This is a genomic window from Paraburkholderia sp. GAS42 (genome assembly GCF_050436565.1).
Taxonomy (GTDB): Bacteria; Pseudomonadota; Gammaproteobacteria; order Burkholderiales; family Burkholderiaceae; genus Paraburkholderia.
The window spans coordinates 1-57,671 of sequence record NZ_JBNDML010000031.1; the positions used below are offsets into that span (position 1 = coordinate 1).

Annotated in this window: 50 protein-coding genes; 24 read left to right on the plus strand and 26 right to left on the minus strand. The window is 60.8% G+C overall.

The genetic code is table 11. The annotated features are described in order from the left end of the window. Positions 1-125: 125 nt before the first annotated feature. Positions 126-1,166, plus strand: coding sequence for a hypothetical protein (locus tag P3T16_RS31520; RefSeq protein WP_429345204.1), 1,041 nt, complete (start codon positions 126-128; stop codon positions 1,164-1,166). 1,269 nt (positions 1,167-2,435) lie between these two features. On the opposite strand, the gene P3T16_RS31525 is transcribed toward P3T16_RS31520, so the two are convergent. Both P3T16_RS31525 and P3T16_RS31530 read right to left on the minus strand, forming a co-directional pair. Beyond that, a complete protein-coding gene (locus P3T16_RS31525; protein ID WP_429345205.1) occupies positions 2,436-2,849 on the minus strand; it encodes a hypothetical protein in 414 nt (137 codons plus the stop codon). Positions 2,850-3,230: 381 nt separating this feature from the next. Beyond that, a complete protein-coding gene (locus P3T16_RS31530) occupies positions 3,231-4,490 on the minus strand; it encodes a hypothetical protein (RefSeq protein ID WP_429345206.1) in 1,260 nt (419 codons plus the stop codon). Between the two features lie 479 nt (positions 4,491-4,969). Between P3T16_RS31530 and P3T16_RS31535 the strand changes: the two genes are divergently transcribed. Further along, complete coding sequence (locus P3T16_RS31535) at positions 4,970-5,926, plus strand: hypothetical protein (RefSeq protein WP_429345207.1); 957 nt, start codon at positions 4,970-4,972, stop codon at positions 5,924-5,926. Between the two features lie 765 nt (positions 5,927-6,691). Here the strand turns inward: P3T16_RS31535 and kdgT are convergent. Next, a complete protein-coding gene (gene kdgT, locus P3T16_RS31540; RefSeq protein WP_429345208.1) occupies positions 6,692-7,708 on the minus strand; it encodes a 2-keto-3-deoxygluconate transporter in 1,017 nt (338 codons plus the stop codon). A 400-nt stretch (positions 7,709-8,108) separates the two neighbouring features. Between kdgT and kdgR the strand changes: the two genes are divergently transcribed. Next, complete coding sequence (gene kdgR, locus P3T16_RS31545; protein WP_429345209.1) at positions 8,109-8,996, plus strand: DNA-binding transcriptional regulator KdgR; 888 nt, start codon at positions 8,109-8,111, stop codon at positions 8,994-8,996. 337 nt (positions 8,997-9,333) lie between these two features. Then, a complete protein-coding gene (locus tag P3T16_RS31550) occupies positions 9,334-9,741 on the plus strand; it encodes a hypothetical protein (protein WP_429345210.1) in 408 nt (135 codons plus the stop codon). 126 nt (positions 9,742-9,867) lie between these two features. On the opposite strand, the gene poxB is transcribed toward P3T16_RS31550, so the two are convergent. Beyond that, positions 9,868-11,589, minus strand: a complete 1,722-nt coding sequence (poxB, locus tag P3T16_RS31555; RefSeq protein ID WP_429255579.1) for a ubiquinone-dependent pyruvate dehydrogenase — start codon at positions 11,587-11,589, stop codon at positions 9,868-9,870. A gap of 241 nt (positions 11,590-11,830) precedes the next feature. On the opposite strand from poxB, the gene P3T16_RS31560 reads away from it, so the two are divergent. Together P3T16_RS31560 and P3T16_RS31565 are read left to right on the plus strand one after the other, a co-directional pair. Then, entirely contained in the window at positions 11,831-13,288 is a 1,458-nt protein-coding gene (locus tag P3T16_RS31560; RefSeq protein ID WP_429345211.1) for a mechanosensitive ion channel domain-containing protein, read from the plus strand. A 153-nt stretch (positions 13,289-13,441) separates the two neighbouring features. Beyond that, on the plus strand, positions 13,442-14,356 hold the full coding sequence (locus tag P3T16_RS31565; protein ID WP_429345212.1) for a LysR family transcriptional regulator: 915 nt from the start codon (positions 13,442-13,444) through the stop codon (positions 14,354-14,356). Positions 14,357-14,399: 43 nt separating this feature from the next. Here the strand turns inward: P3T16_RS31565 and P3T16_RS31570 are convergent, their stop codons facing one another. Next, positions 14,400-17,273: an ATP-binding protein gene (locus P3T16_RS31570; RefSeq protein WP_429345213.1), complete on the minus strand. Its 2,874-nt coding sequence runs from the start codon at positions 17,271-17,273 to the stop codon at positions 14,400-14,402. 390 nt (positions 17,274-17,663) lie between these two features. Here P3T16_RS31570 and P3T16_RS31575 point away from each other — a divergent pair, with 390 nt between their 5' ends. Both P3T16_RS31575 and P3T16_RS31580 read left to right on the plus strand, forming a co-directional pair. After that, positions 17,664-17,798, plus strand: a complete 135-nt coding sequence (locus P3T16_RS31575; protein WP_115101171.1) for an entericidin A/B family lipoprotein — start codon at positions 17,664-17,666, stop codon at positions 17,796-17,798. A 546-nt stretch (positions 17,799-18,344) separates the two neighbouring features. Continuing rightward, positions 18,345-18,641, plus strand: coding sequence for a hypothetical protein (locus tag P3T16_RS31580; protein ID WP_429255583.1), 297 nt, complete (start codon positions 18,345-18,347; stop codon positions 18,639-18,641). Between the two features lie 55 nt (positions 18,642-18,696). On the opposite strand, the gene P3T16_RS31585 is transcribed toward P3T16_RS31580, so the two are convergent. Further along, positions 18,697-20,457 (minus strand): hybrid sensor histidine kinase/response regulator, encoded by a 1,761-nt coding sequence (locus tag P3T16_RS31585; RefSeq protein ID WP_429345214.1) that lies wholly within the window; start codon positions 20,455-20,457, stop codon positions 18,697-18,699. Positions 20,458-20,648: 191 nt separating this feature from the next. Here P3T16_RS31585 and P3T16_RS31590 point away from each other — a divergent pair, with 191 nt between their 5' ends. The 3 genes from P3T16_RS31590 (at position 20,649) to P3T16_RS31600 (ending at position 23,082) form a co-directional block, all read left to right on the plus strand. After that, the gene (locus P3T16_RS31590; RefSeq protein WP_429345215.1) at positions 20,649-21,038 is read left to right on the plus strand and encodes a response regulator transcription factor; all 390 of its coding nucleotides are present in this window, start codon (positions 20,649-20,651) and stop codon (positions 21,036-21,038) included. 211 nt (positions 21,039-21,249) lie between these two features. Then, positions 21,250-22,167: a LysR family transcriptional regulator gene (locus P3T16_RS31595; protein ID WP_429345216.1), complete on the plus strand. Its 918-nt coding sequence runs from the start codon at positions 21,250-21,252 to the stop codon at positions 22,165-22,167. Positions 22,168-22,356: 189 nt separating this feature from the next. Beyond that, positions 22,357-23,082: a DeoR/GlpR family DNA-binding transcription regulator gene (locus P3T16_RS31600; protein ID WP_429255587.1), complete on the plus strand. Its 726-nt coding sequence runs from the start codon at positions 22,357-22,359 to the stop codon at positions 23,080-23,082. A 55-nt stretch (positions 23,083-23,137) separates the two neighbouring features. Here the strand turns inward: P3T16_RS31600 and P3T16_RS31605 are convergent, their stop codons facing one another. The 8 genes from P3T16_RS31605 to deoC all read right to left on the minus strand — a co-directional run bounded on the left by P3T16_RS31605 (position 23,138) and on the right by deoC (position 32,961). Then, positions 23,138-24,184 (minus strand): ABC transporter permease, encoded by a 1,047-nt coding sequence (locus P3T16_RS31605; RefSeq protein WP_429255588.1) that lies wholly within the window; start codon positions 24,182-24,184, stop codon positions 23,138-23,140. Between the two features lie 24 nt (positions 24,185-24,208). Then, positions 24,209-25,759: a sugar ABC transporter ATP-binding protein gene (locus P3T16_RS31610; RefSeq protein WP_429345217.1), complete on the minus strand. Its 1,551-nt coding sequence runs from the start codon at positions 25,757-25,759 to the stop codon at positions 24,209-24,211. Between the two features lie 70 nt (positions 25,760-25,829). Then, on the minus strand, positions 25,830-26,834 hold the full coding sequence (locus tag P3T16_RS31615) for an autoinducer 2 ABC transporter substrate-binding protein (RefSeq protein ID WP_429255590.1): 1,005 nt from the start codon (positions 26,832-26,834) through the stop codon (positions 25,830-25,832). 103 nt (positions 26,835-26,937) lie between these two features. Beyond that, the gene (locus tag P3T16_RS31620) at positions 26,938-28,008 is read right to left on the minus strand and encodes an ABC transporter permease (RefSeq protein ID WP_429345218.1); all 1,071 of its coding nucleotides are present in this window, start codon (positions 28,006-28,008) and stop codon (positions 26,938-26,940) included. Positions 28,009-28,042: 34 nt separating this feature from the next. Further along, the gene (gene rbsK / locus P3T16_RS31625) at positions 28,043-29,005 is read right to left on the minus strand and encodes a ribokinase (RefSeq protein ID WP_429345219.1); all 963 of its coding nucleotides are present in this window, start codon (positions 29,003-29,005) and stop codon (positions 28,043-28,045) included. Next, positions 29,002-29,487 carry an RbsD/FucU family protein gene (locus P3T16_RS31630; protein ID WP_429345220.1) on the minus strand — a complete coding sequence of 162 codons (486 nt, stop codon included), beginning with the start codon at positions 29,485-29,487 and terminating at the stop codon, positions 29,002-29,004. The genes rbsK and P3T16_RS31630 overlap by 4 nt, the downstream gene beginning before the upstream one ends. Before the next feature lie 59 nt (positions 29,488-29,546). Further along, positions 29,547-31,934 carry an aldehyde dehydrogenase family protein gene (locus P3T16_RS31635; RefSeq protein ID WP_429345221.1) on the minus strand — a complete coding sequence of 796 codons (2,388 nt, stop codon included), beginning with the start codon at positions 31,932-31,934 and terminating at the stop codon, positions 29,547-29,549. Positions 31,935-31,950: 16 nt separating this feature from the next. Continuing rightward, positions 31,951-32,961 carry a deoxyribose-phosphate aldolase gene (gene deoC, locus P3T16_RS31640; RefSeq protein ID WP_429345222.1) on the minus strand — a complete coding sequence of 337 codons (1,011 nt, stop codon included), beginning with the start codon at positions 32,959-32,961 and terminating at the stop codon, positions 31,951-31,953. A gap of 251 nt (positions 32,962-33,212) precedes the next feature. On the opposite strand from deoC, the gene P3T16_RS31645 reads away from it, so the two are divergent. The 3 genes from P3T16_RS31645 to P3T16_RS31655 all read left to right on the plus strand — a co-directional run bounded on the left by P3T16_RS31645 (position 33,213) and on the right by P3T16_RS31655 (position 37,109). Further along, positions 33,213-34,847 carry a sugar ABC transporter ATP-binding protein gene (locus P3T16_RS31645; protein WP_429345223.1) on the plus strand — a complete coding sequence of 545 codons (1,635 nt, stop codon included), beginning with the start codon at positions 33,213-33,215 and terminating at the stop codon, positions 34,845-34,847. Then, on the plus strand, positions 34,844-35,845 hold the full coding sequence (locus P3T16_RS31650) for an ABC transporter permease (RefSeq protein ID WP_429345224.1): 1,002 nt from the start codon (positions 34,844-34,846) through the stop codon (positions 35,843-35,845). The genes P3T16_RS31645 and P3T16_RS31650 overlap by 4 nt, the downstream gene beginning before the upstream one ends. Before the next feature lie 118 nt (positions 35,846-35,963). Beyond that, positions 35,964-37,109 (plus strand): substrate-binding domain-containing protein, encoded by a 1,146-nt coding sequence (locus P3T16_RS31655; RefSeq protein ID WP_429345225.1) that lies wholly within the window; start codon positions 35,964-35,966, stop codon positions 37,107-37,109. A gap of 80 nt (positions 37,110-37,189) precedes the next feature. Here the strand turns inward: P3T16_RS31655 and P3T16_RS31660 are convergent, their stop codons facing one another. Continuing rightward, complete coding sequence (locus P3T16_RS31660) at positions 37,190-37,600, minus strand: histidine kinase (protein WP_429345226.1); 411 nt, start codon at positions 37,598-37,600, stop codon at positions 37,190-37,192. Positions 37,601-37,691: 91 nt separating this feature from the next. Then, a complete protein-coding gene (locus P3T16_RS31665) occupies positions 37,692-38,450 on the minus strand; it encodes a COG4705 family protein (protein ID WP_429345249.1) in 759 nt (252 codons plus the stop codon). Positions 38,451-38,860: 410 nt separating this feature from the next. On the opposite strand from P3T16_RS31665, the gene P3T16_RS31670 reads away from it, so the two are divergent. Next, complete coding sequence (locus P3T16_RS31670) at positions 38,861-39,145, plus strand: hypothetical protein (protein WP_429345227.1); 285 nt, start codon at positions 38,861-38,863, stop codon at positions 39,143-39,145. 73 nt (positions 39,146-39,218) lie between these two features. Here P3T16_RS31670 and P3T16_RS31675 read toward each other — a convergent pair whose 3' ends face one another. The 4 genes from P3T16_RS31675 to P3T16_RS31690 all read right to left on the minus strand — a co-directional run bounded on the left by P3T16_RS31675 (position 39,219) and on the right by P3T16_RS31690 (position 43,129). Beyond that, entirely contained in the window at positions 39,219-40,541 is a 1,323-nt protein-coding gene (locus P3T16_RS31675) for a TIGR00366 family protein (protein ID WP_429345228.1), read from the minus strand. Positions 40,542-40,809: 268 nt separating this feature from the next. Further along, positions 40,810-41,745 (minus strand): hopanoid biosynthesis-associated protein HpnK, encoded by a 936-nt coding sequence (gene hpnK, locus P3T16_RS31680; protein ID WP_429345229.1) that lies wholly within the window; start codon positions 41,743-41,745, stop codon positions 40,810-40,812. Continuing rightward, positions 41,735-42,967, minus strand: coding sequence for a bacteriohopanetetrol glucosamine biosynthesis glycosyltransferase HpnI (gene hpnI / locus P3T16_RS31685; protein WP_429255603.1), 1,233 nt, complete (start codon positions 42,965-42,967; stop codon positions 41,735-41,737). Before hpnI ends, hpnK begins: the two co-directional genes overlap by 11 nt. Before the next feature lie 12 nt (positions 42,968-42,979). Beyond that, the gene (locus P3T16_RS31690) at positions 42,980-43,129 is read right to left on the minus strand and encodes a hypothetical protein (protein WP_429345230.1); all 150 of its coding nucleotides are present in this window, start codon (positions 43,127-43,129) and stop codon (positions 42,980-42,982) included. Between the two features lie 587 nt (positions 43,130-43,716). Between P3T16_RS31690 and P3T16_RS31695 the strand changes: the two genes are divergently transcribed. Next, positions 43,717-43,962 carry a hypothetical protein gene (locus tag P3T16_RS31695; protein ID WP_429345231.1) on the plus strand — a complete coding sequence of 82 codons (246 nt, stop codon included), beginning with the start codon at positions 43,717-43,719 and terminating at the stop codon, positions 43,960-43,962. A 48-nt stretch (positions 43,963-44,010) separates the two neighbouring features. On the opposite strand, the gene P3T16_RS31700 is transcribed toward P3T16_RS31695, so the two are convergent. Beyond that, positions 44,011-44,907 carry a LysR family transcriptional regulator gene (locus P3T16_RS31700; RefSeq protein ID WP_429345250.1) on the minus strand — a complete coding sequence of 299 codons (897 nt, stop codon included), beginning with the start codon at positions 44,905-44,907 and terminating at the stop codon, positions 44,011-44,013. Between the two features lie 101 nt (positions 44,908-45,008). On the opposite strand from P3T16_RS31700, the gene P3T16_RS31705 reads away from it, so the two are divergent. The 3 genes from P3T16_RS31705 to P3T16_RS31715 all read left to right on the plus strand — a co-directional run bounded on the left by P3T16_RS31705 (position 45,009) and on the right by P3T16_RS31715 (position 47,668). After that, positions 45,009-46,076: an alkene reductase gene (locus P3T16_RS31705; RefSeq protein WP_429345232.1), complete on the plus strand. Its 1,068-nt coding sequence runs from the start codon at positions 45,009-45,011 to the stop codon at positions 46,074-46,076. A gap of 240 nt (positions 46,077-46,316) precedes the next feature. Beyond that, positions 46,317-46,565 (plus strand): hypothetical protein, encoded by a 249-nt coding sequence (locus P3T16_RS31710; RefSeq protein ID WP_429345233.1) that lies wholly within the window; start codon positions 46,317-46,319, stop codon positions 46,563-46,565. 275 nt (positions 46,566-46,840) lie between these two features. Beyond that, positions 46,841-47,668 (plus strand): AraC family transcriptional regulator, encoded by an 828-nt coding sequence (locus P3T16_RS31715; RefSeq protein WP_429345234.1) that lies wholly within the window; start codon positions 46,841-46,843, stop codon positions 47,666-47,668. A gap of 23 nt (positions 47,669-47,691) precedes the next feature. On the opposite strand, the gene P3T16_RS31720 is transcribed toward P3T16_RS31715, so the two are convergent. Beyond that, on the minus strand, positions 47,692-48,279 hold the full coding sequence (locus tag P3T16_RS31720) for a LysE family translocator (protein WP_429345235.1): 588 nt from the start codon (positions 48,277-48,279) through the stop codon (positions 47,692-47,694). Positions 48,280-48,491: 212 nt separating this feature from the next. Further along, the gene (locus P3T16_RS31725; protein WP_429345236.1) at positions 48,492-48,788 is read right to left on the minus strand and encodes a copper-binding protein; all 297 of its coding nucleotides are present in this window, start codon (positions 48,786-48,788) and stop codon (positions 48,492-48,494) included. An 84-nt stretch (positions 48,789-48,872) separates the two neighbouring features. Here P3T16_RS31725 and mnmH point away from each other — a divergent pair, with 84 nt between their 5' ends. After that, positions 48,873-49,919 carry a tRNA 2-selenouridine(34) synthase MnmH gene (gene mnmH / locus P3T16_RS31730; protein WP_429345237.1) on the plus strand — a complete coding sequence of 349 codons (1,047 nt, stop codon included), beginning with the start codon at positions 48,873-48,875 and terminating at the stop codon, positions 49,917-49,919. Between the two features lie 10 nt (positions 49,920-49,929). Here the strand turns inward: mnmH and dctA are convergent, their stop codons facing one another. Then, positions 49,930-51,291: a C4-dicarboxylate transporter DctA gene (dctA, locus tag P3T16_RS31735; protein ID WP_429345238.1), complete on the minus strand. Its 1,362-nt coding sequence runs from the start codon at positions 51,289-51,291 to the stop codon at positions 49,930-49,932. Positions 51,292-51,450: 159 nt separating this feature from the next. Then, positions 51,451-52,617, minus strand: coding sequence for a mandelate racemase/muconate lactonizing enzyme family protein (locus tag P3T16_RS31740; RefSeq protein ID WP_429345239.1), 1,167 nt, complete (start codon positions 52,615-52,617; stop codon positions 51,451-51,453). Between the two features lie 115 nt (positions 52,618-52,732). On the opposite strand from P3T16_RS31740, the gene P3T16_RS31745 reads away from it, so the two are divergent. Next, on the plus strand, positions 52,733-53,659 hold the full coding sequence (locus tag P3T16_RS31745; RefSeq protein ID WP_429255621.1) for a LysR substrate-binding domain-containing protein: 927 nt from the start codon (positions 52,733-52,735) through the stop codon (positions 53,657-53,659). Here the strand turns inward: P3T16_RS31745 and P3T16_RS31750 are convergent. Next, positions 53,616-54,572 (minus strand): LysR family transcriptional regulator, encoded by a 957-nt coding sequence (locus P3T16_RS31750; RefSeq protein WP_429255622.1) that lies wholly within the window; start codon positions 54,570-54,572, stop codon positions 53,616-53,618. The genes P3T16_RS31745 and P3T16_RS31750 overlap by 44 nt on opposite strands. Positions 54,573-54,784: 212 nt before the next feature. Here P3T16_RS31750 and P3T16_RS31755 point away from each other — a divergent pair, with 212 nt between their 5' ends. The 3 genes from P3T16_RS31755 to P3T16_RS31765 all read left to right on the plus strand — a co-directional run bounded on the left by P3T16_RS31755 (position 54,785) and on the right by P3T16_RS31765 (position 57,613). Continuing rightward, positions 54,785-55,768, plus strand: coding sequence for an aldo/keto reductase (locus tag P3T16_RS31755; protein WP_429255623.1), 984 nt, complete (start codon positions 54,785-54,787; stop codon positions 55,766-55,768). A 38-nt stretch (positions 55,769-55,806) separates the two neighbouring features. Then, entirely contained in the window at positions 55,807-56,553 is a 747-nt protein-coding gene (locus P3T16_RS31760; RefSeq protein ID WP_429345240.1) for an SDR family oxidoreductase, read from the plus strand. 457 nt (positions 56,554-57,010) lie between these two features. Beyond that, entirely contained in the window at positions 57,011-57,613 is a 603-nt protein-coding gene (locus P3T16_RS31765) for a phosphatase PAP2 family protein (protein ID WP_429345241.1), read from the plus strand. The last annotated feature ends 58 nt before the right edge of the window (positions 57,614-57,671 follow it).

Below are 57,671 nucleotides of genomic sequence, written 5' to 3' on the forward strand. Positions count from 1 at the left end.
CAATACGCCGATCCTGCACTGGCTCGATTACGGCGATCATCTGGTGGCGCCATTACGCCGATCCCGGAATGGCCCCAATACGCCGATCCGTGACACCATGCAATCCCTTCTAATAATCCGACATCATGTTCAACAACATCGACTCTCTGAGACCGCGCGACGACGTATTAAAGCTCTTTGAATACGCGAAATCGCTGCTTGACCTTCACCAGGACAACAACGTCGACTTCTGGCGAAATATTGATGCAACCGCCCTGGAAGTGTGGCTGCGCGAGGACCACCCTGACAAGGCCCGCATCCTGGATTCGAGAACCGGCCTCTCAGACCTGCGCGAGCTGCTCTCCAGACATCTGGCGAAAATGCGCTGCGCCGCCGAGTGGGTTCACCGCATATTTGAAGTAACTATCCCCGAGCTGAAGCCGAGTCCCGATTATTTCACGCAGTTTTCTGAACTATGCGATGACTACCCCGAACTTCTTCGGGATGCGTATATCCACTACGGTCTTGCGCAGGCGGTACAGACGCTCATGATTAGGTGGTATCTGCAACTGAAAGCAAGCCCCCTGGTTGGAGTAAAGCGCGTGCTGCCACACACCGTCATTAAAGCCTCAAATAACGAGGCCCTCACGAGACTTCTTTCGGCGCGATGGGTCGCAGGCGACCGATTCTATGCTGACAGAGATTTGCTTCAATCCATCATCGGCGACATCACCAACGAACGCAAGGTCCTCCTGTTCGTAAAACCGAAGGAATGCGGAGGCGACCCGCACGCTCTGGTTTCAACGAATGCATCTCCTGTCATCGAGCAAGGTCCGCGAACAAGTCGACTGACGGAAACATTTTCGGATGGCAACCTGCGTCTCCCAATTTCCGCGAGTTCCGGATACCTTGAACTGGTTCGCAGCCGCGTGGCGGTACTGTATCTGCTCGAAACAGGCGCGCTGTTTGTTGAGTACCCGTGGCATCGTTTCGGTTCGGGCCTGTGTCGGCTAGAGCACGACCACGATGTTGTCAGCGGAACGCTGTCGGTCAACATGCAATGTCCGGTGGAACGACGCGATGAGATTGATGAGATTGGCCTCTATTTCAAGGAGCACATCGCTGAATTGCCCGAGTGGGGTGTGAATAGGTTGAGAGTGCCGACTGAGCCAATACCGAAGGGCTGAACGCCGGCCCACGGAAGTGGGAAATCTTCCGCCGCCTCGCCGCGTCAAATCTCAAGCGAGATGGACACATGTCGGCTATTGTGTTTGACATGTTGCCCAGCGACGGCTTCTGGAAACCACGTCGCAATGCCATCCTGCTGTTGACGATACGCTTGTGTCACCAGGTAAAATCTCAAGGCTATCAAGCATCTATGTCTTCTTTCCGGCTGTTATCCACAGGGTGCTCAACAGTTTCTGTGGACAAATAGCTGGCTTTCACTTGAGGCCTGTAACTACTCGGAAATAACGAGCGAAATACAAGCTCCCGACGCTCAGAGTTTGGGACGAACGTCTTGTTTGCCCCGTCACCTACTGTACGAAACGTACCGGGTGCGCGACCACCTCTCGGCTCCAATCCCGCACTACAGGTTACTAGCTCCTTCGTTGCGGCCTAGCTAGCCAAACACTCGACAAATCCGTTATCGCCTAACGAATGTCAGGCATAAAGTGTTTTGGGTTCGCTGCCGATATACCGTGTCTCCAACCACGGAATCACTTCTGATGCATGAAGCTCTCCATCCGACGCTACCGAATCGGATCACCGCACAGCAATACTTTACGGAGTACGGGCGGCCTCCAGCTTCACGTACGGCTGTCGACAACCGACCTAATGCGAGGTGTCCGTTCTGTCCTCAGGAGCTGAACACAATCGCGCCAGCGAAGGGTGGCCATTTCGCGCATTTCGGAGGATCACATTGGTGCCCTAGCAAAGAGAAGACCGCTCGACCGTATCTTGACCTGCAACCGACAGAGCCCGACGAAGCCTCCGCTATCCGCTTGAAGCAGGAATTTCGCGATACGTGGCGTCTTCACTACAAAGAGCTTGCGTCGTTGGCTCCCGAGCTCGCATACGGCGAATTTGTCGAGCTGCTTCGACGGGCCAATCGGCTGAATCTGTGGGCGTACAGAGGCCTTCTTAACGAACACCTGCCGTATGTGCTTCCGCTGCTTGCAGATTTCTCACCTGCTACTGGCATCCAGCGAAAGACAACTTCTGGAAGCTCAGTTCCGGGCAGAAGACTGTGGCTGCGGTTTATCTACAGTTCGGACGTGAGATGCCCCGAGGATCTCTGGATCAGGCCAACCGGGCCAGCCCAGTTATTCCGAGTCAGCTATCGTCCACGCCCTCGCGGAGCGCCGGGGACTAGCGACATTATGAAAAGCGTAGAAATTCACCGGTCGCCAGCTTTCCTCTCTGCTGCCGCCCCCACGTTGCATCCGTTTGTGGTTTCAAACGTCGAAAAGTGGTTGACAGAACATCTTTCCTGAAATCATATCGAGAGTTGTAGATGCCACTTGCAACGATTCTGTGAGAATCCAGTTCGGTGCGATGCCGCGCCTACCCAAGCCGTGCGCAACCGTGCGCACGGCAGTTAAATCGTCAGCCGCAGCGACGCACCATATGTGAAGACTAATAGGCACGCTCTGCACTTCCTCGATATCGAAAATCGTGACGCCGCTTTCGGCCGAAGCCTCAAGTTGTCGGCGCCACTCGATGCCTGCAGCGAGTAATGCCTCGATTTCCTGGTACAGGACGTCATACGGCTTGTTCAACGTGAGCCACCAGAACTCGTCGTTGAGCAAGCCATCATCGGGCTGGTTGTATGCAAAAAGCAGAAGCGGTTGAGCGGTGGAATGCGGCACGATAGCGTCCAAACAGGGTTGATAACACCTCGTGTAGCGACTGTTCATCCTTGTGCTGAGGATGGTGTAACCAAGAATGCTGAAGCATTCCACGGCACGCGCAGCACTTGTCACTCGAACCCTTAAAAGGCTGGCTGCGATGCCTGTGTGCCGGATGATCTCGCTGCCGTGTAACATCGACCACCATGTGAAAACTATTGTTCTGTGTTCTTGCACAGCTTGACCCTTGCATGGCCCACCCCAATGTCAGTCCGCGTCGAACCGTCTGATCTCCACAAGTTGATGAATCAAAACCGCGCCGTGGTACATCGTTCTCTTTGACCTGCTGCTTCCAGCCCCGTTCTGCACAAGTGCGTCACTGAGGACGGTGTCTCTCTCGCACTAATCAGGCTCAAAACAGATGACGGCACAAACGAGGCGTCCGTGTTGACCTCCCTCATCTTTCTTGGCCGGCAACTGAACAATTGGCAACAAGAACGGTAGCTTGATCTCATCGTCGACAAATTCTTTGGCGAAGTACACGGGCGACTTGCGCGTCTTAACCAACCGCAGTATGACGGCAAAACTTCCCATCAGGATGGCATACTGTGCGCGTCGTGAAAGCCAGTCGCCAATACGATTGCTCGGGAAACGCTCACTCAGCACGGCCCTTCGAGGATTGGCCCAGCTAGACTGCATTTCCGTGAAAATCTCGTACCATCCGCGAAAAAGCACAAGTGACGTCTCCAGCGCTTCGCGCCCGGACGCGTCCAGCCCCTGTGGACTGAAAAGTTGAACAAGATCCTCGTGAACCTGGGCAGGTGCGTCTTCTCCATAAACCCAGCGATTCAACCGACGCAGCAATACGCGATAGACGGCCGGCGAGGACAATGCGTATGTATTTCTGAAATCATCCTTGTAGGTACGTTTCGGTATCTCGTTTTGCTCCCAGTGGTGCCAATTGACAGGAACTAACTGCGGTCGATCGATAATATCGGGCAACGGCTCAAGTTCGTTGACAACGCTCCAGAGGAAGCTGCCCAGGTCGCACCATGTTGTCCACGCGACAGGCTCATTCTGCTTGAGCAACTCCTCGACAATCCAAAAGCGGTTTTGTGCTGCCTCGAACCATTGCTGTAACGGTGCAAACGCTTTCTCTACACGACTTGCTTGAGCCCGAAAGGCACTGTACCTGTCTATCGAAAATTGGCGATAAGCCGGTGCGCCGCCGCATTTCGGACATCGCAGCAGCGGCTCGTCATTGAGCGTCCCGTAGTAGTTCATTTTTAAGGATAGCTTGCCCTCGCAATGGGCGCATTCGTCCCCAAGCTCCGAATCGTGAATAGGACATCGTCTTAGAAGCCTGAACTGATGCCAGACGCTGTGGTAACCATCAGCAAGACAGCTGTAGCAGACTCGAACCGAGTCCGCGAACAGCAGATTTGCGAGATTCGGATAGTCGCGTGACGTCTTGGTTTGTAAGTCAACAAGTGACCAACCCGTCGCGGCTTCGAAACCACTCGTGTCAAAACTTATAGAGTGTCCGAACAGACCTCTATGGAAAAAAGGCCGCAAGTTGAACAGATTATTTGCGAGCTCTACATTCAGAACATTGAGGTGAGAAAACCTCGCATATGCCGAAAACACAGACTCGTGGAGCATCTGATCGTACTCCAGCCCCGTCCACAGGTATCGGGCACTCGTTCGTCCCTTCTCATTCCTGCCCTTGCGTGGCGGCTCATACCCCGATGTCCGCTGTAGACGCTTTTGCATGGCATCCTCTCTGCCTAAAGGCACGTACCGTTATCAATTCGGCGCATTGAAAATATGTGACGAGTGTTTCTATTCGCAAACCATAACAGCAATACTAATAAAATAATAAGCAAAGCTGATACCAGCATTTCCCCTCCCGTTCTTATCAAACACGGCTAATCCCCTCTCGATTAAATCTGTTTTCTGGTATATTAAACGAAATCCTCTTTATTCCGTAAACCTCGGCTCTTTCGCGCTAGAAAGGTACTCCAGCCATGCGTACTCGGGACACCTGGTTCTTGCCGCTACGGCCGGCGGGAGAATTGACACCTCCGGAAACGCTTTCCGGGGTCCGTGGCGCCAATCGCACACCGACTGAGATGCTGAGCTTGCCCGTAAAGACCGACTGGGAGGCAGCAGAAGCGTATCTCGGAAGCAGGACAAGCATCTCAAAAGATACGCGCGTCGCCTACAGCCGCGCCATGAGTCGGCTTTTCCTTTGGGCCTGGATTGTCAAGAAGAAGCCTGTCTCTTCGCTCATGCATTGGGATCTGGTCGAATATGTGTCGTTTTGCAAAGACCCCCAGCCACGTGAGTTTTGGTGCGGACAACCGTCCCTTACCAAGGGCTCCGACTGGAAACCATTTGCTCGTGGCGAGCCCAGTCCGACTTTTCATTGGGCGCTGGGCGTCAACGCCATGTTTGATTACTGGGTGAACATTGGCTACATCACGGGAAATCCGGTAGGGGACGCATTCGACAACGGATGGAGGCGCGACGGACGACGCGCGAGTCGTCCAAGAGCTATTCAACAAGTTTACGACGGAGACGACTGGAAAGCCCTGACTGGCGCGATTGAATTGCTTCCACGAGAAAACCCCGCAGAGGAGATGTCAGCAGAGCGGGCGCGATTCCTGTTCAGTTTATTGTCTTTTTTGGGCCCTCAACTCGCACACGTTTGTAGCGGACGAATGAACAGTTTTCGCCTCGAAGGGGGGATATGGTTCTGGCGACCACCGCTGACCAATCCTCGAAGTCAGCCCATCAAATTGCCCGTCCCTGACGGAATGATTACGGCGCTCACGCGCTACCGAGCATGTCTCGGGCTATCTGCCCTTCCGGGACCACGCGACGACCTACCTCTCATAATGCGTGTTTCCCGGATGCAGAATAGTGATTTGGATCGTACGGCCGCCGAGCGCAAGCTGCCGTACTATATCGTGCGAACGGTCGCTGCCCTGGCCGCGAATCAACTACCAGAAGAACTCAAACACAAAGCGGACGCTTTGCGGTTAATGACCTACGGATCTGCTCGAAAACTGGCAATACAGCAACGTAAGGGGTGAACCAGCCTCGCCTCACAGCCAAGGTTGATCGCGGCCTGGGAAGGCTGGGGCGTCAAGCATGTTCTTTCTATCCCAAAAGTCACAGCAGCTACGGACCACGAGAAGAACCACCCAGCACGTCACGCGCTCCTCCTCCAGAGGCAATCGGCATTTTCACGCGACCGTCAGTCATGCTCTTCGCATCAGCCAATCGCAACGGCTCCGCTCAACTTAAGCTTCTAAAGCTCCTCGGACTGCCGATTCTGTTCTGCCCGCAGCCGATTCCGCTTACCTCCTGAGAACCGCGAGCACTTGCGGAGAAGCGCGATCGTGGTCGCTGGTGGTCGCAATCTTCGGTGCCTCGTGCTACATCGTCGCCAAGATGGTCAATGACACGCACCCGCTCCGTTTAGTGCAGCGCCTGTCGATTTGGGCCTGCCCGGCGCTGGATGCGGCGGCGATTAGGTGGAAAAGTCAGAGCCGGCAGCGCTTAGGAGGACGCCAATCCACCTAATTTCTGCCGATTCGTTATCGATCGGAAGAGAGAATTTCGAAAAATCAACGACTTACGAATCAATCGGTCGGTAGCCATTAGTAGGAACAAGTCTCAGCGCGCGGTGGCGGATACCGGCGCGCCCAGCACCGGTATCCTTTTTCATGGCCGATCGATCGAATCTCCAGGCATTGACGTGTCAGACCGCGCGTTGGACACGCGCGTCGGACGGCCGCTCCACTTTGAATTGCGAAACCACTATTCAGGTCGCGAACGACCCGCTCCATGCGTCACTAAACGCGCACGTCCTGCTCGTTGAGCGGCTGCGCCGTAGCCCCTGCGAGCTCCGCACGCAACGCGTCGCGCGCGTGATGTCTACGCACCCATAGCGCGGTGAGAATCGGCACGAGAACCGCCGTCACGAGACAGGCTGTCGCGACCATGGCCGTGGCGGCCGGCACCAGCGGCTTGAAGCGCGGAATCATCTCGCCGATGATGGCCGGGTTCGCCACGGCTGCCCCCGCCGTCGACGACGCCGCCAGCCCCGCCGCGCCGTTGCCGCCCGCGATCCAGCGGTCCGCGAGGATCAGCGGAATGCCCGTCACGACGATCACCGCGAGACCAAGCACGATGCCAGGGAAGCCGCTCGTGACGATCACGTTCAGGTCGATGCCGTTGCCGAGCGCGAAACCGAAGAACGGAATCAGCGGATGCACGCAGCGGCCAAAGAAGTCGCGCAGCTCGCTGTCGAGGTTACCCAGCACGAAGCCGATGAGGAACGGCAGCACTGCGCCGGCAAAGAGCCGCGGCTCGAAGAACGCGACCCCGGTCGCGCCGAGGATGATCATGCTGACGAGCGGCCCGGATTCGATCGACATCAGCACGAACGCGCCCGCCTCCTCCCTCGTGCCATATTGCTGCATCACCGCCGCATAGAGACCGCCGTTGGTCATGTCCATCGACGTCGTGATCGCGAGCACCGAGAGGCCGGCGAACAGCCCTGCCTTGATGCCGTCGACAGGAATGAAGTGCGAGGCGACGAGCGTCGCAATCCACGCCACTGCCATTTTGGTCGCGAGCAGCGTGCCGGACTTGCGCAACACCGTGCCCGTCGCCCGCAGGTCGATCGTTGCACCCATGCAGAAGAACCACACGGCCAGAATCGGTACGGTGCCGCTTATCAATCCATTCGTGAACGACCCGAGGTATTTCCCCGCGCCCGGCGCGAACGTGTGGACACAGGCGCCGAGCAGCAACGGCACCAGCATCAGGCCGCCTGGAATACGGTCGATGGCCCTCTTGAGCTTCATGTCTCCTCCATGGACTTCGCGTCCAGTTGTCGGGTGGAATCACCCGGGATGATGTCCCGATCTGGCGTCGGGCTGCTCCCTTTCGGCGCAATATAGCATCGCGACAGGAACGCTGTTCCGATTACGAGAAATTCCAGCCTCGTCGTTTACCCGGAAGCTATTTGATCGCCTTGTCAGACTCGACGCCGCAATGCAGAGGTTTCGGACCATCGTTCCAATTCCGAGATTCCAGGCTGCAGCCGAGGCCAGACCGGCGCCGCGGCAAAGCGCGCAATCTGGCTGGAGAAAGTGTGCATGGCCACACGCTTGCGGTGGGCAGCGGCTGGCTGGCGCGCTAGCCCGCAGGTCGCGCGGGAAGCGGTATGCTCTCTGCGCATGGCATCGACAGGAAACGACAGCAATGACAGCAACGGGCAAACAGCGCAGGGACGAAGCCGCCGCACACGTGCAAGACGCGGATAGCGCTGATGGCAACGGTGGCACGTGCAACGACAGGGGCGAATCGGCTTCGTCGATCGGGAGGGTATTCGCGATTCTTGGTGCGGTCGGCGACAGCGGACAGATCGGCATCAGCGAGCTGTCGCAACGGCTCGGCATGTCCAAGACCACCGTGCACCGCGCGCTTCAGACGCTGAAGGCACTCGGCTATGTCACGCAGGAAGTCGAAACGGAACGCTACCGGTTGACGATTCGCCTGTTCGAACTAGGCGCGAAGGCGCTGGAGAGCGTCGATCTCGTGCGCGAGGCCGACGTCGAGATGCGCCGCATCGCCCAGGCCACCCGCGAGGCGGTCCACCTCGGCGCGTTCGACGAAGACGCCATTATCTACATCCACAAGATCGACGCAGACTACGGGCTGCGGATGCAGTCGCGAATCGGCCGCCGCAATCCGCTGCACAGCACGGCGATCGGCAAGGTGCTGCTCGCGTGGATGAGCGCGGCCGACGCGCGCGAAGTGCTCTCGCACGTCGAATTCCGCAAGTCGACTCCAAAGACGCTCGCGTCCGCCGACGCCGTTCTGAGCATCCTGCCGCACGTGCGCGAGCAAGGCTACGGCGAGGACAACGAGGAACAGGAGGAAGGGCTTCAGTGTCTCGCGGTGCCGGTATTCGACCGCTTTGGCCACGTGATCGCCGGCCTGTCGATTTCGTTCCCGACGATGCGCTGCGGCGCCGACACGAAATCGCACTACGTCGCCCTCCTCAGGCAGTCGGGTCTCGCGATCTCGGCGCGGCTCGGCTATCGCGAAACGACAGCACCGGAGCATGCGGCCGCCGCGCAGCGTTGAAAGAACACCGTCTGACGTGTTTGGCGAGTAGTCGATTATCATTGGTGAATCGAATCGCTTGAACAATCGATGGTTAGGTATGACGAATACAGGCAAGATATTGATAGTGGGGCTGTTACTGGTTGAGTTGGGATTTGTCTCTTACTTACTGTCCCCTAAAGGTGACCCGTCTCCGGTAGAGGCCAGCGCCGGGAGGGACAGCGCCGCGATAACGGCAGGGGTCGATTCCCGATTCGGCGCTCAGGTAACGATGGGAAGTGTGGCCAGCGCAGCGCCGTCTGCCAGGAGCAACGACGGCACCGCGAAAGCGCCGCAGCCGTCTCCGGCCAGGAACGTGGTGCCAGAATCCGTTCCGGCAGTCAGGAGCGTTGCACAAGAACCGAAGCCCGAAGTACAGCCGCATCAACAGCCGACCCGTACGCTCGACTCAGCCGACGCTCAGGCGTCCCTCGGTTCGAAGGCAGCCCCGGTGCCGGGAAAAGAGCGTGGCCATGACGATCTGAATCGTCGCCGCTCGAACCAGGTCTCGACCGCGATGACGGACGAACTGGTCAGGGAGTCCTCCAAACCCGATCCGGCGCTGCCGCCGCCGGACCCATCCGTTCGTGACGGCCTGCATCGCCGCGGCTCGAACCAGGTCGCGGCGGCGATGACGGAAGAACTGGTCAGGGAGTCCTCCAAACCCGATCCGGCGTTGCCGCCTCCGCCGAAACCGCCGCAGTCCAACCGGCCGAGCACGCAGTAGGCAGGTGAACCGCGAAGCGTCAACTGTCGCGCATCTGCGAGGCAGTTGACGCTTGCAGCCCGGCGAATCCATGGCCTCGCTGACATCGCATACGAAACCACGCCGTTCATATCAATCAACGCGCCACTAACGCAGGTTCGTCTTCACGAGTTCAACGATCTCGTCACCCCGCCCGCTCAACACCGCGCGCAGCATATACAGGCTGAAGCCCTTGGCCTGCGCCAGTTCGATGCTGGGCGGCATCGCCAGCTCGTGTTTCGACGTGACTACGTCCACGAGCGCGGGACCGGGATGCGCAAACGCTTCCTGAAGTGCGGCTTCGAGTGCCTCCGATTCCGTTACACGCAGACTGAAAATACCCGCGCCTTGCGCAATCGCCGCGAAGTCCGTCTTGCTCAGGTCCACGTTCGTATCGAGGTAGCCGCCAGCCTTCAACTCCATCGATACGAATCCGAGCAGGCTGTTGTTGAACACCACCACCTTGATCGGCAGGTTGAGCTGGCGCGCCGACAGCAGGTCGCCCAGCAGCATCGACAATCCACCATCGCCTGACAGTGAAACGACCATCCGGTCCGGATGGGCGGCCTGGGCGCCCAGCGCCTGCGGCATCGCGTTCGCCATCGATCCGTGATTGAACGAGCCATGCAGTTGCCGCTTGCCGTTCATTGTCAGATAACGCGCTGCCCACAGCGTGGGTGTGCCGACGTCGGCGGTAAAGACTGCGTTGTCGCTTGCCACTTCGTCGATCAGACGGGTCAGGTACTGCGGATGGATGGGTCTGCCAGGCCCTGAGGGCGTCGCGAGTTCATCGAGCCCCTTGCGGGCCGACAGATAGTGCTTGCGCGCCTTGTCGATAAACGCGCGATCTGTCTTGCGCTGCAGCTTCGGCAACAGCGCCGCGACGGTTTCCTTGACCGTGCCCACAAGCCCCAGCGCAAGCGGCGTACGACGGCCCAGTTGCGAACCCTTGCGGTCGATCTGCACGATCTTCGCCTCGGGCGGATAGAAAGGCCGGTACGGAAAATCGCAACCGAGGAGGAGTAGCGTGTCGCAGGACATCATCGCGTGATAGCCGGAGCTGAAGCCGATGAGCCCGGTCATGCCGACGTCGAACGGGTTGTCGTATTCGATGAACTGTTTGCCGCGCAACGCATGGACAATCGGCGCGCCCAGCGTGTCGGCCAGTTCGACGACTTCCGCATGCGCGCCCGCGACACCACTGCCGCACATGATCGTCACCGCTTCGCAGCCGTTCAGTATCGACGCCAGCCGGTCGATGTCGGATTCCGCCGGCAGGATCGTGGACGGGCTGTTCACGTTCCATTGAGGCACGGTGGCGCGACACTCGCTGAGCGCGATGTCGCCCGGCAGAACGATCACCGCGACGCCGCGCTCCTCGACGGCTGCGCGCATCGCACGCTCCAGCACGCGCGGAAACTGCGACGCGTTCGACACCAGTTCCACAAAGTGGCTGCATTCCTTGAAGAGATCCTGCGGATGTGTTTCCTGAAAGTAGCCAAGGCCAATCTCAGTCGACGGAATATGCGCAGCGATTGCGAGCACCGGCTGCTGGTTCCGGTGGCAATCGAAGAGCCCGTTGATCAGATGAAGATTGCCTGGCCCACAACTGCCGGCGCAGACCGCGAGACGTCCGGTCGCTGCCGCATCGGCACCCGCGGCAAACGCCGCGACTTCTTCGTGGCGCGTATGCATCCACCGGATCGAGCCGACCTGGTCGAGACTGTATGCGAGACCATTCAGGCTGTCGCCTGTCACGCCCCAGATCCGTTCGACACCCGCTGCGGCGAGCGTCCTTGCCAGATAGTCGGCAACCGTTTGTGTGGCCATGTGCTCCTCCTTGAAGCGTGCGTAAAGTCAAACCGGCGTGCGGCCGGTTCTCTCTCGCAAGCGTACGTACGGCGCGCCTGAAAGTCCTGAATGCACAGAAACATTCAGAGTCGCCATGTACATCGGAGTTCAGAACGATTCATAACTTTTATCTGCGATTGGGCCAGATAGCTTATAAATCAGTGGCAGTCGCCTGAGTTTTCGATGAGACTTTCATCCATGCTGGCAATGGACACATCACGTGAAAGATCCGCTCATATATGGCTTGCTGCTCGTCGCGCTGGACATCGTGCTCTGGCGTGCTGCGTTTCCGCGGCGGGACCTGCTTCGTCTCGTCGCCCGCCTGCTGATCTTCGGCCTGCTGAGCCTCGTGCTGTTCGGCTCCGGTCTGAGCCCGTTGACGCCGCCCGCGCCGGAAGATTCGTTCCCCCGGCATATCGCCGCGCAGTTTCTCGAGGTGGTCTGGTGGCTTAACGGCGCGCGGCTTCTCACGCTCATACTGGACGCACTCTTTGCGGCACGCAGCTGGCATCGCGACCGGCTCTTTCAGGACGTGTTCGGCGCCATCGTCTTCCTGGCTGCTGCGGTGGCCTCACTCGGTTTCGTACTCAATATTCCGATTGGCGGGCTGGCGGCCACGTCGGGCGCACTGGCGATCGTTGTCGGCCTCGCGATACAGAGCACGTTGAGCGATGTGTTCGCGGGCATCGTACTCAACACGACGGAGCCGTATCACATCGGGAACTGGGTCAACATCGACGGCGTTGAAGGACGGGTCACGGAGATGAACTGGCGCGCCACGCATCTGCTCACATCGCAGGGCAACATCGTGATCGTGCCGAATAACGTCGCGGCCAAGGCGAAGATCGTCAATAACAGCCGTCCTTCTGCGTTGCACGGCGTATCGATCACGCTGGAGATCTCTCCTGAAGAGCGCCCTGCCGTCGTGCTTGCCGCGCTGAACAGCGCGCTCGCCAACGCCAGCATCGTGCTGGGTGCGCCAGAGCCGTATGCAGTCGTCAAGGCCGCGTCGGCCAACGCGATGCACTACGAGGTGATGGCCTACGTCGACGACATGGCGAGGAAGACCCAGGCGACGAACGAACTGTACGACCTGTGTTACCGGCACCTGTATGCCGCCGGCGTCGAATTGCGTCCGCTCGGCGTGCCGGCGCAGCCACGTCGCGATGTCGATCGTCGACAGCAGTTGCTGTCGCAGGTGCGGCTCTTTCACGCGCTGGAGGACGACGAGGTCAAGGCGCTTTCGACAAGAATGTCCCGTCACGAATATGAACCGGGTCAGGTGATCGTATCGTCCGATGCACAGACCGACTATCTGCTGGTCGTTGAGTCGGGTGTGGTCAAGGTCGAAGATGCGACCGGTTCGGGCACTTCACCCGCGACGCGCCTCGGCCCCGGCGACGCTATCGGCGAAGCAGGCGTCCTCGCGGGTCTGCCGATCCGCGCGACACTCACCGCGCTGACCGCTGCGGCGCTCTACCGGCTCGATAAGGTGGACCTCACGCCGGTACTCAAGAGCCGGCCCGAAATCGGCCAGCAGATGTGTCACGTGCTATCCGGGCAGCAGGACGCGCTGCGCAAGCTGGAAAACGAGCCCTCCGCGCCGGCTGAAACCGGCTGGGCGCTGACGAACTGGCTGCGCGACGGGATGCGCAGGCTGCACGACCTCACAACATAGCGGACGCCCGCCGCCGCGACGAAACACAGGCGCTTGCAATCCATGTCGCCGCGTGCAGGCTAAAGAGTTATTAAATGACCCTAAAAGCCCGTATCCGCGCGGGCGACCCGATGCGACAATCGGAACAGATACCTGTCTCCCGGAAATCCTCTGATGAAGCTCTCTTTCGAAGTCCTGGAAGCCCTCGATGCGATTGACCGCACAGGCACGTTTGCAGAAGCGGCCGAGATCCTGCATCGTGTCCCGTCCTCACTGAGTTATCTGGTGCAGAAGCTCGAAAGCGACCTCGAAACGCCGCTCTTCGACCGTAGCGGGCGGCGGGCAAAATTCACGCACGCGGGCCGCGTGGTCGTCGAAGAAGGCAGACGGCTGCTGCAGGGCGCGGAAGAGCTTGAACGCAAGGTGCAACGCGTCAAGCAGGGATGGGAAGCCGAATTGCGGATCTGCATCGACGAGATTCTGCCATTCGATGCGATCTGGCCGCACGTGCGTGCGTTTTACGAGGCGAGCATCGATACGCGGCTGCACCTGTCGCGCGAAGTACTGGGCGGCACCTGGGATGCGTTGATCACGCGTCGCGCCGATCTCGTGGTTGGCGCAGCCGGCGATCCGCCGAACGTGCCGAATCTGGTGTTCCGTTCGATCGGCTCGATGCGTCACGTCTTTGTCACGTCACCCGATCATCCGCTTGCGCAGCTGCCCGAACCGCTCACGATGGAGACGGTCGCGCGTTATCGCGGCGCGGTGATCCGCGACACGTCGCGCGAACTACTGCCGCGCACGGTTGGCGCGGCAGCCACCCAGGACTGCATTACGCTGCCGACGCTCGCCAGCAAGCTGGCCGCCCAGATCGAAGGGCTTGCCGTCGGCACATTGCCGGAGTGCCTCGCGACGGAACCCATCGCGCGCGGCGAACTCGTCGCAAGGCAACTCATCGGCATGCGCGACGTGACGCATTTCTATCTCGCCTGGCGCGAAGACGAAACGGGTCAGGCGATGCGCTGGTGGCTCGATCGCCTCGATCTGCCCGACCTGGTGGATCGCTTTATCGGATACCGGTACGCGTGATACGCAGCGCTTTCGTCTACGTGCTGAAACACGGCGGGTCAAGCTACGTGTCGCTGGTTTCCGAAATCGCCTTCTCCAGTTCGACGAGCGCCGCGCGCGCTTCGTCGATATCCGGGCCGTCGACATGGGCGCAGGCGTCCGACAGGATCGACGATAGCAGTCCGTGCGCATCATCGGCACGGTTCTGCTCCGCCCAGAATCGCGCGAGGCTGCGCGCGGCGCGGAGTGCGAGTACTGTCGCGCCCTGACGCCGCGCCGATTCGAGCGCAGCCGTGAACCAGGCGGCCGCGTCCGCACCGCCTTGTGTGACGCGGGTCAATTCGCCCTTTACGCGGCACAGTTCGGCGTAGTACCACTGCTCACCTGTTTCGTCGCATTGCCGCAGGGCTTCGTTGACCGCGGCCAGTGCATCGCCGTATCGCCCCTCGCGCATCAACGCGCCAGCAAGCTGGCATTGCAGCAGGGTTAAAGGCGCGAGGAGGCCGAGTGCACGAAGACCGTCGAGTGCGTGGCGGAATTTCGCCAGCCGGTGCGGCGCTTCGGCTGACAGCGAATGAAGGTGTTCCTCGTAACACGTGCTGCATGCAAGCCAGATCGGCAGCGATGCCCGCGACGACGTACATTTCAGCGTCGCGATGCCGCGTTCCGCTGCGCTGAGATCACCTGTGAGCAACGCAAGCGGAATGAACGACTCGCCGAGCACATAGCAGGTGACGAGTTCGAAGTCGTGCCGGAGCGCAGCGTCCAGCGCCTCGTTCGCGTGCCGCATGGCGAGCGACGTTTCGCCCTGCGCCCACATCACGCGCGCGAGCATCGCCTGCGCAACGATTCCGTGCTCGATCCTCGCACCGACCGTGTCCCATCGATGCGTCGAAGGCACCCACGCGCTCAGCATCGCCTCGAGCTTCTGGCGCGCCGCGCCCTGCTCGCCGAGGTAGTGCAGTGCGACGCCTTCCAGACGCCGACCGATCAACGTGTGGGTGACGTCCTTCAGCGGGCGGGCGCGCTCGTCGAAACGCCTCGCGAATGCAAGCGCCTGACGGGCCTTGCCGCCGGTCTGGCTTGCATGCCACAGGCCGCACAAAGCGCGTATCTCGAAGGTGATGTTGCCCATGTTCACCGCCATCGCGAGCACCTCGGACCACGCATGCAGTACCTGCCTTGAGGGACCATGCGTGTACACCATCGAAGCCGCAAGGGTCGTCGCAAGCGTGAGCCGGGCTTCGCCGGACACGTCGATATCGTCTGTTTCGCGTGCGGCATCCAGCGCCAGCTGTGCACGGCTATAACATTCGCCGACCTGCGACAGATCGAACAGATACGGCACCGCGATCGCAGACAGTTCAATGCCAATCGCGCGGTTGCCCGATGCGGAGAACGCCCAGTCGAGCGCAGCCCTCACGTTACCCAGTTCCAGACGAAACGCTTCAAGCTGTCCAGCCGCGCGACCGACCTTCCCTTCAGCCTGCGTTGGCTTGAACCGCTCGCAGAACCAGGTTGCATGCGCGAGTGCCGCCGCGCGCTGCTCGCCGTTGTCCTCGAGTTGCTGCAGCGCGTAGGCGCGCGTCGTTTCCAGCAACCGGTATCCCGGCGTCCTGCTGCTGTCCGCGCTGCCATCCGTACGAATGACGAGCGACTTCGACACGAGGCCGCCAAGCGCATCCATCACAACCGTCTGCTCGAAACCGATGCTTGCGCCGACGCTGCAGATCGAATCGAAGGTGAAGGTGTCGACGAACACGCCCAGCCGGCGCAGGATCACGCGCTCGGTCTCGTTGAGCAGCCGGTAACTCCAGTCGAGCGTCGCCTTCAACGTCTGCTGACGCGGCAACGCGGTTCTGCATCCACCCGACAGAATGCCAAGGCGGTCGTCGAGCCGTGCCGCGAGTACTTCGATACCGAGCGCAGCCGCGCGTGCGGCAGCAAGTTCGATCGCAAGCGGAATGCCGTCGAGGCGGCGACACACCTCTCCCGTCAGAAACACGCTTCGCTCGTCGGACGAAAAATGCGGGTCGATAGCGCGCGCACGTGACAGAAACAGCTGGACCGCGCCCGCCTGCAATACTTCATCGCTGCGGTTTTCGGGGCTCGGCACGTCGAGTGGCGGTACCTGATAGACCACTTCGTCGCGGGCCCGCAGCGCTTCGCGGCTCGTCGCCAGCACGCGGATGCCGTCGCTGGCCGCGGCCAGGACATCCGCCATTGCCGCGGCGGTCTCCACGACATGCTCGCAGTTGTCGAGCACAATGAGCATCTGCTTGCCGTGCATTTCGTGAGCTACATGCGCCAGCGAAAGGTCGCAGCACGATACGCGTGTATTGAGCGCTGTTGCGAGCGCATCGAGCGCAAACTGCGGATGGGAAACTGGTGCGAGCGAGACGAACGCCACGCCGTCAGCGAACATCGGCAGCAACGCCCTCGCCGCCTCGATCGCGAGGCGCGTCTTGCCAATCCCGCCTGAGCCTGTGAGCGTCAGGATCCGCGCGCGGTCGATGTACTCCAGTAACCCGGTGACGGTGGATTGTCTGCCGATCAGCGCAGACGCGTGCTGCGGAAGATTGTGCCTGCCTGAACGCTGACGAACGGGTGCGCCTTCGCCCTGCGGCGCTTCGTCCGCTTCTGATACCTTCGCCACACCTGTCAGACGATATCCGCGACCCGGGACCGTCACGATCAGATCGCGATGGCGATCCAGAATCTTGCGCACGGCCGCAATCTGCACCTGCAGGTTGTTTTCCTCGACGATCGTATCGGGCCATACGCGCTGCATGAGCGCGTCCTTCGATACGAGTTCACCGTCACCGGCGATCAGCGTCTCGAGAATATCGAACGCACGACTGCCGATGCGGACCAGTTCCCCATTGAGACGTATCTCCCGATGTTCGAGAGAAACATGCAGTTGTCCAACACGGACCATCCCCGCGCGGTTCGAGGAGGGCACTGGATCCAGCTGCGGGTTTGCGTGCGTCACTATCTTCACTGTCGTCTGTGTGTGGTTATTGCGGCTGTCGGAAGCAATGGCTTCCGCTTGCCATGGCGCGTCTCCATGAGGAATGTTTTACCTGCCTGTCGATCGGATCTTACGGGACTTCGTCGTGCGCAAATAGCTCAAAATTTTGATTGATCAACTCGAAATTTTTGAACGTTCGACGACTGCCGTGGGCGTATCCCCTGATCGAGACGCCAGGCACTTCAAGCAACAGTCGCCTGTATTTGATGATCGCGGGAACAAACCGGGAAAAGGCACCGACCGCAGAATCGTCTAAAATTAATCTGGTGCGATCCTGCTTTGAACAAGGGGAAGATAATGATTCGATTGATTGCATGGATGCTGATTGCTGGTACCGCAGTTCTGGCCGGCTGCAACACGATGGCGGGCGCAGGCCAGGACATTTCGAAGGGTGGCCAGGCGATCAAGAATGAGGCACAGGAATCCAAGTAAGGGCGCCAACCGAGGGAGTGCGAGTCATAGACATCGTTTCACTTTTTTGGCCGGCGCTTCTGAAGATCGGCGAGCGTCTTGTCGATTCTCCAGTCACGGTGCCTGATCCGCGACGTTGCTCTCGAGATCAGCAATAGGGAGCACCTTCGGTCTAGCTCGGGCACGTGACATGCTTCTCCGAAGGTGTCGCAACACATCCGGGGCGTCAAAATCGAAAGACGGCGACGGCGTGAAAATGAACGTATTCAGATTGGCGCGTGAGTCGGGACTGGCGGTGCTTTTAGACGGAAGAATCGGTAGGCAGGAGTACACCAGCGTGTCCGGGTCGATGGATGCGCTCCAGCGTTTTGCGGAGGCCGTCCGGATCGCTGCATTGCACGAGTGCAGGACGGGTGCGCGACCGCCGCGGGACGCTCCTCGCCGACCCTGCCACTGGCGTGCGGCAGCGCACCATGAAGCCCTCAGATCCCTGGGTTCCGTGCGCGGGGCAATGGTCTCGCCAACAGGACAAATCGACGTACGACCGTTGATCAGGTAATCACGGCAATGACATATCAAGACGACCATCGGGCCGACGCCATCGCGTCGAGCATTACGGTGCGCGCGGCGGCGGGCCAGCTGAAGATTATCCCGGTCTGGCAAGCGTTGGGGCAGCACGCGTCCCAGGCGAGACGGACCCGGGTTCACTGCCATCGAAAACATCAGTTCGACGAGATGACGGTCACCTTCGAGTCCATTTCTCGAGCGGACGTGCTGGACATTGCACGACGGGTGAGTGCCCTGCCGTGGGTTGTCGCGGCCACGCTCGACGTGGGTGAGTCATCGTCGTCGAGCATGCATTGAAATCACGGGATACCTCACCGGAGGGTGGCCTGGCCCAGCCACGTGGAATAAGGTTCTACAAGCGACGCAGCGCATCCGCAAGCTCGTCGAGCGACAGTGGCTTGGTGAGGTGGCAGTCGAATATCCGATCGTCGGACGGGAGTCTGCTCGCGCCATCGATATAGCCTGTCAACGCCACCAGCCTTGTCAGGCAGCATTGCGCCCGGAGACGAAGCAGCTGGGCCAGCTCAAAGCCGTCCATACCGGGCATGCAGACGTCAATCAGCGCAACGTCCGGGGCGAAGGACTCCACGATCGAGAGCGCGTCGGGTCCACTGCATGCCCGCCGTACTTCGTGGCCCTCCAGTTCCAGCAGCGTACCTAGCGCGTCCGCAGCGTCTTCGTTGTCGTCGACCAGCAGCATGCGCATCGGTGCCAGCACGCGCGTCGTGCTCATTGCGGGCTCGTCCACGCTTTCGCGGACGATGGGTAACCGCAGGGTGACTGCCGTTCCCAGGCCTTCACCGGGGCTGGCAATGGTGACGGTGCCGTTGTGGGCCTTCACCAGATGCTTAACGACAGCGAGTCCAATGCCAAGGCCGCCTTCCGCCCGTTTTCTCGCAGACGCCGACTGGACGAACATGTCAAAGACGTGGGGCAGCAACGCAGGGGAAATGCCTACGCCATTGTCCGTTACGGTAATGACCGCCTCGCGCGGCGACGACCCAGGTGTCGACGTGATGCCTGGGTTCGGCGCCTCCACCAGTAACGTGATGTCGCCCTCAGCAGGCGTGTATTTCACCGCGTTCGACAGCAGGTTCGACACAATCTGCGTCAGACGGGCGGGGTCCGCAAAGACCGGCACCGGGTACGGCGGAACCGTGACCGTCAGCCGGTGCTGATTGTTCCTGATTTCGGCCTGCGTCGCCGCCACCGCATCCGCCACGATATCCTGGAGCAACCCGTACGAAGGATGCACGGAAAGTTTGCCATGCCTGATGCGGGACGCGTCCAGCAGATCGCCGACGAGTCGCTTCATTAACCGTATCTGCCGGTCAGCGATATCCAGCGCAGACAGTACGACGGCATTGTCGGCGGACAGCTTACGCACAGCCGCCATGGCACTGTCTATCGGCGCCAGGGGATTGCGCAGTTCGTGACTGAGCAAGGCGATGACATCGTCCTTGCGCGCTTCCGCCAGGGCTAGCGCGTTGCGCGCTGTCTCCGCCTCCGCCGCCCGGGCTTCCGCGTCGGCCTTCGCGCGGGTAATCGTGAGCGCAGCGCAGGTGAAGTGCGCGAGGCTGGTCAGGATCCGGCGATCCTCGCTGTCGAAGAGATGCTCCGGGTCATGCGACATCACCCACAGGGTGCCCCACGGCTCGGGCTCGTCCGGGATCGGGACGACCAGTTCCTCGACGATGGGCGGATTGACTCCTTCCAGACAGACGAAATGGCGCTGGGGAAACGAAAACAGTTGCCCTGCGGCCAGTTCGAGCGCAATCCCACTCGGACTGTCGGCGATCGGAGTGACGGTGCCAGCTACGTTGCCACATTGACCCGAAACCGTGACCCAGCGAAAGACCCGGGTCCCGTCGGCGTCGCGTTCCAACAGGCCGATGCCCGCACTGCCCGCCTCGCACAGGTCCAGCGCCATGTCCGACAGTGTCTGCAGCATGGCCCCATCCGAAGACGTCAGCGCCTGCGCCAGACGATGCATTGCCTTGCTCTCAGCCGCAAAATCAGGCGGGCGATGCGGACGTACGTTAAGTGTTGGTGTGATCAGGGCGCCCGCGCTGCGCGCGCGTTCCGCTGCGATTGACGCAGACGGTTCGGCCATATGGCCTCCTGGTTGTAATTTGTGGCTATGGGTGGCAAAAATTGCAGTGCTGAATGAATTGTAGTCGCCTGAAAGCTGATCACCAGGATTGTCTGGATGCCGACGGCGCTGTCTGCGATGCCTCCTGATCCAACTGGGTACGTTTATTGCGAAAGCGGGTAGTTACCCTTTGTGTGACGGCGGCATCCGGATTGGCGACAGTACTTCTTGTTGACGATGACCCGAGTATCCTGCGCCCGCTTCGATTTCTGATCGAGCAGGAGGGATACCGCGTCCTCACGGCAAGGGACGGGGCAGCGGGTCTGATCGTCGTCGCTAGCGAATGTCCGGATCTCATCGTGACCGACTGGATGATGCCGACGGTAGACGGCATTGAACTGTGCCGACGATTGAAGGGCGACGTGGCAACAGCCGCGATTCCGGTGGTCATGCTGTCAGCTGCGTTGCCGCCTCATCCGAAGGAGCGATTGTGGGACGTACTGCTGCTGAAACCCGCACCCATCGGTCGACTGATAGAGGCGATTCGCGCTCTACTGGACGGATCCCGTGCCGATCTGACGGCAGGGAATGGCGCGCACTGAACGCCCGGCAACTCATGCGCGTGGTCCGCTCCGGCCGGATTCTGCTTTGTCTACCGGGCGTCCCGCTGGGTAATGAAGTTCGTCGTCGATATGGTGCCCCAACGAGACGGGATGAACAGGGGTGACGCTGAGTGCGGTTCTCGTCAGCTTCCCAAACCGCCCGGATTTCCAGTGCACAGCAAAGCTTCGCTTCAAGACAGGGTTCGGCACCATGGATACGCTTCAGGCAATGAGAGTGTTCGTTCGTATCGTCGAGGCGGGAAGCCTCACGCGTGCGGCGGACTCCTCCGGCATGAGCATGCCCACTGTGTCGAAGCTGCTGCAGACGCTCGAGCATCACCTCGGCTGCAAGCTGATGAACCGGACTACCCGCAAGGTCTCGCTGACGGAAGACGGACATGCCTACTATCAGCGATGCGTCAATGTGCTCAGTGAAATCGACGACATGGAAGCGTCGCTTTCACGGGCCAAGGTTGCACCAAAGGGACGTCTGAAGATCAACCTTCCCACTGCGCTGGCCAAACACCTCGTCATCCCTGCATTGCCCGAATTCGTCGCGCAGTATCCAGACATCCATATCGAACTCGGACTCACCGACCGTCAGGTCGACGTGATCGGAGAAGGCGTCGACTGTGTCGTGCGCGTGGGTGCGCTGGCGGATTCCGGGCTCGTCGCAAAGCGCATCGGCAGCATGACGACATGCGTGTGCGCTTCCGCCGATTATCTGGCCCGGTATGGCACGCCCATGATGATCGCGGACCTGGATCAGCACGTCGCGGTGAACTATATATCGGGCGACACCGGTCGCCCGCGGATATGGGAGTTTCTGGTTGACGGAGAAACGAAAAGTGTCCCGATGAGAGGCGCAGTGTCCGTCAACGACGCCGATGCTTACGTAGCGTGCGTACTCGCCGGTCTGGGACTCGGCAAGACCGCGCTGTACCTCGTCGAACCCTACCTTCGGGACGGCCGGCTTCAGGAAGTGCTTCGGCCTTTCAATGCGAAGCCACGGCCGGTCTCCTTGCTCTACGTGCCGAACCGGCATCTGCCGCAAAAGCTCAAGCTCTTCATCGACTGGATCAACGCGCTCTTCGCGAAGTATCCTGGCTTGCAGGGCAAGGCCTTGTAAGTGTGTCGCCGCCGGCCGTACCGCATGTTTCGCCAGACTTTCCCGCTGCCTCCTCTTCCGCCGTCACCCGGGTAGGCTCAGCACTTTCAGCATCACATCAGGCTCGCCGTGCGCGTGACGTCTTGTTATAATTCTTTCAGGAAATCGAACGAAACATAACGCGCACCCACGCTACGCGCCAGGACCTCCATGCTGAAAACCGACCGGCTCCGCGCCCTCGCCGATGCGCTGGCAAAGCAGAACGTGATGCGCCTGCGTGACGCCGCGACATTGCTGGGCGTATCTGAAATGACCGTCCGGCGCGATATCGCGGGCAGCCCCGAGCGGTTCACCTATCTTGGCGGTTATATCGTCAGCGCCACAGATGTGCCCAACAACGCCGGCTATTCACTCGAAGAGGAAAAGGACCACTTCGCGCAGGCCAAGGCGGAAGCCTCAGCGGTCGCGGCGGGTCTTATCGGCGACAACGAAACACTTTTCATCGATTGCGGCACGACGCTCACCACGCTCGCGCGGCTGATTCCAGTCGAGCGCCATGTGACCGTCGTGTGCTATTCGCTGAATGTCGCGGAGATTCTGCGGCGCAAGCCGAATGTGCGAATGATCCTGCTGGGCGGTGTCTACGTGCCGTCGTCCGATTCATTCGCCGGCGAGGAAAGCCTCGAAATGCTGCGTCGGATGGGGATCAACAAGGCGTTCATTTCCGCCGGCGGCGTAGATACTGCGCGTGGCGTGACCTGCTGGAATTTTCACGAAGTCGCGTTGAAGCAGGCCGCGATGGCGAGTGCCGTCGAGCGGCATCTCGTGGTCGACATGAGCAAGTTCGGCGTCGTGAAGGCGGTGCGTTTCTCGCAGATCGACGACTTCGATTCGATCATTACCGAGAAAGGACAGGAGCTGCGCAAGCGCAAGTGAATGCGACTGCAGCACGACGAAGTCCGCCGTGCTGCAGGATCACGCAGCAAAGCCGTCAGCTTTTGCGCTGCAATGCGAAGAGTGTCCCGGCGATCAGAATGAATGCGCCGATGATCACCTTCTGCCAGGTGCTCGGCACGCCGACCAGAATCAGCACGCTATTGATCAGCGTCACCAGTACGACACCGAGCAGCGTCCCCACTACCGTTCCCGTGCCGCCCGTGATGCGTGCACCGCCCAGGATCACCGCTGCGATCACATCCAGTTCCGATCCGACCAGATCGAACGGATTGGCAAGACGGTTGTTCGACACATGCAAAATACCCGCGATGCCGGCAAGCATGCCCGTATAGCCGAACACGAACAGATGGATCGCGCGCAGGTTGTAGCCAAGCCGCTCGGCAATCGTCAGACTGCCGCCCATCGCATAGACACCGCGCCCCATCATCGTCCGGTTGAGCAACCACCACGTGACGAACGCTGCCGCCACCAGCGCCAGCACCGAGACCGGCAACACCGCACGCAGCCCGTCACCCGTGTGATAGAAAAACAGCGGGATACGCCCGAACCGGTCCATGCTGTGCGGAATGTTCATGAAGAACGACGTACCGATGAACGTCAGCAGAAGGCCGCGATACAGATACTGCGTGCCAATCGTCACGATCAGCGAAGGCGCTTTCAACCGGTGAACCAGCAGTCCGTTAATGATGCCGAGTACAACACCGCCGAGCGCACCCGTGATCAGGATCAACGCGAACGGCGCGTCGGGCCACCACGCAAACACGGCTTTAGTGATGCCGTACATGGTTAGCGCAGCGATCGCGGTAAACGACACATCGATGCCGCCGGACGCGAGCACGACGAGCGTACCCAGCGCGAAGAGCGACATCGTCGTCGCTGAATGCAACAGGTCGAAGAGCGTCGCAAGCTGGAAAAAGCGTGGATTGATCGCACCGACGATCAGGCACGTGGCGGCAATCAGCGCAACAGTGAACCACTCGGGATTACGCGTGAACTTCGCGCGCACGCTGAGCGGCTTGACCCTGGGCGCGACTTCGACAACGGTTGGAGTGGTCATGGTCTGGTTAATACGCGAATTCATGCGGGGTGCGTCCTCTCATTCCAGCTATGCCGCTTCCGAAAGCAGCGCGTGATACAGGTCGGCTTCGTCCAGTGCATCGGCTTTGTATTCGTTCGCGACGCGCCCTTTCTTCATCATCAGGATGCGGTCGCAGTTCTGCAGGAGTTCCGGCAGGTCGTCGCTGATCAGGATGATGCCGATGCCGCGTTGCGACAGGCGCTGCATGATGCGGTAGATGATGTCTTTCGATCCAACGTCGACGCCAACTGTCGGTCCGTGCAGGATCAGTACACGCGGATCGATCGCAAGCCAGCGGCCGATCAGTACGCGCTGCTGATTACCGCCCGACAGCGACTGCACCGGCTTGTCGATGCCAGGCGTCGCGATCTGCAAATCCTTCACTGTCTGCTCCGCGAGTGCCTGCGCGCGCGCACGATCGATCTGGCCGAAGCGGTCGCGCAGACTGGATATCATCGCGGTGATGACGTTGTCGCGGATCGGTTTATCGAGGAATAGTCCTTCATTCAGGCGGTCTTCTGGCACATAGCCGATGCGATGATGTTTCGCATCCGACGGGGTACGCAGTGTGACCGGCTTGCCGTCGAGCACGACCTGCCCTGACTGCGCGGGTGCGACGCCCGCCAGTGCGCGCGCAAGTTCGTTACGTCCTGAATCAAGCAGGCCCGTGATACCCAGAATCTCTCCGCCGTGCAGCGCGAATGAAACATCGCTGAACTGGCCAGCGCGCGTAAAGCCGCGCACATCGAGCACGACGTCCTGCCCGACGCCACCTTCACGATAACGCTCGTTCGATAGATGACGTCCCGTCATCAACTCGCTGATCTGCGCTTTCGAGTACTGCGCAATCGGGCCTTGCGCCATCTTCTGCCCGTCGCGCAGCACGATCACTTCACCGCCGATTGCGTAGCACTCGTCGAGCTTGTGGCTGACGAACAGCACCGTGACGCCCTCTGCGCGCAGCCTGGCGAGCACGGCGATCAGATTGTCGACTTCCTTTTGCGTAAGTGATGTCGTGGGTTCGTCCATGATGACAAACTTCGCTTCGCTCGCAATGGCGCGGGCAATCGCGACGAGTTGACGCGTCGCGAGCGGCAATTCTTCGATCAGCGTCGCCTGAAAATCCGCATCGCCAGGCAGACCGACCGCTTCGAGCGCACGGGCCGCGGTGCGCGCCAGCGCGCGCCGGTCGAACGTGCGCGCAAGCCGCCCTTCGTGTTCCGCCAGTTCGGATGTGAGCGCAACGTTTTCCGCGACGCTCATGTTCGGCAGCAGCGACAGATCCTGATACACGGTCTCAATGCCCGCCGCGAGCGATTCCAGTGCAGACAGCCGCGCATGCCGCACGCCTTCGATAATCAGTTCGCCTTCGTCAGGCGGTTGCGCGCCCGAAATGATCTTGATGAGCGTGCTCTTGCCGCAGCCGTTTTCGCCAAGCAGGTGATAAATCTGGCCTCGCTCGAACGAGAGGCTCACGCCGCGCAACGCATGCACGCCAGTAAACCGCTTGTGCACGCCGACTACCTGCAGAAAAGGCTGCGATGACTGGGACTGCGGTGACGATACGTCTTGATTCATGATGGCGAGTCAGAGATACGCAGATGGAAAGGCGTGCCCCCAGGAAGACGGGCACGCCGCGACACATCGATCAGAACGGATACTGCTTGTAGTTCGACTTGTCGACGTTCACCCAGCCCTGGCCGCGCACGATGATGCCCTTGCCCGGTCCCTTCGCGACCGTGACTTTCGTGTAGCCCGGAATGCCGAGATCGGCGCCGTTCTCAACCGTCTTGCCGTCAATCAGCATCTGCGCGACCTTGTTCATCGCGATACCGGCGAGCTTCGGATCCCAGAACGCGATGCCGTTGACGGCGCCGCTTTCGAGGAACTTGCCCGCTTCGGTCGGCAGACCCGTGCCGTACACGCAGATCTTGCCCTGCATGCCGGCCTCTTCGACCGCGCGACCAATGCCGATCACGTCGAGCGACGACGAGCCCTGGAAGCCCTTCAGGTCCGGATGCTTGCGCAACACTTCCTTCGCGACTTCGTATGCGCGTTCACCGTCGTTGTTGGTTTCGAGCTTCGGCTCGACCAGATTCATCTTCGGATACTTTGCTTTCGCGTTACCGATGCCGCCGTCTGCCCACTGCACCTGCGAGCGGCTGCCGAGCGAACCGACCAGCACGGCCCACTTGCCGTCGTCATGCATGCACGATGCGAGGCGCTCGTTGAGTCCGGCGCCGTATGCGGTGTTGTCGAAGGCTTCGATGTCGACCATCGTGTTCTTCGCGTTGTCCGCTTCATGCGTGACGACCTTGATGCCGCGATCCATCGCCTTTTTCAACGCGGGTTCCAGCGTGGGCGGATCGTAGGGCACGACGGCGATCGCGGTGACTTTCTTCGCGATCAGGTCTTCGATGATCTTCAGCTGCTGCGCGGCATCCGCGCGGCCCGGACCGGTTTGATACGCCTTCACACCGGGGTTGTCCTTCGCGAACTCCTTGACGCCGTCGTCCATCCGGTTGAACCAGTTGATGCCGGTCACCTTGACGACCGTGACGATCGTTTCGTCGGTTGCCGCCTGCGCAGCGGCGATCACGCCTACCGTGAGGGCGCCCGCTGCGAGCGCGGCACCCAGTCGAGTCAATTTCATGCAATGTCTCCTCTATCGTTCGATGTCGCCCCTCTTCACGGTCGCGGACAACCAGGGCTCGATGTCCGCCGCGTACTGAAACCCTTTTTCGCTGACTGCTTTGCTAGCGCTCTGGCGCCGTGCTGGAACTGCCAGACGCGCTTGCGTTACCGGAACCAGAACCACCGCCACCGCCGAATCCGAAGATCGCGCGCACCCGCTCGCCACCCGCGAAAGCCAGTGACAGCAGCAACAGAAACCCCCACGCGCAATCGCCGAAGAACTGCGACACGCCGAGCAGATTGAACAGGCTTGACAGGAATTGCAGGACGGTCGCGGCAAAGAACACGCAGATGATGCGTCCGTGGCCACCCGCCGGATTCACGCCGCCCATCACGGCGATCAGGATCGCGATCAGCAGATACGAGTTACCGTAGTCCCACTTCGCGCTGGACGTGTGCGTCACACTGATCAGTCCCGCAAGCGAAGCGAGCACGCCGCACATTGCATAGGTGGTGATGAGCATCCGTGCGCGCGGAATGCCGGCATAGAAAGCGGCTTTGGGATTGGTGCCCATCAGATAGAGACGCAGACCGAACGGGCTACGTTTGAGCAACCAGCCCAGCACGATAATCGCTGCGATAAAGATGCAGAACGCGATCGGCACCTGAAACACCGTACCGTTGCCGATCGCCGACAACGGGTCGACATAGTCGACATGCACCGACGCGCCATTGCTCAGCACAACCGCAAAGCCCGTGAACAGCAGCTGTGTGCCGAGCGTGCAGAGAATCGGAGTGAGCTTGAGCCGCGCGATGACGACGCCGTTCAGCAGACCGCCCAGCAGCCCCATCGCGACCACGATCGCGCAGAAGAGCGACGTATAGAGCACCGGCGAATCGTCGCCGTTGATGAAATGCGGCACAAGCATCGCGGCAACCATGCCCGACAGGTTAGCGAGCCCGATGCCGGACAGGTCGATCCCGCCATTGCCCGACACCATCGAGAGCATGATGCCGAGCGCGAGCAGACCGAGTTCGGGCAACTGGCCGCCCATCGACTGCAGGTTGTCGATATCGACAAACTGCCCGCGCGACAGCCACGTCGCAACCAGCACGACGAGCACGTTGACGATCAGCAGAAAATTCAGTTGCCGGTCGGCGAACAGTTTTCCGGTAGCAAACGAGGACTTCATGGCAATAACCCACTCCTTCAGGCCGCACAAACAGTCAGGAGGCCGGTGACATCTGGCCCGATTGCTTCAATACCCGATTCACTTCATCCAGGGTCGGCATGGAAGGCGCTGTGCCGGGACGCGTCACGGAGATGCCCGCCAGCGCGCAGCCGAAGCGCATCGCGGAGATCGCATCTTCGCCACGTGCGAGCGCGGCTGCGAATCCGCCCGTGAAGCCGTCGCCGGCGCCCGCGGTTTCGACCACGCGGCCACAATGATATGCGGGAACGAGTACCGATTGCGTCGCTGAATGCAGTAGCGCGCCGCCTTCGCCGAGCGTGACGATGACGGCGCCGACGCCTTTGGCAAGCAGCACGTCGGCGGCACGGCGCGCGTCGTCTGCGTTCGCGATCGGTACGCCGGTGAGCGCGGTCGCTTCGGTTTCATTCGGGGTGATGTAGTCGCACAACGGGAACATGCCGTCGTCGAGCGGCAGTGCAGGCGCGGGATTGAACACGGTGATGACACCGTGTTTCCGCGCCACTTCGAGCCCGCGTCGCGCTGCAGGCAGCGGTTGTTCGAGCTGCGTGACAAACACGCGCGCTGCGGCGATGTCGGCTTCGATCGCGTCGACGTCGGCGGCGTTCATCGTGCCGGCCGCGCCCGATGCGACGATGATCGCGTTCATGCCGGTGGTGTCGTCGACGAAGATGTGTGCCGCGCCCGTCGACACGCCGTCGACAACCGGCGCACGCGCGGTGATGCCTTCAGCGGCCCACGTTGCGCGGGCAATCGAGCCAAATGCATCGTTGCCGATGCGGGTGCAGAACACGACCTGCGCGCCGGCACGCGCCGCCGCGACCGCCTGATTCGAACCCTTGCCGCCGGGGCCCATCGCGAATGCCGAGCCGGCGATCGTCTCGCCGATCAGCGGCATGCGCTCCGCGCGAAACGTCAGGTCGGTAACGTAGATGCCGAGAATGACGACGCGCCCGCTTCGTTCCTGAGGTGCGTTCATGTGCGTTCCCCCAGGGGGACTTCCTTCGGGGCATCGGGTGCAAGCAGCACGCCCTTCTTGAACACGAAGCAGCCATAACCGCGCTGTTCACCCGTCGCGATGACGCAGTACGCCTTGCGCGCACGTTCATAGAACGCGAAACGCTCGATCGAAGCAAACGGCACATTGCGGCCTTCCGCCTTGTTCACCTCGGCCTGCGCCTCGCGTTGCACAGCAGGAATCGTGTCCGGTTCGCCCACGACTTCCATGCGCAACGCCGGATCGTCGACGAATGTATCGAGCGGCAGCACGGATAACACCGCGCGAATCGCACGCGCTGCGTCGACGCCGTCGAGGCGCAACAGCTTGCCGGTGACCGTTGCACGCGCAACGGAATCGGCGGGGAAATTCGCGTCGCAGATGATCAGTTCATCGCCGTGGCCCATCGCGCTCAACGCGTGCAGCACATCGGCGCTTAACAGCGGGTCCAGATTCTTCAGCACGTTGTCTCCTCCATTTCCTGGTTGGCGTGCATTTCGATTTCGTTCAGTCAGACGGTCAGTCAGTCGCCGTACGGTATCCAGATGTTCTTTACCTGCACGGCCTGACGCAGGAACGGCAGGCCTTCGCTCGACCGGTCGTACCAGTCGAACTGGCGTCCGTGATCGACGAACGTGCGCTTCAGGTTGCCGACCGACTCGCGTTCGACCAGCGTCGAATCCGTCGCGTTGCCGAAGCACCAGACCGCGTCGACATCGTCGTGTTTTGCGAGCGCAGGCAGCAGCGCGCCGCGCTCGCCGGTCACGATGTTCAGCACACCGCCGGGCACGTCAGATGTTTCGGCGACCTGGTAAAAGTCGGTGACTGCAAGCGGACACGTCTCGCCCGGTAACACAACAACACGATTGCCCATCGCAAGCGCCGGGGCCGCCAGCGAAACGAAGCCGAGCAGCGGCGCTTCGTCCGGGCACGCGATGCCAATCACGCCAAGCGGCTCGTTCATCGCCAGTGCGACGCCGCGCAGCGGCGGTGTATGCACCGCGCCGTCGAACTTGTCAGCCCATGCGGCGTACGTGAAGAGCCGCGCCACCGAAGCCTCGACTTCCGCGCGGGCCGCCGCTTCCGTTGCACCATTTCTCGCGACCAGCTGGCGTGCGAATTCATCGGCGCGAACCGCAAGATTCTCCGCGAGGTAGTACAGTACCTGAGCGCGGTTATGCGTGCTGGCCTGCGACCACTTCTGCGCTGCGCGTGCCGCTTCAACCGCGTTGCGGATGTCCTTCCGGTTACCCTCGCCCACTTCACCCACCAGCGTGCCATCCGGCGCATAAACCGGCAAAGAATAGCCGCTATCCGGACGCACCTGCTTGCCGCCGATAAAGAGCTTCGCGGTGCGGTCGATCGCCGCGACATTCGACGGCTGATCGCGCTTCGTTGCGCCAGCCCCATGCGGCACCGGCCGACGATCCGCAAGCTTGAGCCACGCACGCGGCTTCAGATATTCGTAAATGCCCTCACGTCCGCCTTCGCGGCCGTAGCCCGATTCGCGATAGCCGCCAAAACCGACTGCCGCATCGAACAGGTTCGTCGCATTGACCCACACGACACCGCATGCGAGGCGCGGGGCGATGTCGAGTGCCCGGCCGATGGTCTCGCTCCATACGCTGGCAGCGAGCCCATAGCGCGAGTTATTCGCGAGCGCGATCGCTTCGTCCGGCGTGCGGAAACTCATCGTCACCAGCACCGGGCCGAAGATTTCTTCCTGCGCGAGCGTCGAAGCCGGCGCGACGCCGGTGACCAGCGTCGGCGGATAAAAGCAGCCGCTAGCCGGCATCCCAGCACCGGGTGACTGCCAGACCGCGCAGCCTTCACGCCTTCCTGCCTCGACCAGCGAGTTGATCCGTTCGAGCTGCACCGGATCGACGATCGCGCCAATATCGATGCTCTTGTCGAGCGAGGTACCGACGCGCAGCGTTTCCATGCGACGCTTCAGCTTCGCGATGAAGCGCGCTTCGATGCCTTCCTGCACGAGCAGCCGTGAGCCTGCACAACAGACCTGCCCCTGGTTGAACCAGATCGCGTCCACAACGCCTTCAACCGCGCCATCGAGATCGGCATCGTCGAATACGATGAACGGCGACTTGCCGCCGAGCTCGAGCGTCAGCGATTTGCCCGAACCCGCCGTCACCGAGCGGATCAACCGCCCGACTTCGGTCGAACCCGTAAAGGCGATCTTGTCGACCTTCGGATGCGCGACGAGCGCCGCGCCGGTTCGACCGTCGCCTGTCACGACGTTCAGCACGCCCGCCGGCAAACCTGCACGATGCGCGAGTTCCGCGAACAGCAACGCGGTGAGCGGCGTGTATTCCGCGGGCTTCAATACAACACAGTTACCGGTCGCAATAGCCGGCGCGATTTTCCACGCGAGCATCAGCAGCGGAAAATTCCATGGCACGATCTGACCGACCACACCGAGCGGCGCGTAACTGGCGAATTCGCTGTCCTGCAACTGCGCCCAGCCCGCGTGATGCAGAAAATGCCGCGCGACGAGCGGCACATCGATATCGCGTGTTTCGCGGATCGGCTTGCCGTTATCAAGCGCTTCGAGCACGGCAAAGAGCCGGCTGTGACGCTGGACCATGCGCGCCAGCGCGTACAGATGCCGCGCGCGTCCTGCACCGCCCAGCGCGAGCCAGCCCCGCTGCGCAGCACGCGCTGCTGCGACGGCCGCGTCGACATCGGCAGCATCGCCCTGTGCGATGTCGGCGAGTCGCTCACCTGTCGCGGGTGCGTGCGAGACAAAGCGCTCACCGGCGGCAGGCGCATGCCACGCGCCACCGATGAAATGCCCGAAGGTCGCCTCGTGTTGCGCAAGCCATGCGCGCGCGGGCTGATCGTCCTCGGGTGCGGGACCGTACTCCATCGATGAAAAATACTCGGCTACGCTCATGGGATCGGTCTTGAGTTCAGGCTACAGGGTGACGGTTGAAAGCGGAATAACGGCCGCTCACATGATGTTCGAGCTGGCGTTCGATATCGGCCAGCAGGCTCGATGCGCCGATACGGAACAGATCGGGTTCGAGCCACTCTCGGCCAAGCTCTTCTTTCATCAGGATCTGATACGACAGCACGGACTTCGCGCCCGACACGCCGCCCGCCGGCTTGAAGCCGATCGGCACGCCGGTGCGTTCCTGGTATTCACGGATCATGCGCACCATCACAAGCGACACGTCGAGCGTCGCGTTGACGCCCTCCTTGCCCGTCGACGTCTTGATGAAATCGGCGCCGGCCATCATGCAGACCATCGATGCACGCGCAACGTTCGACAACGTGCGGATGTCGCCCGTCGCGAGAATCGTCTTCAGATGCGCAGGGCCGCAGGCCGCGCGGAAATCGCGCACTTCGTCGTACAGCGCCTGCCAGTTGCCGGTCAGCACGTATTCGCGCGTCACGACGATATCGATCTCCATCGCACCGTCCGCAACCGATGCCTCGATCTCTCTCAGCTTCAGCGGATGCGGGATCAGGCCAGCCGGAAAACCGGTCGACACCGCTGCGACCGGAATACCGCTGCCTTTCAGCGCATCGACCGCTGCCGCGACGAAGCGGTGATAGACACACACCGCGCCCGTCGTGATGGCCTGCGGCGCCATGCCGAGCGCTTCGAGAATGTCAGCACGCACGGGCTGCCGCGCCTTCGCGCAGAGACGTCGCACGCGGCCCTCGGTGTCGTCGCCATTGAGCGTCGTGAGGTCGATGCAGGTCACGGCCTTCAGCAGCCACGCGGCCTGCGCATCCTTCTTGACGGTGCGGCGTGTGGCAAGCGTGGCGGTTCGCCGTTCAACAGCGGACTGGTTCACACGCAGGCCGTCCAGCCACGACGCGTCGAATGGCGTGCCCGGATTGCGTACCGGGTGGATGAGCGGGCCGCCGCGCAGCGCGATGACCGAAGAAGACGAAGAAGGAGCTTCAGGCATGAGACATCCGGAAATTGGTGCGATGCACATCAAAAGCTGATGAGTCGTTCGGGTCTATGCTACATCGATTGATAGAATTATCACAAGCTTTGCGATGCAATCATTACATTTTGATCGTAACGAGCACGTGGAATGCCCTGAATGTTATTGACTCACCATTTCCATGATGCGAAGATCACAACAAACTTCGCGGCTGATTGCGCTAGACAAAGAAAAGAATGTCGTCGTACGCGACGAAGGAGACAAGCCAGATGAGTGAGCCGGTTGCGGTCGCGGCCGCTTCATCGCCTCAGGTACCCCTGATCCGTGTTGCGGGCGTCACCAAACGATTTGGCGGCGTACACGCGCTGCGCGGCGTCAACCTCGAAGTCTTTCCTGGGGAAGTCCACGCGTTGCTCGGCGAAAACGGCGCCGGCAAATCCACGTTGATCAAGATCCTGAGCGGCGTCCATGCATACGATGAAGGCGTCATCGAAATCGACGGCAGGCAGATCGCGTTCGGCTCGCCGGCGGAGTCCCGCAACGCGGGCGTTGCCGTGGTCTATCAGGATCTGAGTCTCGTTGAATCGCTTTCGGTCGGCGCCAATCTGATGCTGGGACGCGAGCCGCGCACCCGTTTCGGTTTTGTGAAGCAGCGTCAGTTGATGGCGCAGGTCGGCGAATTTCTTCAGTCGCATGGAATCCCGCTCGACCCACGCACACCCGTTGGTTCCTTGCCGTTTGCGTACCGTCAGATGACGGAGATCTCCAAAGCGTTGATGGGCGACGTACGGGTTCTGATTCTCGACGAACCGACTTCGGCGCTGACGGGTGGCGAAGAACAGATTCTGTTTGACGCCATTCGCGCGGTCACCGATCGAGGCGTAGGCGTGATCTATGTGACGCACCGGTTGAACGAGGTGTTCCGTATTTCGCAGCGCGTCACGGTGTTCCGTGACGGCGCCAACGCCGGCATCTTTTCGACGGCGCAAACCGATATGAAGCAGCTGGTCGCGGCGATTGTCGGGCCGGGCCATGCCGCTCTGCATGCGCGGGAGATGACCGCGGCTGGCACTGGCACTGCCGGCGTGATGAGTGATTCGCGTGCGTCCTCCGGGCGCGAACCCGCAGCGGCGTCCGTCCTCACGTTGTCCAGTGTTAGCAACGACAGGCTTCATGACGTCGACCTCACCGTTCGCCGGGGCGAGATTCATGGGCTTGCGGGGTTGATTGGCAGCGGCCGCACCGAGATTCTGCAAACCATTTTCGGACTGAGAGCGGTTGATAGCGGCGCCATCGTGATCGACGGTCAGTCACTCACGCATATCACACCGGCCGAAGCCATCAAGCTCGGCGTCGCGCTGGTGCCAGAGGACCGTCATCTGGAAGGCCTCGTTCTCGATCATTCCATCGAGCGAAACCTGACGCTGCCACGCCTGCCGCATTTTTCAAGCTGGGGCTGGCTGCGCAGTCAGGCCGCCGTTCAGCAGGCGAAGAGCGCAATGAAACAACTCGCCGTAAAAGCGCCGAACGCCTCGACCCCGGTCAGATTCTTGTCAGGCGGCAATCAACAGAAGGTTGTGTTTGCCAAGTGGAATAACCCACGGCCGAAGGTCCTGATGCTCGATGAGCCGACGGTGGGCGTCGACGTCGGCGCGCGCGAGGAAATCTACGACGTGGTGCATGACGCTGCTCAGGCCGGCACAGGCGTGCTCATCGTCTCCTCTGACCTCGATGAACTGCTGCGCCTGTGCAACCGGATTTCGATTGTCGTCGATGGCCGCATCGTCAAGACCGCCGAGCGCACCGAACTGGGTAACGCTGAAGCACTCCACCACCTGATCCAGGTTTCCCGTTCTTCCATTGAGTCCCCCGAGGGGACTTCCTTCGGGGCGCACGCAACATGAACGATTCCGTCTCGCCGCTGCCGGCTGAACGGCAGCTTTCGCAGCAGCGGCGCAGCCGTGCGCGGCGGCTCGCGCAACTTCTGCTGCAGGGCGACAGGCCGTATGCGCTTTATGTCGCGTTCGCGATCCTGCTGGTCGTCTTCAGCTTCGCGTCGCCCTGGTTTCTCTCCATCGACAACTTCCTCAACATCGGCCGCCAGACCGCCCTCGTCTCCATCATCGCGATCGGCATGACGTTCGTCATCATCGCGCGGCAGATCGATCTGTCGGTCGGTTCGGCGCTCGCGTTGTCCGGTATGTCCGCTGCACTCGCGATGTCGTATGTCGGCGACAACTGGATCATCGGTGCGATCGCCGGCATTGGGACCGGCGCAATCGTCGGCGCGATCAACGGTTTTGTGACGACGCGGCTGAACATTCCGTCGTTCCTCGTGACGCTCGGAACGTTAAGCGCCGCGCGTGGACTCGCATTGCTCGTCACGACGACGAAGCCGGTCATCATCACCAATGACTCGTTTGTCGCGATCTTTGGCGAAGGCGTTATTTTCGGCGTACCGGTGCCGATCATATGGACAGTGCTGGCCGTGATCGCCGGCATCCTGCTGCTTCACTACAGCGTCTTTGGCCGGCAGATCTATGCAGCGGGCGGCAATCCGACGGCCGCGCTCTATTCGGGCATCAACATCCGGCGCGTGACCACCCTGGCCTTCATTCTTACCGGCGCGCTGGCCGGGCTCGCCGCGCTCGTGCTGTCCGCGCGCTCGCATGCCGCGAGGCCTGACGTCGTGCAGGGGCTCGAACTCGATGTGATCGCTTCCGTGACGCTCGGCGGATGCAGTCTGTTCGGGGGCCGCGGATTCGTTCTCGGCACGCTGCTAGGCAGCCTCATTATCGGCACGCTCAATAACGGGCTGGTTCTGCTGGGCGTGAGTTCTTCGCTTCAACTTGTCATCAAGGGCGCCATCATCGTTGCGGCAGTCGCATTTACAAAGAAGTGACGGGGGCACGTCGATCACTCGTGATGTCCGGAACCACTGCAACGTGCCTGCAGGGTTCCGCAACCGGCAGAGGACTTAACGGACTTAACACAGACATGAAGACCAACGGAGAAGAATCATGAATCATCGTCGTGGCTCAAGAATGGCTTTAGCCAGTGTCATGGCGGCGGCAGCTGTCGCCGCCCTGTCCTCTTTCGCCGCCAGCGCGCAATGCGTGACCGGATTGCCGGTCGCTTCGATCGGACCGAAGACGATCATCGGACAAGGACCGAACGGCGAAAAAGCGGCTTCAGTCGATTCGGTGCAACTGAACGCCGCCGACACGGCCAAGGTAAAGGCGGGCAAATTCAAGGTCGGCATTTCAATGCAGACGATGAATCTCGACTGGTCTCAACTTCAGGTGCAAGGCATCACCGATACGCTCAGGAAATATGGCGTCGAAGTGATCGGCACCGCTTCGGCCGAGTATCAGGTCGACAAGCAGATCGCGGATATCGAGAACACGATCCAGCGCCATCCCGACGGCATCATCTCGATTCCGGTCGATGGCACGGCGACAGCCGCGACGTACAAGAAGGTGTCCGCAGCCGGCATCAAGCTCGTGTTCATGGACAACGTGCCTACCGGATTGAAACATCCGGAGCAGTACGCTTCGATGATCTCGGCCGATAGCGAAGGTAATGGCCAGATCGCCGCGAAGGTGCTCGCTTCGTGCATGCCGCAGGGCTCGACGATTGGACTGGTCAACTTCGGCGTCGATTACTTCAGCACGAAAGAACGCACGAAGGCGGTCAACGACTGGATGAAGAAGAACCGTCCGGACATCAAGATCAAGCAGGTCGACTTCACGGATCCGTCAAAAGTCGGGCAGATCGCAGGAGATTTCCTGACCGGCAATCCCGACGTCAAGGGTCTGTTCGCCGTATGGGATCAGCCGGCGCTGGATACGCTCACGTCGATGCGGGCACAAGGTGTCAACATTCCCGTCACGACGGTCGATCTTGGCCTCGAATCCGCGATCGAAATTGCGAGGGGCGGTCCGCTCAAGGCAACAGGCTCGCAACGTCCGTACGATCAGGGCGTCGCCGAAGCGATGGCGATGATGAAAGCGCTCATTGGCCAGACGCCGCCGGCGTGGATCGGCGTGCAGTCGTTGCCGGTTGTCCAGGCGACGGTGCTTGAGTCGTACAAGACCGTGTTCAAGAAAGATCCGCCGCCGCAACTCGCCGATGCATGCAAAAAGGCCAAGCCGGCTTGCGGCTGATGTGATGGCTGAATGATTCGTGCGGAGCGCATCGCATGGCGATGCGCTCCGCACGGCATCCACGCACGGGGTGAATCAGATCACGCCTTTCCACTGATCCGGTCAATCTCTGCCAGTAGATCACGGAGTGACTGTTTGCATGTCGCCGCATCCGGGGTGCTGGACCGCAATGCCGACAGCGCGCGGTCAATCGCCTTGTCGACAGCATGCCAGTCCGCCGCAGACCGCGGCTTCAGCGACGGCTCTGCTTCGTCCCACGATGTCTCCAGATCCTTGATGCGGGCTTTCGCAGCGCCGAGATTGTTTTTGTCGACGAGCGACGCTGTATCGACAACGATCCCGCGGAACGACGACAGATCGCCGAGCTTCGATGCGCTCGCCGCTTCGGCTGACGGGATCAGCGCCCCTGCGCCTTCGATGTGTGCTGTGGAGAATACGGCCACCACCAGCAATGGACCGAGTGTGGCCTTCAATAACGTGCTACGGGTCATTCTGTTTCTCCTTCGAATCGATTGATCGATCTGTTGCGGGTCGGTTGTCTGAGTGAAATCACGCAGACCGGCACTATGGGGGCAGGCGTGCCTACGCTTCGTCCGTGATATGTGGCACGCTGGTGCCGCGGCGTTCGAGCGAGGTGGCATAGATCACCAGAGCACAAATCACAGCCAGAAATGCGACGCTGGTATTGACGCTTCCAAGGCCCAGCCCTCCGTAGGTTCGCGCCTGGGACAACAGATCGCCAAGCGATGCGCCGAGTGGACGTGTCACGATATAGGCCAGCCAGAACGTCAGTACTGCGTCGGCGCCAAGAGACCAGGCGATGGTCACCGCCACGATGAACGCACTGAACGCCACGACGCCAATCGTGAATCCGAGACCGAGCGCCTCTGTGGCGAGATCGCCCGCAGCCGTGCCCAACGCGAAGGTGAACAGCACGGCCGCCCAGTAGAAGAGTTCGCGTCGTCTCGTCACGATCGTGTGGATGGAGAGAGTCTGCTCGCATCGGTACCAGATGGCGAAGGTCGCAAGCAGCGCGACGCCGAAGACGGCCGTGCTGACGTAAAGACTCACCCCGAGTCCATCAGTCAGTGCATCGGTGATCTGTGTTCCGACCACACTGACGAGCACAACGGTTGTCCAGTAAATCCACGGCACGTACCGGTACGAACGGAGTTGCAAATACAGCACTGCGATCAGAAGCGCGAGCATCAATCCGCCAGTGACAGCCGTGCCGAGCCCTACATGGACCGCGAGATAATCGGCACCGGTTTCGCCGACCGTCGTCGACATGATCTTGATGATCCAGAAGACAATCGTGACTTCGGGGACCTTGTTGAGCATGTCGAAGACATGACGGTTCGCAGATGGATTCAAGTGACTTCTCCGGTTCGACGCAGGAATGAAGCACGGTGCTTTTGTTACGCACTGACCGTGGCGCGATGACGTGCCTCTCCGATCACCGTGACGATCGGGAAGCGCTAATTGACGCCCTCATTATCTGTGGCGTTCCTTAAGAAATGCTTATGAACGCGAGGCGAGCGGAAGACCTGAAGACAGCACTTCGCGTGCCTGAGGTGCGTCACGTCGAGCGTGCGGCATGACCTGCCGCGTGGTTGCGGGATACCCACTCAGACGGACCTTAAGGCAACCTTATGAAATCCCCTCTGAACAAAAAATATAGTTCTAAAGCACGCAAGATAACCGCCGATAGCCTGACTGCAGTACTGGCGTTTTAACCTTAGGAGAATCACATGTCGGTTCAGGCAATCAATCACGAAGCGATGCAGGCAGCGGGGTCGACAGCACCCGCCACGACCACGAAGACGGCAGAGGCTACCGCCGCAACGTCGACCAGCAGCAAACCTGCCGGCGCGGCAACGGCGCCGATGTCATACAGTGTGAGCATTAGCCAGGCAGGTCGCGCAATGCTGGCGGAAGCAACCGAGACCTCGGTCCAAACGGCGCAGGAAGCAGGTGCTGGCGATCGCCAGGCTCAGCGGCTCCTCGCAAAAGAGGCTGCAGCGAAAGCAGGCTGATAGAGGGATGTAAGTGAGCGAACGGGCCGCGTGCTTCTGCGGGCGGCCCGGATTTCGTCGCTGATGGCGACGTTCAGAACAGGTACATCCCCGCAACGAACACGACGCCCGAGAACAGCAGCGTGGTCACGCAATAGCCCATGATGTCCCGTACACCGAGGCCAGCAATAGCCAGCGCGGGGAGTGCCCAGAACGGCTGCGCCATGTTGGTCCAGGCCTCGCCGTAGGCGATGGCCATGGCGGATTTGCCAAGGTCCGCGCCCAGAGCCTGCGCGGCCGGCATTACAAACGGTCCTTGCACGACCCAGTGTCCACCGCCGCTAGGCACCGCGAAATTGATGACCGCCGAACTGAGAAACGCCAGCAGCGGGAACGTATGCACGTTGGCAATATCGACGAACCATCGTGTGATGACACCGGCGAGGCCCGAATGATCCATGAGCGCCTGAATGCCGGCGTAGAACGGAAACTGGATCATGATGCCCGATGCACCTCGGGCTGCGACACCGACCGCTCTGGCATAGGCCATCGGTGTTTTGTGAAGGACCAATCCCGCCGCCAGAAAAGCCAGATTAACTGTATCGATGTCGAGTACAAATCCTTTCTGGACGGTTCGAAGGATCAGGTACCCCGCGCACACCAATGCAATCAGAATCGCGAGAATGCGGCTCTCTTCCATTCGTTCTGCGACCGTTGCATTGGCAGGCAGTGTGCGCTCCACCGAGGGCGGCTCTTCGAGCAAAGCGGGATCGACTGACACGACGTCTTCCGGCTTCGGCATCATCAGCCTGGCAAGAACCGGCAGCAGGATAATCAGGCCGAAGGTAATGAACGCGTTGTAGCCCGTGAAAATGGTGTGCGCGACAGGGATGAGGCCGATTGTCTTTTCCATCGGGTTGCCCTTCGTCGCTGCCACGAGGGGAACCGACCCGGACAGTCCTCCGTGCCATGTCAGAAACCCCATGTACGCAGACGCCACCAGCAGGCGGTAGTCAGTGCCCTTTACACGTCTCGCAACTTCACGGGAGAGCATGGCGCCCAGCACAAGACCAAATCCCCAGTTGATCGCGCATGCCACGGCGCCAACGAAAGCGACGAGCATGACGCCTTGTCCCGGCGTGCGCGCTGAACTTGCCAGCGCGACCAGCAATCGCTTGACTGGACCCGAACTGGCCAGTGCATGCCCGGTCACCAGAATCATCGCCATCTGCATCGAGAATGCGAGCAGATTCCAGAAGCCAGCACCCCACAACGTCACCAGCTCCGCCGGCGCTTTCGGCGTCAATCCGAACGCAAGGATAAACGTCGCGATCGTCAGAAAAATAGCGAAAATCAGCGGGTCAGGCAGGAATCGATGCACCACCTGCGTGAAGAAACCTGAGATACGTTGAATCACCTGTCTACTCCTCGTCACCAGTCTTTTTTCTGGCAGGCAATCTCAACTTTCTTTCTTTGCCCACCAGCCTGGCCGCGATTCTTGCACAGAACCAGAAGCTTTGCGTTCGAGCCGGGCAGTCTCGTCGAGGCACATGCAGACGCCGTCCGGCGAAGCGCTTGCGATGGCGCTGCCGGTTGCGAACTGTCGTTGATCAGGTGATTGATGCGCCCCGTTTTTGCGGATCAGCATGCTGCCGCGCGGGACGTGAATGGGTCCAGAGCCGAAATTAATCGCTCGTGTGAAGCATGTCGCAGAATCCGCCGAGCTTCGCATCGGCCGCCCGGATCGCCGCCGCGACGCGAGGTGAAAGCAATGCGTGCAGTTCGTCCGCATGGCGATATGCGCGCATGCCGTCGCTCAACGCGCCGTCGCCGGCCGTCGCCGGATGGCAATAGATTTCACCCACGCCACGAGGCAGATTCGCGAGCGCGGCGAGCCATGCCGCTTCGTCCATCTGCCCGGTGTCGGAGATACCGAGAACGTAGTCGTTATGTGCAATGCCCGCGCGATCGAGCCGCCGACGCACCTGCGCGATCCATGGCTTCAACCATAGCGGCGCATTGATTTCGTAAGGCAGGCGCATGGCGCGCATGCCGTAGTCACGGCCAATCTCGAGGATCAACCCGAGCACAGTCGGATGCAGATGAAAGTGCTTGTGCGTATTGACGTGATCGAGCTTCAAGCCGGTCTTCGCGAATGCATCGAACTGGGCGCGGATCTCGCGCGCGAGCTGCCTGCGTACATGCGGCAAGAGGAAAAACCGCACGCCCTCTACCACCATGTTGTCGCCGAAACGTCCCTGCTCGTCGACGAGCGCGGGAATGCCGGCGTGCGGCGTGGATGCGGTACCGTCAGCCAGCACCAGGTGCAAGCCGACGCGCAATTCCGGCAGCGCATGCGCTCGTTCGACGGCATCGCGCGCGGCAGGTGCGCCGACCATCAGGCTTGCCGCCGTCAACACGCCGCGCTGATGCGCCCATTCGACCGCGAGATTGACACGCCGGTGCAAGCCAAAATCGTCAGCGGTAACAATCAGCGCGCGCTGCGGCGCGTAAGCGCGAGCCGTCGTGATGGCGCACGAAACGCCAGCATGGGTAGCGGGTTCATCACTCGCAGAAGAGTCGCCATGCGCGGACCGGGCGCGGCGTGCTTCAGCCGCCATCCTGTGTCTCCATCACGTCAAGGACTTCCATCACGTCCTGCGCTGTCGACACTTCCAGCGGCACGCGTGCCCCGCGCCACATCACATGCGAACCGAACGCAGCCGCCAGCCATTGCGCGGCCAGCAAGGTATCGCGCAGCGGCGTTAGTGCGAGATCGCGCCAGAACGTGCGCGAGTGACGCGCGCTTCGCCAGTGCAGCAGCACGCGCGCCGCGCCGCCGGCGATCGTGCTGGCCCCGCTCGCGAGTGCAGCCGTGAGATGCGCGCCGTCCGCGCCTGCCTCGAGCCCACACGCAAGCCACGCACCGAGCATCAGCCACGGCGACGTGAAGGTAATGAACAGAAAGGCGAAACCCTGCGGACGTACCGAACGTATCGTGCGCAGCCAGCGCGTCTCGCGCTGCCACAACGTCGCGAAGGTCGGCTCGATGACGTCTGTCGTGACCATCACCCGCGACAAAACCGTGCGCAGCCCGAGCGCGCGGACATGTTCGGCAAGCCAGTAGTCGTCGGCAAGGCAGTTTCTGAGCGCGTTGAAGCCGCCGATGCGATCGAGCGTCGTGCGACGCAAGGCCAGCGTCGCACCGAAGCCGAAACGGCGCGAGCCGGTCGCATGGGCGACGCGTACTGACGGCGCGAACCACTCGTTGACAAAAAGCGCGCCGACGCGCGGCCAGAACCCACCGATGCCTTGCGCCACATACAGACAGGTGACCACGCCCACGCGCGGATCGGCCAGCGGCGCCGCGACAGTATCGAGGTAATCGGGCGTGACGGCGATGTCGCTGTCGGCAATCACGATCACGTCATACCGGGCGTGCTCTGCCATGTTGATCAGATTGCTGACCTTGAGATTGCTGCCATGCACGCGCTCGTTCACCACGAGTTCGATATCGTGCGCGGGCCAGGCCGCCTGCAGACGACGCACTACCGCAACGGCGGGATCGTCCGGCGAGGACACGCCCAGCAGCAACTGGAAGCGCCCATGACGCTGTTCACAAAAGGTGGTGAGATTCTCGTAGAGACGCGGCTCCGCGCCGCATAGCGGCTTGAGGACGCTAACGCCCACACCCGCGAATTGATGCGCCGCGTGACGGACAGCTGCGGTCCGGCGGCTCGCGAAAGATGGCATTGCGACCGCTGCAAACACCGCATATACCGACGCTGCGCAACATCCAGAGAGCAGCAACCATTGAATTGCGGTCAACGCGTGAGCCACCATCACCTGTTTCCGCTAGCGTCCGACGAGTACAAACGGGCTGCCGGTGAAGCGCAGATGAGGAATGACGGGAAGCGCCTGCAACGTGGCGGCTTCGATACCCGTGGTTGTGAGGGAGAACGCCGTCAACCGGGCTCGCAGCATATCGGCAGTAACTGACTTCATAGGCATGGCCTCGCGATACGCACGGCGAAATCCGGCCGTGCTTTCCATGGGTGGGCTCGCGCCAGCGTTGTGATGCGCTAACGGTTGCACAGCGTCCCTGCACTCGCGACAGTGCGCCATACAGAGCATTCAACCTGGCATAGTATCGACGCATCCTGAAGGAAATCTTAAGGATGGCGCCACCCCCAGGCAGGCGTAGCTGCGGCGCCGCAGAGAGCGTGCAAGGGAGCGGCGGCGGCGTGCCGCTATTCGGCAGATCATGGGTCGCCGTGATTCAGAACGGGAGGAAGCGGCGAATGGCAAGGGCAATCAACCCAACCGCGCGCAACCGACGACAAGAACATTGCAGTCCAATAATGCATATGCAAATCGTTCTCATTCATATTGACGCTCGCATTTCAGCTGCGTACGATACGTGGATCGCGCCGCTTCGCAGATTGCTCCGGGGACATCGAGCTTTCACAGCGTTCCGATAACGGCTTTCACCGCCGTTTGCGACCTCACCTGCAACAGGGAATCAGCGAAGTTCGCGCATCGCCAGTGCCGTCGTGCGCTTGAGCTGAGCTGGAAAATTGAAGGAGACCACCATGCGTGTTCACGGTGCGACAGGCACGATGATGCTTATGTCGGAAACGGACGGCACATCTGGACGCGAGATTCGCGCAATGCGCCTCGAGGCATCGGTAGATGGCAACACTGTCGTGCTAACCGATATCGACCGCACGACGCCGGGCATTCGTCGAGAACGCCGCTATCGGATGACCGTCGCCGCGTTCATCGCGTCGATGTGCGCGGACGGAACTCAATCAACGGCTGAATTTCCGGATCGGTGAACAAGGCGCGGACCCGGAATCGCTCAGGCCGTGAACTGAAAAATCCGCTTAAGACTCACGCAGTCTTGCCTTCACGAAATCGATAAACAAACGCGTTCTTGCCGGTAACAAGCGGGTTTCCGTGATCGCGTGCACCTGAAGCGGCGCAAGACTCCAGTCGGGCAGCACACGAACGAGGCGCTCCAGCTTGACGTCGTCCAGCGCGAGCACGTCGTCCAGCACGGCGAGCCCGACACCTCGCATCGCCAGCGCGCGGCTCAGCGCGACGCTGTTCATCGCAAAGCGTGTCCCGACTGTCACGTCGACTGACTCGTCGCCGCGATAGAACGTCCTCGCAACTTCACCCAGCCTCGTCGCCCCCTCCACGATGCACACCACGTGTCTGTCGAGATCGTTGGGGTGCGTGAGCGGCGCGGCGCTCCTCAGATACTCCGGCGACGCGTACAGATAGCGCGGCAGCACTCCGATCGGCCGCGCGACGAGCGTCGACGGCGCCTTGGGCGGCGGACCGATGCGGATCGCAAGATCGAAGGGCTCCGTCTGCAGATCGACAGGGCGCGGCGACGTGTCGAACTCGAAAGCGACCAGCGGGTACGTCTTCGCGAAGTCCGCGATGATCGGTGCGAGATAACCGGTGGCGAGGTCGACGGGCATCGACACACGCAGCGTGCCACTGGGGCGTTCCGCGACATCCAGCAACGACTCATGGGCAATGCGCGCTTCCTCCACGATGCTCTGGCAGCGCTTGAAATAGACTTCTCCCGCCTCGGTGAGCTCGACCTTGCGCGTCGACCGGTGCAATAGCCGCAGGCCGATTGACTTCTCCAGCTCCGCGATGTGACGCGAAAGTGTCGAGTTCGGCATATCCAGCGCATCTGCCGCGCGGCGAAAGCTCTTCGTACGCGCCACCTCGACAAACAGGCGCATGTAGCTCAGCAATTCCACGCTCATTGCTCCACTGATGGATCACTGTATTCAATTATAGGTCTTTATCTCTCTGATGGATCAGTTCATCGTGTCGATACACCCCAACCCAAGGAATCGACATGAATGCTCTTTACGAAAACATCCGCATCGGACGCTATACGCTGCGCAATCGCCTTGTTATGGCGCCGATGACACGATCACGTGCTGACGACACGTCGGGCACGCCCTCCTCCCTCGCCGTGCAGTACTACGCACAGCGCGCGGATGCGGGACTGATCATTACCGAAGGCACCTTCCCGTCGCCGATGGGCAAAGGATACGTACGTACGCCAGGCATCCATTCCGCTGCGCAGATCGAGGCATGGAAGCGCGTCACCGATGCGGTTCACGCCAGAGGCGGCCTGATATTCCTGCAACTGATGCATTGCGGACGCGTCTCGCATCCGGATCTCCTGCCGGGTCATGCGACGCCTGTCGCGCCTTCGGCGATTGCGGCGGCTGGCAAGGTGTTCACCGCATCCGGGCCGCAGGACTTTGTCGTGCCACGCGCACTGGAGACCGAAGAAATCCCGGGCATTGTCGAGGATTACCGGCGAGCCACGCGTCACGCACTGGAAGCAGGCTTCGACGGCGTCGAACTGCATGCAGCCTCGGGGTATTTGCCGGAGCAGTTCCTGTCGTCGGGAACAAATCAGAGGACGGACCGCTACGGCGGCTCGCTCGCCAACCGCGCGCGCTTCGTACTCGAAGTGTTGACGGCCATGGCGGATGAAGCAGGAAGCGATCGGGTCGGCATCAAGATCGCGCCGGAAATGGGCTTTAACAGCGTGAGCGATGCCTCGCCCCAGGAAACATACCAGTATCTGGTCCAGCGGCTTGCCGTGCTCAAGCTGGCCTATCTGCACGTTGCCCGGACCCAGAGCACGTTCAATTACCGTGCGCTTCTGCAACCGTTATTCGATGGCGCACTCCTCTACGGCGGCGGCCTCAACAAAGAGCACGCTCAATCGCTCATTGAGGAGGGCGAAGCCGATGCCGCCGTCTTCGGCAGCCTGTATCTCGCCAACCCGGACCTGCTGCAACGGTTTTTGACGGGTGCGTCGCTCAATATGCTTGAGCGCGACACCTTCTATTCAGACGGTCCGAACGGCTATATCGACTATCCCATTCTGGAGAATGCACGATGAACCGCGCTCTTCCCATCCATGCGTATCCGCGCATCTGAGATGCATGCGTAGCCCAGCCGGTTGGGCTACGCCGGGCTCGCAGGGCAAAAAAATACATAGTGTTTTGATTATAGTTAATGTTAAAAACATTAACTATCGCGAATCGTTAGATGGTCCTACTCTCTAATCAACCACTCACGCAGTGCTTCGGTCGCCGCACTCGAGCCTCCGGCAGCGTGAGCGAGGTCGCAGGAGAGGGTCATGAACACCGCCGGGAAGTCCCTTCATTATCTGGTCGAAAAGTGGCTTGCACCCGCTCCGGCCATGCGGATCCGTGTAGTTCAGTTTGGTCGCATGCGTGGAGACAGCAGGCGCTATGTGCACGTCGAGGCTTCAGCTCCGGGCAACTCGCGTGCAATCTTTTTCTTTCGGCACGAGGACGGCTGCTGGTGCGTATTTCCACCCCGGATCGCCCGACCGTCGATGACCGGTTATCGGCTTGCGGCTTGAACTGCGTCATGGGGGCCGCCGCGATCTGCAGGCTTTGGCTCGGGTCACCAGCAGGCTTGACGTAACCCTTGTCGCGCGCGAAGCTAAACGCGCGCCGCGCGTCGGACTGCAGCCATAGCGACACCAGTCCGCACGTTACCCAGCTGACCCAAACGGACAGTCGACGCCACGATCGAATCCGCAGCAATTCACGATAAAATCCGGCGATGCCGCGCGTCCATACCCAGCGTCGTCAAAGTAGCGCAAGGCTCATCGAAGACTCAAAGGAACCATCTGTGGCGTTATCCCCTGTTTGCGCACCGGCTCCCCGTTTCTGGCGAGATGCCGCGCTACCGTTCATCGAAGCCCGAGCGATCGATGACGGCCGCGAGATCTGCTACGCGCGACACGCTCACGAGACGTTTTCGATCGGCGCGGTGACTGGCGGCGAGAGTATCTATGAGAACGGCCGTGTGCGTCAGCGAGTGGGCCGGGGCGCAGTAGTGCTGATGAATCCGCAAGACGTACATGCATGCAATCCGCTCGACGACCAACCGTGGTCCTATCGGATGTTGCATGTCGACACTGAGTGGCTAACTTCCCTTCAGCACGAGATCGGCTTTAGCGAAAACCAGGGCTTCCGTGCTTTCTCGACAGCGGCCAGCTGGCAGCCCGCGCTCTATGCCGGGCTTGACCGACTCTACACGACGCTCATTGATGAGTTCGCCGACACGTTGCAAAAGCACAGCTCCATCGTCGAGTTTTTTGACGATACTCACCGTTGGCTGAATCCCGCGCCCGCGCAGGCACGGAATACGAACCCCAAGCTCGCGCGCGCAGCGGAATACATCCGCGCGCACTGCACGCGATCGCTGTCGCTCGACGAAATTTGTGCGGCAGCGCAGTTGTCGGCGTCATATCTGATCCGCGCGTTCAAGGTGCGCTATGGAATAACGCCACACGCGTACCTGATCAATTGCCGCATCGAATTTAGTCGAGTCCTGTTGAAGCGGGGCCGCCCGATCGCCGAAGTCGCTGCCGATGCCGGCTTCGCCGACCAGGCGCATCTGCATCGTGCGTTCCGGCAGCTTGTCGCGGCCACACCGGGCCAGTATCGCGGTTGATCCACAACGTTGTTCGCGGACCGCTAACCTTTTAGCAAGTAGATCGCGCTGCCGCCGAGCAGGAGAGCCATGGCGCGATTGAAAAGCCGCACGCGCGACGGCTCGTACAAATGCCGGCGCAGCAACGTTCCCGCCACCGCCCAGCAAGAAAGCGACGCATAGCAAATCGCGAAATATAGCGCCGTAAAGCGCCACACCATGAGGCTGTCGCCGTTTGCTGCGTAAGCGCCCATCCCAGCTATAGACGCGAGCCATGCTTTCGGGTTGAGCCATTGCATCACCGCGCCCGACACGAGCGATGGTCTGTCATCGCTGTGGTCAGCGGTGAGCGTACCGTCGTCGCGGGCGAGCTGCCAGGCCATGTACAACAAGAACGCGACGCCCGCCCACTGAATGACGTGCGTCAATTGCGGCCAGCGCGCAAGAATCCGGTGGAGACCAAGGCCGACCAGCAAAAGCAGTAATGTGAAGCCAACGGTCGCGCTGGTCACATGCAGCATCGCGGCATGGGCTCCACGGCGCACGCCAGTGCTTAACGCAACAATGTTGACCGGACCCGGAGTAATTGAACAGGCGAGCGCGAACGCTGACATCGACAAGAGCTGATTCATGTGGTTTTCGGAAGTGAACGACGATCCGAAGGTAGGCGATCAGCAACTGGGTGTATTGAATAAAATCACCCTGCGCGGCCCACTTGCCACGTGCGGTATCGTCAGCCGATGCCTGGAGCAGCGCTATATTCCCTCACCTGCGCCACGAACCGGTGTCCGCCGAATGCCTTCCCGGCACCCGGCGAGCCTGCAAGTACCGAAGCGTCACCGCGTCAAGGCTGTTTTTCCAGCTTTACGATGGTCAGGGTGCCGTTGACGTTTTCGACGCGGACCTTGACCTTGTCGCCCTCGTGGATCTGCTTGATCATCGCAGCATCCTTCGCCTTGAATGCCATCGTCATCGGCGGCACGCCAACGTTGTCCAACGCGCCGTGCTTCAGCGTGACCACGCCAGTCTCAGGGTCCACCTTCCTGACCTCCGCATCGGCCTTGCCGGTCCGGTCCAGGGCCGCGCCGACGCCGTCTGGAATCGACAGCGCACGCATACGCGCGCGGGACGCTTCCAGCATGCATGCCGTGTATGACGCACCCCGCGTGCGATAATCACATCACGCTTATTTCCGGCGACGCCACCACTTTGATTTGCTACAGCCTTGAACGCGTTTAGTGTATCGCTTGATCGTGCGACCGACTTCGACGAAGTCATCGACGTCCGGACTCCACTCGAGTTCGCTGAAGACCATATCCCCGACGCCTTGAACGCTCCCGTGCTATCCAACGAGGAGCGCGTCACGATCGGTACCATGTACAAGCAGGTATCTCCCTTCGAAGCGACACGACTTGGCGCCGCATTGGTGGCCCGCAATATCGCGAAGCATCTGGAGACGACATTCGCGGATCGTCCACGCAACTGGCGGCCACTGATCTATTGCTGGCGCGGCGGCAAACGCTCAGCTTCGATGACGACGTGGTTTAACATGATCGGTTGGCGTGCACGTCAGCTGGAGGGCGGCTACAAGAGCTATCGTCGCGATGTTGTCGCGGCACTCGAAACGCTGCCGCAGCGGTACCGTTATATGGTTCTGACGGGCAATACAGGAAGTGGCAAGACGCGTCTGCTGCAGGCACTTGCCGAGGCCGACGCGCAGACCCTGGATCTCGAGGCACTCGCATGCCATAGGGGATCGGTTCTCGGCTTGCCGCCTCACGGCCAGCAGCCCTCGCAAAAGGCATTCGACTCCGCTCTGGTTGCCGCATTCCGCCGCCTCGACGCCAACCGGCCGGTCTTCATCGAAGCGGAAAGCCGAAGGATCGGCACGCTCTCATTGCCGGCAGCGCTGACCAATCAGATCCATGACGGAACGTGTGTCAGTCTCGAAACAACACGCGACGACCGCATCCGGTTGCTTCTCGACGACTACGCGCACCTGTTTGAGAACGTCGATCTGTTCAAGTCGCAACTCTCGAAGCTCGCAGGCCTGCATAGTCATGCCCGAATCCGCGAATGGCACACGTTGCTGTACGAAGGACGCAGGAAAGAACTCTTTGAGCAGTTGATCGACCTGCACTACGATCCCGCGTACGCGCGCAGCACCGGCAAGAACTTCGCGAAACTGGCCGACGCGACACGCTTTACGCTGCGCCCCGTCGATGCCGACATTCTCGAACAGGCGCGGACGCTGCTCGCACGCCTTTCCTGACTCAACCGGATCAGTGAAGCCTGGATGGAACGATGGGTTCTCGTGCCGGCGTTCGCTGACCTGCGGGATCCTGTCCAACTGGCTCCAGCGCATCGATGCCTGTGTCAGCATCCCGGCTGAGCATCGCTCGCGCCGTCTTCATGTCGAGCGCACCCTCCCATCGCGCGACCACAATGGTCGCAACGCCGTTGCCGATCAGATTTGTGACTGCCCGGGCCTCGTTGAGGAAGCGGTCAACGCCCAGTAACAACACCAACCCGGACACAGGAATCTTGTGCATCGTGGCCAGGGTAGCAGCCAATGCGACGAATCCGGCTCCGGCCACACCTGCGGAACCCTTGGAGGTCAGCAAGAGGACGCCCATCACGAGTAGCTGATCCCAGATCGTCAGGTGAATATTCATGGCTTGCGCAATGAACATAGTCGCCATCGTCAGATAAATGGCGGTTCCATCGGCATTGAATGTGTAACCCGTGGGCAACACCATCCCGACGACAGGTCGCGAGCAGCCCATCTTCTCCATTTTGATGAGCATCTGCGGCAGAACCGCTTCGGTCGACGCGGTGCCGAGCGTGATGAGGATTTCGTCCTTGATGTAGCGGAGAAACTTCCACAGCGAAAGTCCACACATGCGCATGACGACGCCGAGCACGACGACCACAAAGAAGATTGAGGTCAGGTAAAGGCAGAGCATCAATTGACCGAATGATGCCAACGTGCCAATTCCATACTTGCCGATGGTGAACGCCATGCCGCCAAAAGCGCCGACGGGTGCGACATACATCACAATTCGAACCACGCCGAACATGCCCTGCAGGAACATGTCGAGCATGTCGACAAACGGCGCGGTGCGCGGACCCAGCCTGGCAAGGGCGATTGCGAGCAGGAGCGAGAAGAAGATGATCGGCAGAATCTCCCCGTTCGCGAACGCGCCGACAATGCTGTTCGGGACGATACTCATGAAGAAATCGAGCATCCCGTGCTGTTGCGCCGCATGGGTGTAACTGGCAATGGCCGAACTGTCGATATGGGCGGGATCGATGTTCATGCCGCTGCCGGGCTTGATGATATTGACGACCACAAGGCCAATCGCAAGCGCAATCGTCGATGCGACCTCGAAGTAAAGAACCGCTTTGATGCCAACGCGCCCAGCCTGATGAAGGTCGCTCATGCGGGCAATGCCGACAACGACCGACGCGAAGATGATCGGAGCAAGCAACATCCGGATCAGTTTGATGAACAGATCCCCGAGCGGCTTGAGCTGAGAGCCAATGTCCGGATACAGATGCCCGACGAGGATGCCGGCAATGATCCCGATAAGAACCTGTACATAGAGCCTGGAAAGATATTTTCCGATCTTTGAAACCCGCATGACTGTCTCCTATGCGTGGCGTCTTCTAATAAAATCGGGCGAGCACCCGCAGCGGGGTCAACCGCTGCGGTCAGCACGGCCGGATTTCGCCTGCGTCTTTTTCAGGTTTTATGGACGCTGCGCCGACGCTCAGGGTCGGCGCGGTTGTGGGCTGACCGCTTATGCGGACAGCTTTCGCATCTCGGCAAAGAGATCGGCCTTTCCTTCAAAGCCGATCCCGGGCAGGTCGGGCATGGTGATGTAACCGTTTTCAACCTTGACACCGTCGGGAAACCCGCCGTACGGCTGAAACAGATCCGGATAGGATTCGTTGCCGCCCAGCCCCAGGCCAGCCGCGATGTTCAACGACATCTGGTGGCCGCCGTGCGGGATGCAGCGGCTCGGCGACCACCCGTGCTGACGCAGCATGTCGAGCGTACGCAGGTACTCAACCAGTCCATAGCTCAACGCGCAGTCGAACTGCAACCAGTCGCGGTCGGGGCGCATGCCGCCATAGCGGATGAGGTTGCGAGCGTCCTGCATCGAAAACAGGTCTTCGCCGGTCGCCATCGGCTTGTCGTAGTAGTTGCGCAGCGTAGCTTGCAGCTCGAAGTCGAGTGGATCGCCGGGTTCCTCGTACCAGAAGAGGTCGTACTGCGACAGCGCCTTCGCGTATTGAATGGCCGTATCGAGATCGAATCGCCCGTTGGCATCGACGGCCAGCTTCTGGCCGTCGCCGAGCACGCTCAGGATCGAATCGATGCGGCGCAGGTCTTCGTCGAGCGATGCACCGCCGATTTTCTTCTTCACGACCGTGTAGCCCCGGTCGATATAGCTGCGCATTTCGTCCTTGAGCTTTTCGTGATCCTGGCCCGGATAGTAGTAACCGCCGGCGGCGTACACGAAGATCCTGCGGTCAGGCTGACCATTGCCGTAATGATCCGCCAGCAACTGGAAGAGCGGTTTGCCTTCGATCTTTGCCACGGCATCCCATACCGCCATGTCGATTGTTCCGATGGCGACTGAACGCTCGCCGTGACCGCCCGGCTTCTCGTTCGTAAACATCGTGGCCCAGATCCTGTGCGGATCGAGGTTGTCGCCAGCATCGTTGACGAGTGTGGCCGGGTCGGCTTCGAGCAGGCGCGGAATGAACCGCTCGCGCATCAACTTGCCCTGGCCATAGCGGCCGTTTGAGTTGAAGCCGTATCCGACCACCGGCTTGCCGTCGCGAATGACGTCCGTCACCACGGCGACAAGGCTCAGCGTCATCTTGCTGAAGTCGATATAGGCATTGCGGATCGGTGAACTGATCGGCACGGTCTTTTCGCGAATCTCAACGATTCTCATGGATGTCTCCTGATGGCATCGCGCGTTGTCGATGCAACGGGCTGTAGGAGTCGCTAGGTTATTCGCGAAAAGTGGCGCTATGATTCACTGAAAATCACTTCTTTATTAACTTTCAGTGAAAACTGACATCGCCTCCCATCTCGAGTTTTTCGTACTGCTTGCGCGACACGGAAACCTGTCCGCGGCCGCGCGCGAACTCGATCTGACGCCGCCTGCCGCGACCAAACGGCTGGCTCAGCTGGAGGCGCGTCTCGGCGTGCGACTGGTCAACAGGACAACGCGCAGTATTAGCCTGACCACTGAAGGTGAGACCTACCTGCACCACGCGGCGCGGATTCTGGCCGAGGTGCGAGAGATGGAGGATGCCGTTTCGTCCAGCCGGTCAGTGCCGAGGGGACTGCTGCGCGTGAACGCGACGCTGGGGTTCGGGCGTACTACGATCGCCCCGCTCGTCTCCGAGTTCGCGAGGCGTTATCCGCATGTTGAAGTGCAACTTGACGTCACGGACCGGCCGATCGATCTTGTAGAAAGTGGTGTCGATCTGGCGATCCGCTTCGGTTCGCTGCCCGACAAGCGACTCAATGCGCGGCGCGTCATGTCGAATCGAAGGTTCCTCTGCGCATCGCCGCGATATCTGGAACTGCATGGCACACCTGCGAGTCTTGCCGACCTCTCAGACCACCAGTGCATCATCCACCGTCAGAACGACGATGCTTATGGAGTCTGGCGTCTGATGCATAACGGTCACAGCGAAGTCGTAAAAGTTCAGGGCGCGCTGTCGAGTAACGACGGAGATATCGTCCTCGGCTGGGCGCTGGACGGCCACGGCATATTGGTGCGTTCGGAATGGGATCTTGCGAAGTATCTGGAGAGCGGAAGGCTGCGAATTGTTCTCCCAGAGTTCGTCCAGCCATCGGCGGACCTGTTCGTCTACTACCCGAACAGGCGGAATCAGTCCGCGCGCGCAAGAGCGTTTATTGATTTCCTTGTCGAGCGCTTCAAGATGCCCGTTGCACCTGCTTCACAGGCCGCTTCATTGTAGAAGCCGGATTCGCCTGCCGGCGGTTCGCCCACTCGCGCACCGCTTGCGCGAACAACCTGAGTGCGGTCGGCGGGTGCCGGTTAGCCGGATAGTAAAGACACAAACCCGGAAAGGAAGGACTCCATTCAGGCAGCAGGTGGATGAGCCGGCCCGACGCCACGTGCTCTGCTACGTGCGTTTCCGGGACCCAGGCGATGCCGATACCGGCCAGTGCCGCGTCGACCATCAGATTCAGATTGCCCAGGGTCATTGGCCCGTCGACATCGACGCTCGCGCTTTTGCCGCGATGTTCCAGATCCCAGCGGTACAGCGCGCCGCTCTCGAAGCGGAAACGGATGCACCGGTGCTGCGCCAGATCGTGAGGCGCTTTCGGCAACGCATGGCGCGACAGATAGTCGGGTGATGCCACTGCGGCGAAGCGCATGTCGGGCCCGAACCGGATGGCGATCATATCGCGCGGTACGTCGCCAAGAACGCGTATGCCGGCGTCGAAGCCGTCGGCCACGATATCCACGAGCCGCGTGTCCACGACGAATTCGACATGAATGTCAGGATAGGCATCGAGAAAGTCTGGAAGGACATGGACGACAAGCTGTCTTGCTGCCGCCTCCGAAGCACTGATCCGGATCGAGCCTGACGGCCGGTCGTTTGCCGACGCCACCTGGTTCACCGCCTCTTCGAGATCGGTGATTGCCGGTCTCACGCGAAGCAGAAGCTGCTCCCCCGCTTCCGTCAGCGCGACGGAGCGGGTCGTGCGATTGAACAGCCGTACGCCCAGTCGCGCCTCCAGTCCCCGCATCGAATGGCTCAGCGCCGAAGGCGACACGCCCAGTATGCGTGCAGCCGCGCGAAAGCTTCGCTGGTCAGCGATGGCAATGAAAGCAGTCAGTTCGGACAGGCCAGCGCGCAACATAGTTGAATTTTACTCATCTCCCCGTGCAATGGTAGCCAGATTGTTGAACGGTGTACAGCAACCTACACTGCATGAATTCAATTACGGCCTGGCGCATGTCAGGCGTCGGCAGGCAGCGATGCTCGCGCAGCCAGGGTTCGCCTTCGAAGGCGTGATCGCAGTGCTCGACTCACGGCAAAGCTCTACCTGCGACATTTCAAGGAAGAGAGAGTATGGAAAAGCGCAAACTGGGAAACAGCGGTCTTGAGGTATCGGCGATCGGCCTTGGCTGCATGGGCCTGAGCTTCGGCTATGGCCCGGCCACTGAAAAGTCGGAAGGCATCAAGCTGATTCGCACCGCTTTCGAGCAGGGCGTCACATTCTTCGACACCGCCGAATGCTATGGCCCGTTCATCAACGAGGAGCTGGTCGGCGAGGCCCTTGCGCCCTTTCGCGACCAGGTGGTGATCGCCACGAAGTTTGGCTTCAAGGACGGTGACTCGAGCAAGGGGCTCGACAGCAGCCCTGAGCACATCCGTGCCGTAGCCGAGGCATCGCTGAAGCGTCTGAAGACCGATTGCATCGACCTGTTTTACCAGCATCGTGTCGATCCGAACGTGCCGGTCGAAGAGGTGGCCGGCACCGTCAAGGATCTGATCCAGGAAGGCAAGGTCAGGCACTTCGGTCTGTCCGAAGCGGGCGCGCAGTCAATCCGCCGTGCGCACGCCGTGCAACCGGTGGCGGCATTGCAGAGCGAGTATTCGCTCTGGTGGCGCGAGCCGGAGCAAAGTGTGCTGCCGACTCTCGAAGAACTCGGCATCGGCTTTGTGCCCTTCAGTCCGCTCGGTAAAGGCTTCCTGACCGGCGCGATCGACGCGGACACGACGTTCGACAAAACGGATTTCCGCAACGTCGTACCGCGCTTCTCCGAGGAAAATCGCAAAGCCAATGCGGGCCTCGTCGACGTGCTCGGCAAGATCGCCGACAGCAAGAGCGCCACGCGGGCGCAGATCGCGCTCGCCTGGCTGCTCGCGCAAAAGCCGTGGATCGTGCCGATCCCGGGCACCACCAGACTGCATCGACTCGAAGAGAACGTCGGCGCGGCCGCTGTCGAACTGTCGGCTGACGATCTGTCCGCCATCGAAGCAGCACTGCGGCAGATCAAGGTCGTGGGCGACCGCTACCCGGCGCACCTTCAGCAGCGCGTCGATCGCTAACCTGCCTGCTGCAGCAGCAACAAGTAGGAGTTGAAACCATGAGCAGCAACATTGAAGGCAAGGTCGTCGTGATCACGGGCGCGAGCAGTGGCTTAGGCGAGGCGACCGCCCGGCATCTGTGCGCACAGGGGGCAAGCGTTGTGCTGGGCGCACGGCGCGTCGACCGCATTCAATCACTGGCGGATGAGTTGATCCGCGGCGGCGGCAAGGCCGTCGCCGTGGGCACCGACGTCACCCGCTACGACGAGGTCAAGAGACTGGTCGACACAGCGGTGCAGACCTTTGGGCGCGTCGATGTGATGATCAACAATGCCGGGCTGATGCCGCACTCGCCGCTCGAACGGCTCAAGATCGAGGACTGGAACCGGACGATCGACGTGAACATCAAGGGCGTGCTGTACGGCATCGCTGCGGCACTCCCCTACATGAAGCAGCAGAAGGGAGGTCACATCATCAATGTCTCGTCGGTAGCCGGGCATAAGGTGCGGCCCGGCAGCGCCGTCTATGCGGCCACCAAAAGTGCCGTGCTCATGCTGTCCGAAGGGCTGCGTCAGGAGGTCAAGCCCTATGACATCCGCACGACCGTGATCTCACCAGGCGCGGTGGACACGGAACTCCCGGACAGCATCACCGAGCCCGATGTCGCCGACAACATCCACAAGTTCTATCAGGAGTATGCGATCCCTGCCGAATCATTCGCGCGGACGGTTAGCTTCGCGATCAGTCAGCCGCCAGAAGTCGATGTGAACGAGATCCTGTTCCGGCCCACGCGCCAGGAACTCTAACTGCGGTGCGATTGCGGTACCCGGGCAACCCTCTTCTGAGGCAGGCGCACGTCCTCTGTGCCGGTGTTCAGGCTTTTCCTGCTATCACTGAGCGCGACCTTACGACAACGCAGCGGAGTTCGTGCTCGACGACGCTGCGTACGGGATCGATCGCAAACCCGCCACCTACTTCGCTGGCGCGACCCTCGACGACTTCACCTTCACGAAGCACGCCTGAACCGTGCGGGCGTCGCGGTTGCTCCGCGCGCCTGTGGCCCCGGCGCCGCCGGCAAGCCCGACTGTTCACCGCGACGATCCCATCGGTCGCGCCCGCCTAAGCATTTCATAAGGTTCACCCGCTAAGATCGCCCGGCGGTAGTCTGGGTGTTGCATCGCCTGTGCGCATGGGGCGCGCGACGATTGTGGAACGCTCCAGGCTGCCTGTCATTGATAAAACGTCCCTCAACGCACTCACGACATGAATTCACTCGAAGCGTTCAATCAGGCGCTCTTTCTGATGATCAACGCCACGGCCTCGACGCCCGTGTGGCAAATCGACGTGGCACGGTTGATCGCCGATTACCTCATCTATCTCGTTCCGCTGTCACTCGTAGCGATATGGCTCTCCGGCGACGAGCGTCAGCGCGGCATCGCAGTCCGCGCGTGTTGCGTCACCCTGCTCGCTCTCGGCATTAATCAGATCATTGGCCTTGTCTGGCAACATCCCCGACCGTCGATGATCGGACTCGGCCATACCTTTTTGCCGCACGCGACAGACTCGTCGTTCCCGAGCGACCATGGGACCGTGTTCGCGAGTGTCGCCTTGACCTTGTTGTCAGATGGTCTGCGGCGGTACGGCCTGCTCACGCTGCTGTCCGGTATCGCAGTTGCGTGGGCGCGCGTGTTTGTCGGTGTCCATTTCCCGTTCGATATGGCGGGTGCTGTCGCTGTCGCATGCGTCGCGTTCCTGTTCATCATGCCGGTCTGGCAGCTGGGCGGCACTGTGGTGATGCGCTGGGTGCTCATGCTGTACCGCAGACTGCTCGCGTGGCCGATTGATCGTGGCTGGCTGCCCTCGTGAAGAATTCCTGACCATGCGGTGAAACTACGCCGCTGTCTGATTCAACCGACCCTTAAAT

What these genes read in the sequence shown, in the direction of transcription:
- P3T16_RS31660 (WP_429345226.1), bottom strand. Translation starts at nt 37,600, where the DNA reads ATGACCCGTAGCACGTTATTGAAGGCCACACTCGGTCCATTGCTGGTG.
- P3T16_RS31755 (WP_429255623.1), top strand. Translation starts at nt 54,785, where the DNA reads ATGGAAAAGCGCAAACTGGGAAACAGCGGTCTTGAGGTATCGGCGATC.
- P3T16_RS31670 (WP_429345227.1), top strand. Translation starts at nt 38,861, where the DNA reads ATGTCGGTTCAGGCAATCAATCACGAAGCGATGCAGGCAGCGGGGTCG.
- P3T16_RS31665 (WP_429345249.1), bottom strand. Translation starts at nt 38,450, where the DNA reads ATGCTCAACAAGGTCCCCGAAGTCACGATTGTCTTCTGGATCATCAAG.
- P3T16_RS31645 (WP_429345223.1), top strand. Translation starts at nt 33,213, where the DNA reads ATGAGTGAGCCGGTTGCGGTCGCGGCCGCTTCATCGCCTCAGGTACCC.
- P3T16_RS31620 (WP_429345218.1), bottom strand. Translation starts at nt 28,008, where the DNA reads ATGAAGTCCTCGTTTGCTACCGGAAAACTGTTCGCCGACCGGCAACTG.
- P3T16_RS31725 (WP_429345236.1), bottom strand. Translation starts at nt 48,788, where the DNA reads ATGCTGGAAGCGTCCCGCGCGCGTATGCGTGCGCTGTCGATTCCAGAC.
- deoC (WP_429345222.1), bottom strand. Translation starts at nt 32,961, where the DNA reads ATGCCTGAAGCTCCTTCTTCGTCTTCTTCGGTCATCGCGCTGCGCGGC.
- dctA (WP_429345238.1), bottom strand. Translation starts at nt 51,291, where the DNA reads ATGCGGGTTTCAAAGATCGGAAAATATCTTTCCAGGCTCTATGTACAG.
- P3T16_RS31615 (WP_429255590.1), bottom strand. Translation starts at nt 26,834, where the DNA reads ATGAAATTGACTCGACTGGGTGCCGCGCTCGCAGCGGGCGCCCTCACG.
- P3T16_RS31710 (WP_429345233.1), top strand. Translation starts at nt 46,317, where the DNA reads ATGAACACCGCCGGGAAGTCCCTTCATTATCTGGTCGAAAAGTGGCTT.
- P3T16_RS31565 (WP_429345212.1), top strand. Translation starts at nt 13,442, where the DNA reads ATGAAGCTCTCTTTCGAAGTCCTGGAAGCCCTCGATGCGATTGACCGC.
- P3T16_RS31705 (WP_429345232.1), top strand. Translation starts at nt 45,009, where the DNA reads ATGAATGCTCTTTACGAAAACATCCGCATCGGACGCTATACGCTGCGC.
- P3T16_RS31520 (WP_429345204.1), top strand. Translation starts at nt 126, where the DNA reads ATGTTCAACAACATCGACTCTCTGAGACCGCGCGACGACGTATTAAAG.
- P3T16_RS31635 (WP_429345221.1), bottom strand. Translation starts at nt 31,934, where the DNA reads ATGAGCGTAGCCGAGTATTTTTCATCGATGGAGTACGGTCCCGCACCC.
- P3T16_RS31610 (WP_429345217.1), bottom strand. Translation starts at nt 25,759, where the DNA reads ATGAATCAAGACGTATCGTCACCGCAGTCCCAGTCATCGCAGCCTTTT.
- kdgT (WP_429345208.1), bottom strand. Translation starts at nt 7,708, where the DNA reads ATGAAGCTCAAGAGGGCCATCGACCGTATTCCAGGCGGCCTGATGCTG.
- P3T16_RS31600 (WP_429255587.1), top strand. Translation starts at nt 22,357, where the DNA reads ATGCTGAAAACCGACCGGCTCCGCGCCCTCGCCGATGCGCTGGCAAAG.
- P3T16_RS31580 (WP_429255583.1), top strand. Translation starts at nt 18,345, where the DNA reads ATGACATATCAAGACGACCATCGGGCCGACGCCATCGCGTCGAGCATT.
- P3T16_RS31760 (WP_429345240.1), top strand. Translation starts at nt 55,807, where the DNA reads ATGAGCAGCAACATTGAAGGCAAGGTCGTCGTGATCACGGGCGCGAGC.
- P3T16_RS31585 (WP_429345214.1), bottom strand. Translation starts at nt 20,457, where the DNA reads ATGGCCGAACCGTCTGCGTCAATCGCAGCGGAACGCGCGCGCAGCGCG.
- poxB (WP_429255579.1), bottom strand. Translation starts at nt 11,589, where the DNA reads ATGGCCACACAAACGGTTGCCGACTATCTGGCAAGGACGCTCGCCGCA.
- P3T16_RS31570 (WP_429345213.1), bottom strand. Translation starts at nt 17,273, where the DNA reads ATGGTCCGTGTTGGACAACTGCATGTTTCTCTCGAACATCGGGAGATA.
- rbsK (WP_429345219.1), bottom strand. Translation starts at nt 29,005, where the DNA reads ATGAACGCACCTCAGGAACGAAGCGGGCGCGTCGTCATTCTCGGCATC.
- P3T16_RS31690 (WP_429345230.1), bottom strand. Translation starts at nt 43,129, where the DNA reads ATGAAGTCAGTTACTGCCGATATGCTGCGAGCCCGGTTGACGGCGTTC.
- P3T16_RS31695 (WP_429345231.1), top strand. Translation starts at nt 43,717, where the DNA reads ATGCGTGTTCACGGTGCGACAGGCACGATGATGCTTATGTCGGAAACG.
- P3T16_RS31765 (WP_429345241.1), top strand. Translation starts at nt 57,011, where the DNA reads ATGAATTCACTCGAAGCGTTCAATCAGGCGCTCTTTCTGATGATCAAC.
- P3T16_RS31605 (WP_429255588.1), bottom strand. Translation starts at nt 24,184, where the DNA reads ATGAATTCGCGTATTAACCAGACCATGACCACTCCAACCGTTGTCGAA.
- hpnK (WP_429345229.1), bottom strand. Translation starts at nt 41,745, where the DNA reads ATGGCGGCTGAAGCACGCCGCGCCCGGTCCGCGCATGGCGACTCTTCT.
- kdgR (WP_429345209.1), top strand. Translation starts at nt 8,109, where the DNA reads ATGACAGCAACGGGCAAACAGCGCAGGGACGAAGCCGCCGCACACGTG.
- P3T16_RS31720 (WP_429345235.1), bottom strand. Translation starts at nt 48,279, where the DNA reads ATGAATCAGCTCTTGTCGATGTCAGCGTTCGCGCTCGCCTGTTCAATT.
- P3T16_RS31740 (WP_429345239.1), bottom strand. Translation starts at nt 52,617, where the DNA reads ATGAGAATCGTTGAGATTCGCGAAAAGACCGTGCCGATCAGTTCACCG.
- P3T16_RS31575 (WP_115101171.1), top strand. Translation starts at nt 17,664, where the DNA reads ATGATTCGATTGATTGCATGGATGCTGATTGCTGGTACCGCAGTTCTG.
- P3T16_RS31750 (WP_429255622.1), bottom strand. Translation starts at nt 54,572, where the DNA reads ATGTTGCGCGCTGGCCTGTCCGAACTGACTGCTTTCATTGCCATCGCT.
- P3T16_RS31650 (WP_429345224.1), top strand. Translation starts at nt 34,844, where the DNA reads ATGAACGATTCCGTCTCGCCGCTGCCGGCTGAACGGCAGCTTTCGCAG.
- hpnI (WP_429255603.1), bottom strand. Translation starts at nt 42,967, where the DNA reads ATGGTGGCTCACGCGTTGACCGCAATTCAATGGTTGCTGCTCTCTGGA.
- P3T16_RS31595 (WP_429345216.1), top strand. Translation starts at nt 21,250, where the DNA reads ATGGATACGCTTCAGGCAATGAGAGTGTTCGTTCGTATCGTCGAGGCG.
- P3T16_RS31655 (WP_429345225.1), top strand. Translation starts at nt 35,964, where the DNA reads ATGAATCATCGTCGTGGCTCAAGAATGGCTTTAGCCAGTGTCATGGCG.
- P3T16_RS31530 (WP_429345206.1), bottom strand. Translation starts at nt 4,490, where the DNA reads ATGCTCCACGAGTCTGTGTTTTCGGCATATGCGAGGTTTTCTCACCTC.